This window comes from Nodosilinea nodulosa PCC 7104 (assembly GCF_000309385.1).
Classification (GTDB): Bacteria; Cyanobacteriota; Cyanobacteriia; order Phormidesmidales; family Phormidesmidaceae; genus Nodosilinea; species Nodosilinea nodulosa.
Genome location: NZ_JH976537.1, coordinates 4,501,179 through 4,557,491 on the forward strand (window position 1 = coordinate 4,501,179; position 56,313 = coordinate 4,557,491).

The following is a 56,313-nucleotide window of genomic DNA, read 5'->3' on the forward strand; positions in this document are numbered from 1 at the left end:
TAACCCAGGCCCGTGCCCAGCAGCATTTCCGCCGGCGGCGGGCAAAACCAAAATGGCGATTATCGGCGCTGCTATGCACAAGCTCATTCGTATCGTCTACGGCGTGTTGTCCTCAGGTCAACTCTACGATCCTGAAAAGCTGAAACCCCAAAAATCGGCCTTGGCTGTCCCTTGACGATCTCGGGCCAACACAGTATCTACCCATCCCCATCCACCCATCCACTCACCCACCCCCAAAGCCATGGTTCGCATCAATAGCATTCCCCCTACCCCACCACCCAGCCCCGACAAAAACGGCGACGCAGTGCTTTCCAACCAGCCCTCGCGGCAGCAGGTGCAGTTTGACAAGCCGGTGATTTTGCGCCAGTCGCCCCGGTGGTCGCGGGCGGTGGTGTGGACCCTGGTCGGGGTCACTGCGTTTACCCTGGCCTGGGCCTGCCTGGCCAAGTTCGAGGAGGCGATTCCGGCCCAGGGCAAGCTAGAGCCAAAGGGTATGGTGCAGCCGGTGCAGGCTCCGGTGGGAGGCGTGGTCGAGGAAGTGATGGTCACCGAGGGGCAAGCGGTGAAGGCGGGCGACCCGCTGCTGCGGTTCGACCCCGAGACCACCCAGGCGCAGCTGGATTCGCTAAAGAGCATTCGCGCCAAGCTGCAGGAAGAAAATGCCTACTACAAAGGGCAGCTGGCCGACAAAATTGACGCCAGTGCTCCGGTCGATATTGCTCCGGAACTCGCTCAGCTGACCAGCAACCGCGCCGCCCTGGTGGCCGAAAACGCCCTCTACCGGGCGCAGCTGGCGGGAGATGCCACCGGAGAAGCCTTGCCCCCGGCCCAGCGCGATCGCCTGCGCGCCTCTACCGCTGAGCTGAACTCGCGCCTCAGCATCGCCAATTTGGAGGTAGAACAGCTCCGCCGCCAGCGGACCGAAACCCAGGTTCAGCTCGTCAATGCCCGCGATGCCCTGGCGGTCAATCAAAAAATCCTGGCGCGCATCAAACCCCTGTATGAGGCCGGTGGAATTGGCGAAATTCAGTACCTACAGCAGGATCAGGAGGTGAACAACCGCCAGACCGAGGTCAACCGCCTGGAGGAAGAGGCCCAGCGGCTAGACCTGCAAATTGTCCAGGCCCAGGAAAAGTCCCGCAATACCGCCATGGCCTCTCAGGACGACCTGCAACAGCGCATTGCGGCCAACAACAACCAGATTGCCACCATCGACAGCCAGCTGACCAAAACCATCCTGGAAAATGAAAAGCAGCTGAAAGAGCTAGATAGCCAGATGGCGCAGCTCCAGCAAACCCTGACCTATCAAGAGCTGCGCGCTCCGGTCAGCGGTACGGTCTTTAACCTCAAGGCCAACCAGCCCGGCTATGTGGCCAACTCCACCGAACCGATTCTTGAAATTGTGCCCACCGATGCGCTGGTGGCGCGGGTGTTTATCACCAACCGCGACATTGGCTTTGTGCACGAAGGCATGGATGTGGATGTGCGGATTGACTCGTTTCCCTACAGCGAGTTTGGCGATGTCAAGGGCACCCTTACCCACATCGGCTCCGATGCGCTGCCGCCGGATCAGATCAATCCCAACTACCGCTTTCCGGCGGAGGTCACCCTGGGCGATCAGATGATTGCCATCGACGGCAAGCCGGTGCAGCTTCAGTCAGGCATGTCCCTGAGCGCGAATATCAAAACCCGGCCCCGGCGAGTTATTACCATCTTCTCAGACCTGTTCGTGCGGAAGATCGACACGATTAAAACGGGCGGGTAGGGGAGAGGGGGAGAGGGGGTGATGGGGTGATGGGGTGATGGGGTGATGGGGTGATGGGGGAGAGGGAGTGATGGGGTGATGGGGTGATGGGGTGATGGGGTGGTAGGTGTGTCAGCTTTTGGGGCATGGGATCGGGTGTCTGGCGGAGTGACTTACCTACCGAGATAGGTTATCTGCCGTGCATTCATAGAAAAAGCAGACTAAGTCATCCCGATTTGATAGAATAGCGTCTATGTAAGTACTCCGTCGCCCACCGGGGAGGTAGTTCGTTGATTCACGCCACGCTCCACCAGCTCAAGGTTTTTGAAGCAACTGCCCGCCACGGCAGCTTTACCCGCGCCGCCGAAGAACTCTACCTGACCCAGCCAACGGTATCGATTCAGGTGAAACAGCTGACTAAGGCGGTGGGGCTGCCCCTGTTCGAGCAGATTGGCAAGCGCCTCTACCTGACCCAGGCGGGGCAAAAGCTGCTGGAGACCTGCCAAGAAATTTTTGACGGCCTCGACCAGTTTGAAATGGCTGTCTCTGACCTGAAGGGGCTAAAGCAGGGGCAGCTGCGGCTGGCCGTGATCACAACGGCAAAATACTTTGTGCCCCGGCTGCTGGGGCCGTTTTGCCAGCGCTTTCCCGGCATTGATATTTCGCTGAAGGTCACCAACCACCAGCAAATTCAAGAGCGCATGGCCAACAACGACGACGATCTCTACATCATCAGCACCCCGCCCGAGCAGCCCGACCTGAAGATTTATCCTTTTCTCGAAAATCCTTTGGTGGTGCTGGGTCCCCAAGATCACCCCCTGGTCGGTCAGCCGCGATCGCCTATTGAGGCCCTCAACGGTGAGCAGTTCATTATGCGTGAGCCAGGATCGGGCACCCGCCAGGCAGTGCAAAAGCTGTTTACCGAGCACGATATCAACGTCAGGGTGCGCCTGGAGTTGGGCAGCAACGAGGCAATCAAGCAGGCGATCGCAGGGCGCCTGGGTATTTCAGTACTGTCGCTGCACACCATCATCTCCGAGGGCACCAGCGGCGAGTTTGCCATTCTCGATGTCGATCACTTTCCCATCGATCGCCACTGGTATGTGGCCCACCTGGCGGGCAAGCAGCTCTCAGTGGTCTCCCAGACGTTTTTAAACTACCTGCTCGAAGAAAGCCACACGCTGGTCGAAAACCTGCTGCCCGGCATTAATCGCGCCCCGGCTGCGATCGTGCCCGGCAGCAAAGCCAAGGGCGACGAAGTACTGAGCAAAGTTTAAGGGCTGCCGGGCAGGCGATGCCGGGCTAGTACTCGAAGGCTGAAATATGCCGACTATTCCAGCGCTTGGTTCCCTAGCTCCCTTGCTCCCTCGCGATTGGCAATAGTCGCCACACTTGTGCCGCAGTCTATTAGCTTCTGCTAGCGGATGCCGCTGGTGTCAGGCTAAAGGCAACAGCAATCGCAGAGTCATTCCGATTTAGGGTTTACCGCACCCGCTACCCCGGCTTGGCTGTAGGTGGAATAGGCCACCAAAGCCGCAATTAAAATCCCCAAGATGAGGCTTATATGCCCTGTGCCAAACCCTACTCCCCCCAGGTCCTGCGGTCTGCCTATCCAATCCGCCAGGGATGCGCCGAGGGGCCTAGTCAAAATGTAGGCCAGCCAAAAGGTGGCAATTTTGTTTAGCCCTGAGCGCCAGTATGCTACGGCGGGCAGAGAAAAGAGCAGGGCAAACAGCAATCCCGATGTTAAATAGCCTAAATTGAGTGTGGAGGCGGTCATGTCGCCTGCGGCTGTGCCCAGGGCAAAGGTAGCCATCACCGTAGCCCAGTAAAATAGCTCGCGCCGAAAGGTGTGAATGCGGTGAATAGACAGCGTCTTTTCACTCATATACCAAACCGCAAAAATGCTGCCCAGCACTACAGAAAAACCTGCAGTTGATAGAAGATACGAAATACCTAAGCCAACATGAATAGCATCGGCAACCATTGTGCCAAAGATTGCCACCATAACAATGGCTAACCAATACACCCAGGGAATATATCGGCGCGCCGAAAACTGTAGAAATAGCGCAATGAACAATCCAATACCACCCAGCGCCACGGCAAAAACTGGGTTCATCTGGTGGGCTAAATAATCTGAGGTTGTTTCGCCCATTCCCGTGGTTAGCAGCTTTATGATCCAGAATAAAGCGGTGATTTCGGGCAGTTTCTTAACCAGACGTTTTCTGTGCCGCAGAGATGACTCTAGATGGCTCGATTTTGGCTTCATGTCTGTCTCAATTGGAGTTGTGGCGTTGCCTCGGATATGAGGCATCATCGATCGGCCCCAGGGGCTTTGTGCTTTAAGCCGATGGGGCTTTAAGAAATCAATAAAACTTGAGATTTTTTCTATAAAGCTATGCGGCTCAAAAAAAAGAGAGGCGCTGGGCACCTCTCTAAATGAAACATCTGAATTGACTAATTCAAGCTGACAGTTGCAAATCCCTTACAGGGCGTTACCACGGGGGAGTACCTCTTCGGGGAATACAAACTTCTCATGGGGCTGGTCGGTGGGGGCCATCCAGGCGCGAATGCCTTCGTTCAGCAAGATGTTCTTGGTGTAGAAGGTCTCAAACTCGGGGTCTTCCGCCGCCCGAATCTCCTGGGACACAAAGTCGTAAGCCCGCAGGTTCAACCCTAGACCCACAATGCCCACCGCACTCATCCACAGACCCGTCACCGGCACAAACAGCATGAAGAAGTGCAGCCAGCGCTTGTTGGAGAACGCAATCCCGAAAATCTGAGACCAGAATCGGTTTGCGGTCACCATCGAATAGGTCTCTTCAGCCTGGGTCGGCTCGAAAGCGCGGAAGGTGTTGGCGTTCTCGCCATCTTTGAACAGGGTGTTTTCAACGGTGGCCCCGTGGATGGCGCACAGCAGCGCCCCACCCAGCACGCCCGCTACCCCCATCATGTGAAAGGGGTTCAGCGTCCAGTTGTGGAAGCCCTGCAAAAACAGCAGGAAGCGGAAAATGGCCGCTACGCCAAAGCTGGGGGCAAAAAACCAGCTCGACTGGCCCAGGGGGTACATCAGAAAGACGCTGACGAATACCGCGATTGGCGCCGAGAAGGCGATGGCGTTGTAGGGCCGCAGACCGACCAGGCGGGCGACTTCAAACTGACGCAGCATAAAGCCAATCAGGCCGAACACGCCGTGCAGCGCCACAAAGGTCCACAGGCCGCCCAGTTGGCACCAGCGCACAAAATCGCCCTGGGCCTCGGGACCCCACAGCAGCAGCAGGGAGTGGCCCAGGCTGTTGGCTGGCGTCGATACGGCGACGGTTAAAAAGTTGGCCCCTTCCAGGTACGACGACGCCAGGCCGTGGGTGTACCAGGAGGTGACGAAGGTGGTGCCCGTCAGCCAACCCCCCACCGCCAGAAAGGCGCAGGGAAACAGCAAAATCCCGGACCACCCGATAAACACAAAGCGATCGCGCTTTAGCCAGTCGTCAAGGACGTCGAACCATCCTCGCTGGGTTTGCGCGCGTCCCATTGCTATGGTCATACGCGAATCTCCGTAACTAATTGACAACAAGGTATATACACGGAAGATGATTGCGCTACTGCTAACCTGAAACCCATTAACCGACCCAAAGTCAAGCCAAGGGATCGCAGATTATGAGTAGTGTTTACTATTCTTTACCGTAGCTATCATTATAGTGGGTATTTTTGGGGAAGCTAGATTGGAGACTCATATAACCTCCAGGTTCTAACGGATTGAATAGGCATTTATACTTACTTTTTGATGCGGAGTTTTGCCCATTCCTGCTTTAACGCCCTTTGCCTCTACTGAATCCCCTAAAAACATCGGGCGCGTTCTCTGTCTTGATCAAAACAAGGGTATGGACCCTTTACACTCTATATATAGGACTGTGCCTGATTAAAACGGCCTGAATCACTAAAATTTTATTGGGTAGTATTCGACTATGTTCACGATCGAGTTAACGCTGAAGCACACGGCTATGCCCCTTTCTGTGCAAAAGAAAGACCAGGGTGAGGCAGAGGCTCTCTATAACTCAATTGCAGAGGGATTACGCAGTAGTAGCGCACAGTTAGTTGAAATCACCTGTGACCAGCAGCCCCACAAGCGCATCAGCATTTTGGGCGGGGAGATAGCGGCGGTGCAAATCTTTGAGAAAAGCGGTACGGCCACGGCGTCGGGTCGCCCGCCTGGCTTCTTTGCCCTGAGCAGTGATCAATAGGTCATTTTTTAGGAAAACAAAATTAGTGTCTGGCGACAATCGTATACTCGAGCGCTCTGCAGCCATTCGAGTCAGCAACTTGCAATTTGAGTGGCCCTCTGGGCAGTCAGTGCTCCAGGGTTGCTCCCTGGAGGTTCAGGCTGGCGAATTCTGCATGCTGCTGGGCAATAACGGCAGCGGCAAGTCAACCCTCCTAAAGATTTTAGGAGGGCTGCTGCAACCCCAAGGGGGACAGTGGGCTATTGAGCAGCCCGTGGGATTTGTCTTTCAAAACCCCGACCATCAGCTGGTGATGCCCACCGTGGGGGCCGATGTGGCCTTTGGGCTGGTGGACGAGCACCTTTCCCTAGCAGAAATTCGCAATCGGGTAGATGACGCTTTGGCGGCCATTAATTTGCTGGACCTGAAGCGGCGACCTATCTATGCCCTGAGCGGTGGACAAAAGCAGCGCGTGGCGATCGCAGGGGCGATCGCCCGTCATTGCCACGTATTGTTGCTCGACGAACCCACCGCTCTGCTCGATCCCGATAGCCAGATCGACCTGGTGAAGCGGGTGAGGGATTTAGTCAAAGGGCGTGGGCTAACGGCCCTGTGGGTGACCCATAGATTGGTGGAGCTCGACTACTGCGATCGCGCCTTCTTGCTGGAGGAAGGTCAAGTACTGGACGAAGGCGACCCCACTCGACTCAAACATCGGCTGCAAAACCAGCCGTAAACGCCCTGCCCCCTTAAAATCAGGCCTGTTGGTAGCGAGAGTGGCTGAGACCAGCGCGCAGAGCCATATTTCAGTGGCATCTGAAATTCTTGGTAGTATGGAAGCTTAAGTTATTTATTCAGGTTGTTATGGTTAAGCGTTCTCCCTTTGACAGCACCCAAGTTATGCGACGCACCGAGGACCTGATTCGGGCGGCTTCAAACCGCTATCGCATTACAGTGCAGGTGGCTAACCGAGCCCAGCGGCGACGCTTTGAAGACTTTGAAAACTACGAAGACCCCAAGATGAAGCCGGTGCTGCGGGCCATCATTGAGATGTCTGATGAATTGACCCAGCCTGAAATTATCGGTGAATAGGGTCGAATGGACTGCCCCGCCGCCGCAGGTCAGCGGTTTACCAAAGAAGGTGAAGGTTGGCGACTGGGGTGGGATGCCGCTGCACCGTGCTACAAGGGCCTGCTGGCAGGCGCCAGCTGGGCCGTTGAGCTAACTGAAGCTGAGTTCCACACCTTTCGGCGGCTCGCTATAGAAATTAGCCAGGCTATGGCGGCGATCGCCAGCGAACTCATGGAGGCGGAGCGTCTTAGCTGTGAAGCCGAAGCCGATGGGCTATGGCTAGAGGCAGAAGGGTTTCCTGACGCCTACAAACTTAGGTTTATTCTGGCATCGGGTCGGCGCTGCGAAGGTGAATGGGAGGTAGGCGCTGCCCAACAGCTCATCCAGGCTATCCACCATGTGACTCTGTTTTAGTACCGTGAGAGACCCAAAAGCTGATTTTCTAGTTTTACCGGAGTACTTAAACGCTCTCTGTGTTACTCTAGGTAAGCACAATTAAAGCAGACCGGGGCGTAGCGCAGCTTGGTAGCGCACCACTTTGGGGTAGTGGGGGTCGTGGGTTCAAATCCCGCCGCTCCGATTGCGAAAACCCTCCAGAAATGGGGGGCTTTTTGCTTTTAAAGCTGGCGATCGCACTATGCTGATTCACAGCGGGCAACAATCCAGGCTGACATAATTATTGACATAATTATGCGTATGCTCTGGCGAGCGGCTGGGCCAACCCCTCTAGAGCTCTCGTCACGTTAGTTAGGACAGTGAGAGACGTTGAGAACGCTCGAACGCTGGCTCTGAGAAATGTCCTAACCTACCTGTCGGCTGCTACAGAGCGCCAGCGAGCCGCTCGCCTAGCCGCCCGCCTGCATCAGCAGGGCCTTGATCCCGATGCGGTATGACGTGCCGAACCGAGGCACCGTCTGGGCGGTAGCCCGCTTCGGAGTTGAGTTCGTCGGTGCAACCTATAGCGCTGACGAATCTAAGCCTTCTCGACGGGCAGGTTGGCCTCATTCCAGCTCAGCATGCCGCCGCGCAGGCTAGCCGCCTCTTTCAATCCCTGTTTTTTGAGAATCACGGTGGCCTGGGCCGATCGCCGTCCCGACTTGCATACCGCCACTAAGGGCTGGTGGGTGGGAATTTCGCTGACTCGCCCTTCCAGTTCGCCCAGGGGAACCAGTTGAGCATTCCCGATGTGGCCGAGTTCAGCGTTGAACTCCTCCGGGGCGCGCACGTCAAGCATGTGCACCTGGCCGAGATTTTCGGCCACCCACTGGGGATCGATCTCTTTGACGCCCCCGTAGGTGAGGCGCACTGGCCCCCAGTCGGCAATGGTGGGCATTTTGCCATCTTCAGGTCTGCCGCAGAGGCAGTTGGCGGGAATGGCGATGTCGATTTTTTTAGGATGGGGCAGGCCCAGGTTTTCCATGTAGCCAACAAAGTCGGTTTCGTCGGCCTGGCCGCCAATGCGGGGATTGTAGGCTTTTTCTTCGCCCACGGAGGAGGCGGTGCGGCCGCTGTAGTCGTGGGCGGGCCAGATCATGCAGTAGTCGGGCAGGCTAAAGATTTGCTCGGTGATGGAAGCATACATCGTGTGGGCATTCCCCTGCTGAAAGTCGCAGCGGCCCGCGCCACGGATGAGCAGACAGTCGCCGGTAAAGGCCATGGAATGGTCGTCTAGCACGTAGGTAATGCAGCCGTCGGTGTGGCCGGGGGTGGCACGGATTTCAAGGGTGCGATCGCCAAAGGCAACCCTATCCCCATGATCGAGCAGGTAGTTGGCTCCCTGAACCATATCCCCATAGCGGCCCGAGATGCCAATTTTCGAGCCTACTGCCTGCTGCATCAGCCACGCGCCGGTGACGTGGTCGGCGTGGCAGTGGGTGTCTAGGGTGGCTATTAGGCTGAGGCCGAGTTCTTCGATCAGGGCGCGATCGCGCAGATGCTGCTCAAACACGGGGTCAATCAGCACGGCTTCTTTAGAGACGGGGTCAGCTAGCAGGTAGGTGTAGGTTGACGAATCTGCGTCGAAGAGCTGGCGAAAAAGTAGCGATTTAGCCATGACGCAAAGCTCCATGCAAATAAAGACTGACGGGAAGCGATCCTTTATTCACTATATAACTAATTAGTTGTCTTTTGCAGCAAAGGGTTCTTCCGCTCTGCTTCCCGCCGCCGGGCGGCGGCTCGCTCCCCTAGGCCAAATGTTTGGCGAGAAAAGCTAGCGATCGCTCCCAGGCCAGCTTAGTGGCCTCAGGATCGTAAATGTCGTTATTTTCGTTGCCAAAGGCGTGATGGGCGTTGTACCAGTAGAGTTCGTAGTTCACGCCGCCCTCCTTCAGGCGGGCTTCAAACGCCTTCACCTGATCAGGCGAAAAGAACTCATCCTGTTCGGCGAAGTGGCCCTGAAAGGGAATCGAAATCGTGCGGGTATCGGCGGCCTCGACCGGGGGCACCCCGTACCAGCACACCGCCACATCGGCTTCGGGGACATGCACCGCTGCCAGCACGGTGAGCGCGCCGCCCATGCAATAGCCCATCTCCGCCACCCTGGGGCTGCTGGCCTGGAGGTGCTGCACGGCCCCGCGTATGTTTTGGGTAGCGGCATCGCCAAAGTCGAGGTCATTCATCAGGTGCTCGGCCTCGGCGGCTTCGACCGTAACCTCGCCTTTGTAGAGGTCGGGCACCAGCACCCGGTAGCCCTGCTGCACAAGCTGATCGGCCACGCCTTTGATCTGGTCGTTGAGGCCCCACCATTCTTGAATTACCACGATGCCGGGGGCGCTGCTGCCGCTGGCCGGTTCGGTGTAGTACCCCCTGCAAGTCTGGCCATCGGGTCGCTGAAAGTTGATGAGTTGACCCATAGTATCCTCCTAAGGTTGCGTTGCTCCAGCCAGATTACCTCTCCTCAGAGCATAATGCACGGACTGGGGCATATACGTTGTAGCGCAGGATGGGGATGCTGCCGATGGCGCTGATGATTTTGCAAGGGGGATTTTGCGGGGGGATCACAGGCCCGGTGTAGCCAGGTTGCGAAAGCGGGTGAACTGCGGCTCGAACAGCAGCTTGACGGTGCCCGTGGGGCCGTTGCGGTGCTTGGTGAGAATGATTTCGGCAATGCCGCGATCGGGGGTGTCGGGGTCGTAGTACTCTTCGCGGTAGAGCATCATGATTAGGTCAGCGTCCTGCTCGATCGCGCCAGATTCCCGCAGGTCACTCATCATTGGGCGCTTGTTAGTGCGCGACTCGACCCCCCGACTGAGCTGGGAGAGGGCAATAATCGGCACGTTTAGCTCGCGGGCCAGACCCTTGAGCGATCGCGTCATCTTCGAGAGTTCCTGCACCCGGTTGTCGCCCGCCCCCTCCATCAGCTGGAGGTAGTCGATCAAAATTAGCCCCAGGGCACCGCCCTGCTCCGCCTGGAGGCGGCGACAGCGGGAGCGAATTTCAGTCACCGAAATATTGGGGGTGTCGTCGATAAAGATCGGCATCTGGGAGAGCACGCTGATGGCGTGGCCCAGCTTTTCCCACTCGTTTTGGGCAATGCGCCCGGTGCGCAGGCGGCTGCTTTCCATTTCCACCTCGCTGGAGAGCAGGCGATAGACCAGCTGCACCTTCGACATTTCTAAGCTGTAGACGGCGACCGGCAGCTTCTGTAATGCGGCGATATTGCGAGCAATATTGAGTACAAAGCTAGTGTTGTGGACGCAGATATCGTTGGCGACAAAGTTGTGGGTATCGGGAATAGTAAGGTCGTAGACCTGTTTATGCCCCTGGGGTTCGATAGCGACAATCTCATCCCAGTACACGTCGCTGGTGGCAATCTGCTGAAGTTCTGGGTGCTCTAGGGCAGTGGCCAGGGCAAAGAGGCGATCGCGGGTTGGAGCCCGTTTACCGACATGGATATTGCTGGTGCTCTGAAATCCGGCTCGGGTGGCCAGAGACACCCAGGATTCGTCACCCTTAGCAACGCGGAGGGTATCCCAAATTTCGACCGGAATCAGATCGCGGTTGGTCTGGTAGCGGCGGTTGGCCAAAGCCGCTTCGACCTTGGCCAGCGCGGCTTCTTTGCCGAATATACCAATGTCCTGGCTGAAGGTTTTAATCGATCGCGCATCGGTAATATCGATCTGCCAGGCCGGGCGACAACCACCCTGATACTTGACAGCGCGAGCTCTCAACTGAGACAAAATTCCAAACCGCAGCAGTAGGTGCTGAACTTGTCGGGCTAAGGTTTCGCTAACCGTGGCGAAGCCAATCTGGGCTTGGCCACTGGCCAGCACCGTAGCCCAACCATCGGTGGCAAAAAGGCGATTGAGAAAGAGAGACAGAAGCGATCTGTCAAGCCGAAACACAGCCTCTGGAACCGTTTTTTGATGGGCTGATTTGCCCCAGAGCTGCTGTTTTTGTAGCCAGAGGGTAACGGTATTCTGGCTCATCCAGCGAATGGTCGGGAGACCGCCCGGAGCCAGCTCCTCTGGGACCACCTGGAGCAGCTGGCAGAGCCGTTCAAAGGTATCTAGACTAGGCGCGCACTCCCCCTGCTGCCACAGCGTCACCAGGCTAGGGGCTACCCCCAGCGCTTGGGCAAACCACCGGGCTGGATGGCCGCTGGCTTTGATCAAGGCTCGTAGGGATTGACCAAAACTAGTGCGGGCACGCTGTATCTCCTCGCCATCGGCGGTGATGTAGAGGCTGGGGGTTCGGGTGCCCTGGGAGGTTTCCAGACGAACTTTCACCCCGCGAAATTGCAAAGCAGCTGCGGTGAAATCGCCCTGAATGTGAGGATTTTCGTTGGTAAACTGCGGCGAGGCACCGGTCAGGCAACCATCCCCAATCAGGTAGGCCAGCAGTTTGACCTGGTGCTCAGGGAGAAGCTCGGTGCCAAACACGGGCAGCGTTCTGGGAACGGCAATTTTTTTGCCTACCGTCAGCTCTGCTAGGGGTCGCCAGCCCTGAATAGTTAGGTAAGGGTGGCTCAAGGTCGTCTCAATCTCTCTCCCCGACCGCGTCCTTACCCGAAACACAGGCTTAAGGCCATCGTCTACATAGGCGCTGGGTTGGGTAAGCCGCAACCGCCAGTCATCTCCCAGCGTGAATAGGGAGGCGGTTTGCTGCCGGTAGATATCGCCGATGGTCTTAAGGCTACCGTCGGCCAGCACAATCTGGGCATCAGCACTCAGGCACTTTCCCATGGACGGCCTGGCAGCGGCGATAATCAGGTCCGATCGCTGAAAACCCTGGGTCATAGCGTCGAGGTCGTAGAAGCCGCAGGGAATGCCGGGCAGCACGACACCGAGCGATCGCTGCTCGATTTCCGAAAACGTGTCGATCAAAATATCTGAGGTGGCCGTCAGCCCGCCCTGGGGTCGCACCTGGGTGATGCCAAACAGCCGCTGCTCTGACTGATCCAGCACGTTTTCCAGGGGCAGGGTGGTGTCGTAGCCCAATTGAGCGATCTCGCCGCCGGTCTGAATCAGCATTCGGCGGGTGTATTTGTCCATCACCAGGGTGGCGTACTGGTCGATGTTGGCGGCGCTGACGGTGCGATCGACCAGCTGAGCCAGCCGAGTTTGCCCCCCCACCTGCTCCAGCTTGCCGTTGTCTTTGAGCCACACGGCGATCGTCATCAGGTCGGTTGGCTGCCCCTTGGCGTGCAGGGCCAGGGCGGCCCGATAAATGTCGCGGTGAGCCCCTGTGTAAAAGGCGTCCGGCACCAGAATCTCCATCACCCGGCCAATGGCTTCGGGGTCCAGCAGAATGCCGCCCAGAATGGCCTCCTCAGCCTCGATATTTTGGGGCGGCAGGCGATCGCTGACCGCATCAAACTTGAGATTCTGAACCATGACGCCAGGGAAGTGAAGTAGCTTTAATTGTGCGCTAAAGCTGGCCGATATGGGGCCGCACAAGCAAACCGAGCGCAGGGGCGATCGCGGTTGTGCTGGCGCTGAGAGGGAATAGGGCGCTGGTCAGATGGCTGGAGAAAAGTTGGCCCAGAGATGGCTACCTGGCCTTTTGGCCAGGATGACAGCTGGTCAAAAGGCGAGGCGCAATCTTAGTCTTGCGAGACGCGACAAGGGGGGGCGCAACCCATAAAGTACGGACATCCTCTTCCCGTAGTTTAATGGATAACCCACCATGAATCTTAATCTGATGTTAACCAATGTCGCAATGGTCAGGCCCCAATCTTTCACGGCCATCGTGCCTAAGGGAAAAGGTCTAGCTGTTGCCTCTCTGCTGATCGCGGGTCTGCTGTCTGCCGCCGCCATCACCCCTGTGAGGGCCGAGGATATGCCCGACTCCACCGGGCTTACCGCTGCCCAGCAGGTCGCCTTTGTGCAGGAGCACAAGGGTCAGTTTGGCGGTGGCGATCAGCTGCGGCGGTTCTTTTTTGGCGATTTAGAACCGATCTCGGTGCAGCCCGGCGGAGCGGGCATGGTGGTAAACCTGTACAACAAAGCCACTGACACCACCTTTGCCTACTGTGCCACCTACGATGTCGTTGTTGCCGTGGGCACAGGGCGGGTAATGGCGTTTCCCGACAGCGAGGTGCACTAGGGGCAACGTGGCTGGGGTGGGCGGCTAGCCAGACCGGAGCGGGATTCTGCCATGAACACCCGGCGATTCTGGTGCATTGTCCGCCCCAGGCAGTCTTTGGGATTCTCAACCGGCTTGAGTCAGCCGCATCCGCCCTCATTTACGACCACTATGATGCTTCCTGTCTCTACTCTGACGCGGCCCATTAGCTCCCAAGACCACTGGTGGGGGTCCCCCACGGCCGCCCTTACCCTGGTGCAGTACGGCGATTACCAGTGCCCCAACTGCGGTCTGGCCTATCCCCTATTGACGAAATTGCTGGAGCGAATGGGCGACCAAATTTGCTTTGTGTTTCGGCACTTTCCCCGCAGCGACGTGCATCCCCATGCTCAGCACGCCGCCGAAGCGGTCGAAGCGGCGGCCAGTCAGGGTAAATTTTGGCCCATGCACGACTACCTATATACCCGCCAGCACGCCCTGGGAAACGGCTACCTGGTTGAGTACGCCCTCGATTTGGGGCTGGATGTGACCCAGTTTTTGCGCGAGGTAACGGGCGATCGCTTTGTCGGTAGGGTGCAGGCCGATGTCGCCAGCGGACGCGCCAGCGGAGTGGTCGACACGCCCACCTTTTTTATCAACGGACGCCGCTATAGCGGTGCCCACACCCAGGCTGCGCTGTGGGAAGCGCTGTCCAAGGCGGCGTAGGGGAGCCTTAGCGTCCCTTCTGCGCCGCCTCAACCCCACTTCTCCACCTTCGTTACAGGAAAACTGCTATGCCCTCGCATTCAGGTCAGTCACCCAGGGTTCCTGGCTTTGCCTCCCCCTGGACAACCGGCGGCGATCCGGTCCCTGGGCCGCCATCGGGCAAGCCAGAACGGCGTCTGCCCGCTGAGGTGTCGTCCATCGCCTACAGCCCGCAGTATCTGCTCTACCTGGCAGAAATTGGCGAAAACACCGCTGGTCTCGTGCACGACATGCGCAGCCCGCTCACTGTAATTATCAACGGCCTGCGGCTGTGCCACCGCATGCCTCTGCCCCAGATCGCCCGCCAGCGGCTGGCCCTGGCTCTGGAGGAAGCAGAGCGCCTCAACCACATGGTCAACGATGTGATTGCCTTTGCCCGCTACGATCGCCCGGTGGAGTTTCCCTGGCAGGCCCTAGAGGCTCCCCCCTACCTGCCCCGGCCCGACGGCAGCACCCCTCGGCCCCTCGCTAAGCGCCCCAAATAGCGCCCTGGGTATCCCCTGTTTCGCCACCCTGCTCACTTTGCCACCCTGCCCTTTCACTGGTGCTAGCCATGGGTAATTCCAATCTCCCCTCGCCCTTTCCCTCGTCTGGCCCTGGGCTGGGTTCGCCCCTGCCCTACCAGAGCTGTGCCTTGGTGGTACAGAGGCCGTCAGGCTTAACCCACCGGACTCTTTTGACCGTAATGGCAGCGATCACGCCGCTGCTGGTGCTGGCGAACTGCCTGAACCGAACCCCCGCGACCCTGGCCGCTGCTCCTATACAGCTTGCCTTCGCCCGGAGCCTGCCCGACTCCTCTGACCTGGACTATGGGGGGCGCTCCGCCAAGCTGCTGTGGGCCGCCGCCCCGCTAGAGCCGCTGCCCCTGTTCAACCGCTGTCAGCCTCCAATCGCTGCCAGCCAGTGACGCCCCCGCTATCGCAGCCCTAGGGATATCGCAGCCGACGGGTAGGTTAGGACATTTCCCAGAGCCAGCGTTCGAGCGTTTGAGCGTTCTCAAGTCTCCCATTGTCCTGACTAACGTGACGAAGGCTGTGCCGACCTTACAGCGTTTTCTCCCCCTGACCCACCGGCTGGCGGCCCAGGAATTGCCCCCCAGGCCAGTCCGCTATGATAGCGTCAGTGTCTTTTTCCACTGCTATGCGTGCCGATGAAGCTCTGGCCCTACTGGATCAACTGCTGCCGGGCCGCACCTTCAGCAACCTGCAAGAAACGGTTTTTAGCCACGTGTGGGAGGGTAAGACCTATGCCGAAATTGCCGAAAGCTGCGGCTACGATCACAGCTACATTCGCGATGTGGGCTTTCGGCTGTGGCAGAGTCTTTCCGAATCGCTCAACCAAAAGGTCTCTAAGAGCAACATTCGAGCGGTACTAGAACGCTACGCCCGCCATCAGTCTCTACCGCCAACGGCTATGGTCAGCCTGCCAGAATCCCCTAGCTCCTTAGCCCCCGATCCCCAGAGATCGCCTCGCCCTGGGCCAGAGTGGGAATTGCCGAACGGACCTGTGCCTTTAAATTCTCCGTTCTATATTGAGCGCCCTCCCATCGAGGCCCAGGCCCAGGCTAACCTGCTGAAGCCGGGCAGCTTGATTCGCCTCAAGGCTCCGCGCCAGATGGGCAAAACCTCCCTGCTCCGGCGGCTGGTGGCCCATGCCCAGACCCACCACATGCGCTGCGTTACCCTCAGCCTGCACCGGGCCGATCGCGCAACCTTCACGGATTTAGATCGGTTTTTGCGCTGGTTTTGCGCCAACATTGGCCACCAGATTGGGCTTGAGGCCGACTTGGATCGCGTTTGGAATCGGGACATTGGCAGTAAGGTGAGCTGTACCGCCTACCTGGAGGATGCCGTTTTACCCCTGATCGACGCTCCCCTGGTGATTGCCCTCGACGAAGTCAACGAGCTGTTTCAGTATCCTGACCTCTCTTCAGAATTTTTGCCGCTGCTGCGATCGTGGTACGAAGATGCCCGCGAAATCGAGGCGTGGAGCCGAATTCGGTGGATTTTGGCCCACGCGACGGAGGTCTACGTGCCGCTGCAACTACACCAGTCGCCCTTTAACGTTGGGCTGGCCATTCCCCTGCCGCCCTTTACCGTAGAGCAAGTGCAGGAACTGGCCCACCGCCATCGCCTGGCCTGGGCCGAAGGCAGCCGGGGGGCCGAAAAACTTCTGGCGCTGCTGCGGGTGGTGAGCTGTCGGCCAGGGCTGGTGCGGCTGGCCCTCTACGCCCTGGCCCAGGGCAGCGCCAGCTTCGAGCAGCTGCTCGAAGAAGCTCCCACTCAGTCGGGCATCTACGGCGACCATCTGCGGGAACTGCTGGCGGCGCTCTACCCCCAACCCAGCCTCCAGGCGGCCTTTCGCCGGGTGATCGAATCTGCTGAGCCAGTGGCGCTGGAGCCGATTACGGCCTACCGACTGGAAAACCTGGGCCTGATTACCCTGCAAAAAAATTTGGCCACCCCCAGCTGTGAGCTGTATCGCCAGTATTTTCTGGCGTTTTTGCCCGCCTCATCGAGCCCGGCCTATGGTTGAATACCGGGTGGGCGGCAGCCTCGCCGCCGATGATCCTACCTATATCGAGCGGGAGGCCGATCGCACACTGCATCGATCGCTGCGGCGGGGAGAGCTGTGCTACGTGCTGACCTCGCGGCAGATGGGCAAGTCGAGCCTGCGGCTGCGCACCCGTCAGCGGCTAGAGACCGAGGGCGTGGGGCGCTGTGCGGCGATCGATATGACCCGCATCGGCAGCCAGCACATTACCCCAGAGCAGTGGTACCTGGGGCTGGCCTTTGATCTGCGGCGCAAGTTTGGCCTGCTCGATGGAGAGGATTTGCCTGCCTGGTGGCACGGGCTGGGGCCGCTGCCGCCTGTGCAAAAGCTCAGCTACTGGATTGAGACCGTTCTTTTAGGGCTTGAAGCCGACTACCCATTGTTCATTTTTTTAGACGAAATTGACGGCGTCAAGGGACTGAGCTTTGGGGTAGGAGATTTTTTTGGGCTGGTGCGCTTCTGCTACAATCAGCGGGCCGAAAACCCCATCTACCGGCGGCTTAACTGGGCCTTGTTTGGGGTGGCAACTCCGCGCGATCTGGTGGCGGAGGAGCACCAAACGCCGTTTAACGTGGGCAGAGCCATTTCCCTCAGCGGCTTCACATTGGATGAGGCCGAACCCCTGGCGGCGGGGCTGACCGCCCTGGCCCAGCGCCCCCGGCACCTGCTGGCCGAAGTCCTGCACTGGACTGGCGGACAGCCGTTTTTAACCCAAAAACTCTGCGGGCTGCTGCAGGCCACCTGCGGGGCTGAGCCGATCGCTGAAGGTGCGGAGGCCAGAGCGGTAGAGCGGCTGGTGCGATCGCGCCTCATCCACCACTGGGAAGCCCAGGACGACCCCGAACATTTGCGCACCATCCGCGATCGCCTGCTGGCCGACGAGCAGCGATCGGGCCGACTGCTCAGCCTGCACCAGCGGCTGCTGAGCCAGGGCAGCATTGCCATCGACGGCAGCCCCGACCAGGCGGAGCTAAAGCTGTCGGGTATTGCGATCGAGCAGGCGGGCTGCTTGCGGGTCACCAACCCGATCTACGCCGAGATCTTTAACCAGTCCTGGCTGAGCCACTGTCTGGCCCAGCAGCGCCCCTACGCGGTCATGCTGCAAGCCTGGGTTGCTTCCAGTTATCAGGATGACTCGCGGCTGCTGATGGGTCAGGCTCTGCAGGATGCCCTGCAATGGGCTGCCCACAAAAGCCTCAGCGACCTCGACTACCGCTACCTCTCGGCCAGCCAGGAGTGGGATGCCAAGATGGTGCGCCTGGAGCTAGAGGCCAAAGACAAAGCCAACCTGATGCTGGCTGAGGCTCAGCGCAGAGCCAATCAAATTATTTGGCTTAGCTATGTCAGCCTCGGCACCTGTTTGGCTATTTCCCTGGTGGCCCTGCTTTTTAGCGTGATCTAAAGCGTAATTCAAGGCGTAATTTGGCCCCGAAACTGAAAAGTTCCTAAGAAATGGGCATCGATTAGCTAAGAATTCTCCAATTTTAATCTTAACCCCGCTTCAGGTAGCTATCAGCCCCGTCCACGATGATGTGGCCATGAAAGCTCCTTCTCCCCTCACTACGGCGACCCGGCGGTTGACCCTCTGTAGCGCGATCGCCGTTGCCACTCCGCTGCTGGTACTGGCCAACGCATTGCTAAGCTCCGCCGATCGCGCGATCGCGCCCCCGGTTGTGCCCCTGCGGCCTCTGCTTGAGACACCGCCCCGGCTGTACGCGGCCTCCCAGAGCCTGGCCACGGCCTATCGCGCCTGGATGATGACCCCCGATGCCCGCATTGTGGCCGAGAACAATCAGCTTTTTCTGGAGTTTTATACCCCCTTTAATCTGCTTGCCCAAGGGCCAGATTTAAGCCTGGTTTTGGTTAAAGAAACCGTCCCCGTTGATAATTCTAGGCATAGCCAGGATGCCTTGTTTCTGGGTAAAATGCACGCCGCTGCGGGCAAACATCGCTATCCCATTGCGGTGCCGATGGCTGAATCTACATCGATCAATGAAACCATTCGCCAGTATCACTCGGTGATCCTTTGGTGCAGCGAACTGAATGCCATGGTGGCCTATTCGCCGCTAGAAATTGAACTGCTGGTATCAAAATAGCTGCGGCCAATCCTCCCTAACCCCTACCCTGATTGGGCAGCGCTTAGAAGGTTTTCTCGGGGGCTGAAGGCTGCATTGAAGACTTTCTCCTGAACTCCGCGATCGCCCGCAGTCCTACCGACTACACCCTGCACACCCCAAATTGCCAAGCGCAATGGACAGTTCGGCGATAGGCACAAGCTAGCGCCACGGTCTAAGTTGCCAATTTCTACGCTGGAAATGGAATTGCAGAGCATCATTTCCCATCGATCATTGCTGTAGTTTTCTATGGATGAGGGGAATGGTGCGGCTGTCTGCCGACCAGTCAGGTCGGCAGTTTTTGCATGTCAGTTATTCAGGTGAATAGCTGACCTATGCCGGTGTTGAATGAGCGAGCGATGGCACTTTAATGACCTGTTCACCCTATCAGGAGGACCTGAAAATCTATGAGCTACAAAGCCGACAGCTTTATTCAAGACTTAGATAAAGTCGCCAAAACGCGCCAGGAATTTGCCGCTTATCTGGCCGCCATGGCCACCACCCTGGATGACTCCGAACAGCTCGACAACACCTCTGGACAGCTGGGCCTGAACCCTGTGATCGCCGATCTCAACACCGCCAGCCAAAATCTTTCCTCAGAAGTCTTTCGCCTGCTGGTGCTGGGCGACATGAAGCGGGGCAAGAGCACCTTTCTCAACGCGCTGATGGGCGAAAACCTGCTGCCCACCGACGTCAACCCCTGCACCGCCCTGCTCACCATTCTGCGCTACGGCCCCGAGAAGCGGGTGACAGTGCATTTCAACGACGGGCGATCGCCCGAATCCCTCTCCTTTGATGCCTTTAAAGAGCGCTACACCATCCGCCCCGATCAGTCCAAAAAGCTAGAGGATGAGGGCACCCTGGCCTTCCCCGAGGTGGACTACGCCGTGGTGGAATATCCCCTGGCGATGCTGGAAAAGGGCGTGGAGATTGTCGACAGCCCCGGACTCAACGACACCGAGGCGCGCAACCAGCTCACCCTCAACTACGTCAACAGCTGCCATGCCATTCTGTTTGTGCTCAGCGCCACCCAGCAGTTCACCCTCAGCGAGCAGCGCTACCTCGACAACTACATCAAAGACCGGGGCCTGACCACCTTTTTCCTGATCAACGCCTGGGATGAGATCCAGAACCGGCTGGTGGACCCTGAGGATGAGACCGAACTGCGAGAAGCCGAAGACCGCGTTCGCCAGGTATTCCGCACCAATTTATCCCCCTACTGCCAGCTGGATGGGGAAGATCTATATGACAGTCGCACCTTCGAGGTTTCCTCCCTACAGGCCCTGCGGCAGCGGCTCAAGGGCGAGGAGGGCAGCCTGGAGGGCACCGGCTTTGGCGAATTCATGCAGGCGCTGACCACATTTCTCACCAAGGAACGGGCGATCGCCGAGCTGCGCCAGGCCAAAATTCTGGCCCGGCAGGCCTACCGCACCACCCACGATGCGATCGAGCGCCGCATTCCCCTGCTGGGCCACGACATCGACGAGCTGCGGGACAAGATCTGGTCGGTGCAGCCCGAGTTTGAGCAGCTGGTGGACATTCGCGACCAGTTCAAAGACGAAATTCGCGTCGTCGGCGAGCGCAAAGCTGGCGACATCACCACCTCCTTCCGCGACTTTTTGACCCGCCTGGACGAGACCTTTGAGGCCGATTTCGTTCGCTATCAGCCCGAACTCAAGTTCCTCGACTTTCTGCGCAAAGAGAAGCGCCAGGAGTTTGAAGCAGCGCTAAAGACCGCCTTTGAGCGTTACCTCGCCGACAAAATTGCCCTCTGGAGCAAAGACGCCCAGCGCGACATCGATCAGGCCTTTATTGAGCTGGCCCACCAGGCCTTTAAGCACGGCGAATCGTACAGCCACCTGACCGATCAGATCAACCAGAAACTTACCGGCGATCGCGTGGTGCCCCGCGCTCACCTCAGCCGGGAAGAGACCTCCCCCGGCTGGGCCAAGTGGGCGGTCGGCCTCTACGCTCTGACCACTGGGGATGTGGGGGCGATCGCCATGGCCGGTACCGGCCTGTTTAACTGGCGGCAAGTGCTGATGAACCTGGTGGGTGCCACCGCCATCACCATCGCCTTTGCCCTGGTGACCGACATTTTCCTCGGCCCCATCGGCATTGCGCTGGCGGGTCTGGGCCTGGGCAGCTGGAGCGCTGAACAGGCCCGCCGCAAGGTGGTGACCACTATGAAGGCGGAACTCAGCAACCTGCTGCCCCAGGTGGCCCAGGAGCAGTCCTTTGTGGTCTACCAGGTGGTGAAAGAGTGCTTTGAGACCTACCAGCAGGAGGTAGTCAAACGCATGAACGAAGACATCGCCGCCCGCAAAACCGAGCTGAGCGAGCTGGTCAGGCAGAAGGAATCCCGCGAGATCGACCGCGAGGCCGAAATCAAGCGGCTCAACCAGCTGGATGACCAGGTGCTGACCCAGTCGCACCAGGTGGAAGACGCCTACGATCAGGTGCTGGGCATTCAGATACCGGAGATAACCACAGCTACGGCAGAGGAACCCACAGTGAGTTCGTCATCGGCAGAGCAGACCATACTCACTGTTGCTGCGGTTTAGCACGGCCAAACAATTCTGCTAGAAGGTAGCCTCTATGAGGCATGAATCAATAGCAACTCCTTAAAGTAAGGGGGTGTAGGCTACCTACACCCCCTTATTTAGTTGTTTGGCTTTGCAGAATGCGTTGGCTGAAACGGCACAGGGCTATCTGCGGTACCTCGCCAGCGCTATAGCTGTAGCCAGTCTGGTTAAGACATTTCTCCTATGAACGTTTGAACGCCCATAGGGCTTCTAGATGTCCTAACCAACGTGACTATTGCTACACATCTTGGCTTAGCCACTGGCGCCAACGCGCCTTTAATCGCACTCGTTTAAATCAGGCGCAGGCAAATGAGGGGGAAAAGTTAATTAAAAACAGTAAATATGCGTAGATATACGTAAAAATATCCCTGACCAACTCACGAGCCTGTCACATTTAATGCTTATTCTCAAGGTAACGCTACTAGCAGTTTTTGTCGTCTAATTAAGAAAACCCAGGTTGTAATCGTGTTTCAAGGGAATCAAGACCAGGAAAGCCAGAGGAAGCTCAAGGTTTGCAGTGCTGGCCTCAAAAATCCTGGGTTGCTGCATTTAGATAGCTCAACAATCGTTGAGACAATTGTAAGGAGAACCTGAAATGAAGCACCGAATACAACAGAATGGAGGCTTAAGAGTTGATGGAAATCAGCTCTCCACCACGCTTGAATATCAGCGAGTGATTACACAACTTAGCCAATCTGCCCTATCTCAACTTCCACTAGTTGATCTATTCCAAAAGGCAGTTACGTTAGTTGCACAGGTGCTTGGTGTAAGCGGCAGCGACTATTGGCAAGTTCTATCAGATGGGCAAAAACTACGCCGCATCGCTAGTACTCAGACTATTGTTGAGCCCAGTTGTACTAGCATTCAAGAGGTTTCAGATTTCACCTATTGGCTCAATGCCAACGACCCAGCATCTCTTTCGGCCGGCGCATCATGCTCTGTGCATGATGGCCTACAGAAATTACTTCCTGCTCATATGCACGGGGCCGGATACATCCTCTTAGGCCGTAATGCATCCCTAGGCGTGCTTACGGTGTACACCCACTATCCCCATGCATTAACCCCTAGTGAAAGTCAATTTTTACAGATTATCACTCAGCTATTAGTCACTGCGGCAGAGCGAAAACGATCCGAAGCACTCCTGGTGGCTCAAACGCAAGTGCTTGAACAAGTGGCCTCCGGTTTTGCGCTGACCAGAATCTTAAACAGTCTCTGTTTACTTTTAGAACAAGAACTACCGGGTGCTTTTTGCTCAGTGTTGCTGATGGATGAGAGCAGTAAAACCTTATGTTCGGGTGTGGCCCCTAGCTTGCCCGAAGACTATGCTCGCGCCCTGAATGGATTAGTAATTGGTGAACAGGCGGGGTCTTGTGGAACAGCAGCGTACCGTGGTGAAGCCGTATTTGCCAATGATATTGCGATTGATCCCCTCTGGGCGCCCTTTCGAGATTTGGCCTTATCTCACAATATAAAAGCCTGTTGGTCAATTCCTTTCTTCTCTAAAACAGGTGAAGTTTTAGGTACCTTTGCCCTCTCCCACCAGGTTCCCTGTGGGGCTAGCCAAGATCACATCCAAATTATGAAGACCGCTGCTCATCTAGCCAGCATTGCAACTAAAAATCATTTAATTGGCGAGCGCTTACGACATCAGGCTCTTTATGACGATCTGACCCAGTTAGCTAATCGCGCCTTTTTTACGGAGCAACTCCAATTAAAGTTAAAGCAGCGCCAGCTAGATCGGTTGAACTCATCGTCCTCAGTCAACGAATTTGCCGTATTGCTGCTAGACATAGATCGGTTCAAGCTGGTCAATGATGGTTTAGGACATACCGTCGGCGATCAGTTTTTGCAAGCATTTGTGCAAAGAGCAAGAAACTGCATAGGGTCACAGGCTGTGTTTGCTCGGCTTGGAGGAGACGAATTTGCTATTTTGCTTGATCAAGCTCAAGGTTTAAAGAAAGCTTGTCAACTGGCTGATTGTTTGCAGGCTGCCCTCGCCGTACCTTTAAAAATTGGAGCCTATGAAGTCATTGCCTCGGTGAGTATTGGCATTGTTCATTCTTCTGGGAACTATTTTCAGCTTGAGGATATGCTGCGCGACGCCGACATGGCAATGTATCAGGCTAAAGCTAACGGCGAGAAAAGATATGTTGTCTTTGATCAAACGATGCATGCCTCAGCCCTTGCCAACCTCCGCATGGAGCAAGGCCTGCGCTCTGCTGTAGAGCAACTGCGCAATGAAGCTTGCCATCCCTTTCAACTTTATTATCAGCCTATTGTTTCCCTCGAAACGGGTGAAATCCTTGGTTTTGAGGCCCTCAGTCGTTGGCTACACCCAATCGATGGCCTAGTTTTACCAGGCCATTTCATTCCTATTGCTGAAGAAACGGGTCTTGTGGTTCCCCTGGGGAATTGGGTGATCGAAGAAGGGTGCCGACAACTACAACAGTGGCAAGTGGCATTTGCCAATCCCTTGTTGAGCATGAGCTTTAATATCTCGGCTCGGCAGTTTGCCCAGTCCGACATAGTATTTCGCATTCAAGATGCGTTGAATCGATACCACCTGCCACCGACCAGCATTAAGTTAGAAATCACCGAAAGTATTTTGATAGAAACTGCCCAGACCATTACTGAGCGCCTCGAACAGCTGAGAGCCATCGGGGTACAGCTCAGCCTTGACGACTTTGGCACAGGCTACTCTTCGCTTCAGTATTTGAATGATTTGCCTGTCGACACCCTCAAAATCGATCGCTCGTTTGTCCAGAGCCTACAACGGCATGAGGGTAAAATTATTCAAGCGATTATTGGGTTGGCTCAAAACTTGGGAATGACCGTTATTGCTGAAGGGATTGAAACCGTAGAGCAGCTAGCCTATCTCAAAAATCTTAACTGTGATCAGGGCCAAGGATATCTCTTTTCTCGTCCGCTCTCTCAGGCTGCCGCTGAAAATATGCTCTCTACCAAGGCAAATCTCGCTTTGTAATCGGTAGCCCCCAAGATACTTCTTCACATCAGCTGGAGATTCGCTGTTCATCTCTGTAGCCTTAGCTGGCGCGCCGAGAGTTGCAAGGGGTAAAGGGCAGTTCCGCAAACGGCACAAGCCTCCGCTGCGCCTTATCTTCACAATTTCTCAGCTGGAAACGAAATGGCAGTGCATCATTAGCCGTCTGGTGCTGACCGACTTACGGCCTAAAGATGCTCAGTAGATCACAAAGAATCGAGACAGGGGCTGAATCTGTAGAAAAGGGGTAGGGTCAGGCAAGAAGAATTGGACGAAAAGCCATGACAACCTGCCCCCCTTCAGTATCCCCTACGCCAGCGTTGACGGACGAGGTGACCTTGAGTGCTGCCCTGAGTGCTTGAAAGCTCATCTGCCGGTGCCCATGCAAGGGGAGTGCCAGCCGGAGACCCTCTACGAAGTGTTGCTGTGGGCGGCGAGCCATCACGACAGCGTTGAGCATGCGGCCCAACAGCTCACTGGAGTGCCCACGGTCAATGATCTCCGCTACCACTTGGACAAATTTGAGGATAGGACGACAGTCGAGCAACAGGTGAATGCGGCCCTGCAAAGCCATCTCCCCTCGGGCATCGTCAATCATCGCCATCGCTTAGCCATCGACCTGCATCTCTTGCCCTATTACGGTCAGCCGAGTGAGGCAGAAGCCCCCTATATCTATCGCTCTCAAGCCAAAGCAGGCACCACATCCTTTTTTGCCTACGCCACGGTGTACGTAATTCGTGCCCATCGGCGGGTGACGCTGGCTATCCATGCGGTGCGGCGGGGCGAGACGGCTGTGGCGATTATCACTCGCCTACTTGACGCGATGAACCCCTTAGCCGTTAAGGTGGAACGGCTCTATCTCGACCGGGGATTCTATAGTGTGCCGGTGATTCGCTGGTTGATGGCGTTGAAGTTGCCGTTCATCATGCCCGCCATCATCCGGGGCAAAACGGGCGGCACCCGGGCGCTTTGCCGAGGACGACGCAGTTATCTGACCGACTACACCCTCAGCAGCACCGCCCATGGTTCAGTGACCTGCCCCATGGTGGTGGTCTGCCGTTACCGCAACGGGGCTCAAGGGAAGCACGGCATCCAATACCTGCTCTACGTGGTCTATCGGGCCAAGGTGGCGTGGTCGCAGGTGCATCGTCATTACCGCGACCGCTTCGGCATTGAGACCAGCTACCGCATCAAAAATCAGGCCCGCATCCGCTCGACCACCAAGAATCCGGTGCTGCGCCTGCTCTACGTTGCCCTAGCCTTTATTCTGGTTAACCTCTGGGTGTACCTCCTGTGGCAGGCCGTCAGTGCGACCCGACGAGGCAGCAGACGGGTCTTTCAAGAGTGTTTTCCGCTCAAAACCATGCTCTCTTTCATCCGCCAAGTCATTGAGCGACGTTTCCCCCTCGCCCGGGCTGTATATCTACCTATGCCCACATGAGTTTTCGATCTACTGATGCTGAATTGCCAAATGTCGCTGCTGCAACATGCTCAAAAATTGGGGCGTTGTCAGGGCCTGCTCCACCGGCCACACCCCCGGCTGGTGAAGCTGACCCGACAATAACAGCTGGGCCACGCTGCCCGCACCCGCACCCGCCGCACGGGCGGTGTCTGGACAAACAAACGTGCTGGTTGCCGTGGTGGGGGAACCCCGGTGCTGCCCCTGCACATCGACCCGCATGGCAATGCCGATGCCGCTAACGCGATCGCTCACCTGGGTCATGCGATAGCTGATCTGGGCCAGGGACTCGATAGTTTTGGGCTGTCGCAGCCAGCCCTTGGGCACGGCGTGGGCCATCAGCCAGGTGAGGTGGTTGTAAATGTCGGGCAGCGATCCAAATTTAGTTATTACCGTCTGCACCGGAAATGAGCGGGGCAGCGTCATGGCCTCAACGGTGTTGAACCAGTACACGGCGCAGTCGCCGTAGGGGGCCGGGAAGGTGACTCGCTGCCGCTGGCTGTAGGGCGCGATCGCCTGCCAATGGCCCTCCACCCAGGCCGTGATCGGGTGCTGCAACTCCAGAAACGTCGTGCGCAGGACGGTTATTCCGGCCCCGCCCGAGCCCGCTACCACATAGCTGATATGAATCGCCTCGGGCTGCTCCAGCGCCTCTACCCCCTGGCGAGCCATGCTGTTGGAAATACCGGGGAAAACGCCCGTGCTGACGATCGCCGTTACCCCCGCCGCCGCCGCCTGCTGGCTGAGGGCCAGCGCCCGCTCCACGTAGGGCGGGTTGTCGGCCACATCGAGGTAGTTGACGCCCAAATCGAGGCAGGTTTGCAGCACCTGGCTGTCGCGATAGCTAAAGGGGCCAGCGGTGTGAATTACCAGATCGCAGGGCGCGATCGCCCGGCGCAGGCCATCGCCGTCGGCCACATCCAAAGCCAGGTAGCGCTGCCGGGGATGGGTCAGGTTGACCTCATCCGCCGACCGCCGACCAGCCAGGGTTAAAGTGGCGTCGGTATGGGCGAGCAAATCTTGGGCAACGCTGCTGCCAATGCGGCCCAACCCTCCCAAAAGCAAGACGTGCTGAGTCATGGAGAGGCTCCTGCGCTACAGTTTGCAGACTTCCAGAACACTGGGGAAGACAATCGTTATCACCTCTGCGGCATGGCCCTATTTCTAAAATAAGGTTATTGAGCAACACCCCACGATCGCCCCTCCCCAGCGATAGACTCAAAGCATCGATAGGTAACGACCATGGCACACCTCACCGCCCGCCGATCGCAAAACGTAGACGGCGACATCTACGTCGATAGCTCCTGCATTGACTGCGACACCTGCCGCTGGATGGCTCCCGATATCTTCACCCGAGACGGTGACCAGTCTGCGGTCTTTCACCAGCCCAAAACAGAGGCCGAACGCCTAGCCGCGCTCCAGGCCGTGCTCGCCTGCCCCACCGCCTCCATTGGCACCGTGGAGCCGCCCAAAGATATGAAAGCGGCCCAGGCCAGTTTCCCCATTCCCATCACCGAAAACGTCTACCACTGCGGCTACCACTCGGAAAAGTCCTACGGGGCAGCTAGCTACTTCATTCAGCGGCCCGAGGGCAATCTGCTGGTCGACTCGCCCCGCTTCGCCGCTCCCCTAGTCAAGCAGCTCGAAGCGCTGGGCGGCGTGCGCTACATGTACCTCACCCACCGGGATGATGTGGCCGACCACCAGCAGTTTCGCGACCATTTTGGCTGCGAGCGCATTCTCCACACCGACGACGTTACCACCGACACCGCCTCGGTAGAAATTCAGCTCCAGGGCACCGATCCGATCGCGTTTGCCCCCGATCTCACCATTATTCCGGTGCCGGGGCACAGCAAAGGGCACACGGTGCTGCTCTACGACAATCGCGTTTTGTTCACGGGCGATCACCTGGCCTGGTCGGTGCGGCTGCACCAGCTCTACGCCTTTCGACGCTACTGCTGGTATTCCTGGCCCGAACAGGTTAAATCGATGGAAAAGCTCGCTGGCTACGACTTCGAGTGGGTGCTGCCTGGCCACGGTCGCCGCCACCACGCCGACAAAGCTGCCATGGCCCAGCAGATGCAAAAGTGCGTTGACTGGATGAAAACCCAGTAGGGGCGTGCGATCGCGCCCAGGCAAAATCTCTAGCGGTTTTGAGGTCAGCGGCGAACAGGGCATTGATTGCTTAAAAAGCATTGTTCAACATTATTTGGCTGAGGAAAATGGCGACCTTCCCCACGCCAAATGCCTCTATGCCTAAATTTGTTCGTCTCTGCCCTGCCGCTCGAGTTAGTTCATCGCCATTTCTGAATCGGCAGTCGCTTGCTGTTTTCCAAAGGCCAAAAACCCAATCGTCGTGAGCAACGAACCCTCCGGATAGTCGCGCTTGGCCATCACAAAGACGAAGGCGACATAGCCAATCACAAAAACGAGATAAATAGAAACTACCAGGGGTGAAAGCAATCCCGCCGCCATAATGCAAAAAACAATTGCCGATCGCAGGGCAATTTCCCAAATGCTGCCAAAGCACCAGATGCGATCTTTCTCCTGCACCAGCAGCGTTCCGGATCGGGAAAACATCAGCAGATGCCCCACCACACAGAGAAACTGAGTGGAAAGAGCCAGCGCCGCCAGGCTATCGGGATGCACCAATCCATTGATGCACTGGGCCAGGGGACCAAACATAAACAACAGATTGGCAACCCAGCCCGCCAGACCCTGCCAACCGCGCCTGAGCCAAGCATCCAGCCATTCGCTCTGCTCTAGGACTTTGCGCCGCCAGCGGTTGCGCTCTGCAAAAAAATCAGGAAAAGACTCAGCCTGGCGGCGAATAAACCCCAGAACGAGAAAGCTTGCCAGCAGCCCAAACCCGATGCCGCTGGGCCAGAGGGGTAGCTCCGGCCAAAAAGCGTCGCGGATCTGCAAAACGATGAAGACCGGCAGGGCAACTAAACCGACAATGCGCAGGCCATTCTGCCAGGTTGGCCAAATTCGCTCAGTCCAGATTTTCGTTTCGCTCAGGCCAAAGTTCAGCGCATTGAAAACCAGGCCGATGGCTAAAGCCATTACAAAAGGAATAAAGAATAGGCCAGGTACTAAACCCACCGAGTAGAGCTGGGTCAAAACGACGGCTGAGGTCAGCATGCCGACGGCCTGAATCACAGAACCCCACAGCTCGTTTTCGCCCACCAAAAAATTCATCAGCAGCAGGTTGCCCAACATACCGGAGGCGTATCCCAGGGCGGGAATGACAACCAGCATCGCGATCGCCTTCGGGTCGTCGCTAGCAATCAGCTCCATGTTGCGGAGGATCTGCGGCACCTGGAGGGGCAAAAATATCAGGATCGATGCTCCCACCAGTAGTTGATTCCAGCGATTCCAGTCGTTGGCTTGAAATATCATGACGGAGCTAGCCTGCTTGCTTTGGGTCATGCTTACTGCACTTTAACTTTTGCAAACAAATGTGTTTTAGGAATCAGACTAAAGGCAGTTTTAGAGACATAGATTTTTGCCTGCGCGCTAACCCCCAGGCTGGGCTGACGCCAGGAACGGCACCGGCCTTTCCGGCCTGATGGATACCAACCAGGGCCAAGGCAAAGGCCAAAAAGCTGAGGCTTGCTACAGGCGCGCTAAAAAGCTGTTGTATAGCTATCCAGCATTGCTGGGCACCTTGGCCTCGACCAAATGCCCGGTCTTGACGTAGATTGTGCAGCCCTCGCGGCTAAAGGGGGTGTGGCGGCTGCCGTGGGGGCTGCGCAGCCAGGTGCCCATTGGGTAATCGCCGTACTCGTCAGAAAACACGCCCTCCAGCACAAAAATCTCTTCGCCGCCCCAGTGGGTGTGGGGCTGAAACTGGGTGCCCGGTGCCCATTTCACCAGGGCAACATTCTCGGTGCCGTAGGTGTGCAGAGGCATGACCCGCAGGCCATCCACCAGGCCGGGGGACCAGGGGGATGCGGTGGTATCGACCACCACCTGGGTTTGGTCGTCGGGGTGCATCTGCCAGAGTTTGACCAAAATAGTGCAGCCCTCGCGGCTGGAAGGTGTGTGGGTCGACCCTACCGGGTTGCGCACGTAGGTGCCCGCCGGGTAGTCGCCGTGCTCGTCTGAAAAGACGCCTTCGAGCACGAAAAATTCTTCGCCGCCGCCGTGGGTGTGGGGCGAAAAGGCGCTGCCGGGGGCGTAGCGAACCAGAGAGGTGGCGCGGGCGACTTCTTCACCATCGCGATCGAGCATGCGGCGCTGAACGCCGGGCATGGGGGAGTCGAGCCAGGGCAGATCGGGGGTGGCGAGGACGATGCGCTGGGTGAGGTCGGCGTGGAGTTTCATGGGTGGAGGGGGGGAGGGGTGATGGGGAAGGTGAGGGGATGGGGATGATGAGGGGATGGGGAAGGTGAGGGGATGGGGATGATGAGGGGATGGGGAAGGTGAGGGGATGGGGATGATGAGGGGATGGGGAGGGTAGGGGAATGGAGAGGTGGGAGAGGTAGGAGAGGTGGGAGAGGTAGGAGAGGTGGGAGAGGGGGGTGATGTCACATCTATTATTCAGGGTTTTGCCAGGGGCCGGTGGTTTCTAAGAAAGGTGAGACCTCTGGGGTCGACCAGGTGAGGGGCAGGCTGCTTTCTACGCGCAGACCCTGGGTCATGTGGAAGCGCAGCAGGCGCTCTGCTCCGGCGTAGGCGGCAGTTTTGGGATCGCTGTCCCAGATCACTTCGGCGATGCCGGTGAGGTAGAGCATATGGCCGGTTGCGAAGTCGATAAACGTTAGCCCGGCGCGGGGGTTGAGTTCAATATTGCCGAAGGTGTTGAAGTGGCAGTTGCCCGCAAAGTCGGGCACAGTCAGAGTATTGCCCTCAACCTGGACAAATCCTGGGTTGCCGCCCCGGTGGGAAACATCGACGCCCTTGGCGGCACCGGCAGACTCGGCCAGGTAGGCGGTGGCGATAAAGAAGGTATCGGCGGCGGCGATCGCTTCTCGTTCCGCATCCCCCAGCGCAGTGAGGGCATGTATCGGCCTGGCCTCAGCCGGGTCAAACTCGCGCAGGTCAAACCGCCTCGATTGGATGTATTTGGGGCAGTTGCCAAAGGTTTGCCCCACCTGCACATCGAACCCGCCGGAATGAATTGCTTTTACGACGCCGTTTACTCGATTGCGGCGGCGGGTGTGCAGCTCGATACCGAGAAAGCCGAGGTTAGCCCCAGCAATAAGGGTATCGTTGAGCGGGTCGCCAAACAGGGGCCGGGCAGAAATGGCCAGCGTGCGATCGTCGAGTGAGGCGACAAACCCCGGTTCACCCACCAAGATCGAGGCCCAGGGGTTGCCCTCGCCATCCACGCTGCCAACCATCAGATAAGACAGCTGGGCATAGAACTGCTGATGCTGCTCCGGCAAAAAATCGCGAATCATCCGGCGCCCCAGGGTGTCCATGCGCTCAACGCCGCCCAGTTTGCCCTGAATGGCGCGTTCGCCTGCATGGAAGGGCGATTCAGGTCGTTGCCAACCGGGAATAGCCATAGCTGTTGTTGCTCCTAGAGTGCGATCGCAATTAATGGCAGGGGGTTAAATTTCAAAAGATCAGTGAACAGGCCTTTAGCCGCCCAGGGCAATCAGCTCCATGCGAATGCCGCCGGGAATGTAGAACATCATGTGGTGGGTGGTGCCGCCGCCCAGGGATTCGGGGGCAAACTCGATCTGCACACCCTCGGTGGTGGCTAGCTTTTGGTGGAGGGCATTCAGGGTTTCTAAGCCGTCTACCTTGAGGGCAAAGTGATGCAGGCCGAGGTTGCTTTTGCGATCGAACGCGGTGGCGTTGGCGGGGTCAACCGCCTGCCAGAGGGTGATTAGCGTGGTGCCATCGGACACAAAACAGGCGGGATAGTCAGGCTTTTCGGCCACCTGCTTGAATTCCAGCACATCCACGAAAAAATCGCGAGCGGCATTCAGGTCGGGAACAGTCAGCCCGATATGGTGGGCGCCTTGGGTGATAGCCATGGGAGGTCTCCGGTTGTGGGGATAGTGGGAAGGTGGGGAAGGTGAGGAGATGGGGAGGGTGAGGAGATGGAGAGGGTGAGGGAGGTGAGAGAGGTGGAGAAGATGTAGATGTTTAGGACATTAAAAAGGTTGCCCTCATCCCCTCATCCCCTCATCCCCTCATCCCCTCATCCCCCTACGCGGCGATCGCCCCAGGTCTGCGCGTCCCCTCTACCCGGCGAATGTCGCGCCAGATTTGGGTGGCGGCCTGGGCTCCGTCGGCGGCGGCGATCGCGACCTGGTTCATGCCCACCTTCAGATCGCCTACGGCGAAGATGCGAGGGTGGGAGGTGCGGTTCATGGCGTCGGTGACCAGGTTGCCGCCGCTGTAGTCCAGCTCAAGGCCTTTGAGGTAGTCGGCGTGGTACTTGGAACCCATGGAAACCAGGCCGGTATCCAGCTCGACAACGGTACCGTCGGCTAGCTCAACTCCAGACATGACGTGATTTTCGCCGAGGAACTGTTTGATCGGCTGCTCGATTAGGGTATAGCTAGCGGCGGTGATGCGATCGCGAAATTCCTCACCCACCTCAAAGCCGCCGTTGGTAAACAGCGTGATGTGGGGCGTAAACCAGCCCAGGGGAAAAGCCACCTCCAGGCTGCCGGGGCTGCTGCCAAACACCCCGGCCCGCCGGTCGCGCATTTCGTAGCCGTCACAGATCAGACATACGTGCAGGTTGTAGCCAGCGTAGTCGAACACGTTTTGCATGTCGGCCAGCTGGGGCAGGTGGTCGATAATGCCGCTGGCGGCGATCAGGTAGCGGCTGCGAAACACCCGGTAGGTGGGGTTTTTGCGGCCAATGCGAACGCGCACCGCAAAGGTGTCGCCCTCGTCGACCACGGCTTCTACATAGCCGTTGAGGTAGTCGCCATCGAGATCTAAATAGTGGGTTTTGCCCTGTTTCAGCACCTCGCGGCCGGGAGTATCTGGCGGTAAACCCAGGTAGTTGTGCAGCTCCTGCATCCAGAAGGAGCGGGCCTTGCCCTTGTCGATCATCAGCGTCGAGAGCAAGTAGCGCTGGAGATAAATACCGGCGGAAAGTCCGGCGGTCCCACCGCCCACGACAAGGACATCGTAAATATGGTCAGCCCGCTGATCGAGCATGGCTTTGGTGAGTTGCATAGACACCTCCTAGAGGTGGAAAGGCAATAACTGAGTACCGAACGATCGGTACAAATTCACTGTACTGAACGTTCGGTATAATGTCAACAGGATTGGAAAAAATTGGAGTCAGATTCTGATGGCGAAGCAAACCCCGGCTAAACAGTCCTATGTGCCGCCCCTGCTTGACCTGTTTCGGCAGTACGGCTACGACGGGGTCAGCCTGTCAAAAATTTCTGAGGCCACGGGCCTGGGCAAAGCCAGTCTCTACCACCACTTCCCCGGCGGCAAGGACGATATGGTGGAGACGGTGCTCGCCGCCCTCGACCAGTGGTTGCAAGACACGGCGGTGGATGCCCTGGCGGTTGAGGGGGATGCCCTGACCCGGCTGGGGCGCATGGGCGATCGCATTCAATCTGCCTACAGCCACGGCGAAAAGCCCTGTATGCTAGCGGCGCTGATGCTGGGTTCTGCCAAGGACGACTTTCAGCCCCAGGTGCAGCGGATGTTGCAGCGGTGGATGGGGGCGATCGCCGCCGTTCTCGTCGCCAGCGGCATGGATGAGACCCTGGCCCAGGAGCGCAGCGAAGACGCCTTGATCGCCATTCAGGGCGCGCTGATTATGGCGCGGGCACTGGACGATCCGGCCGTATTTGAGCGCACCATGCAGCGATTGCCGGAGCAGCTTTGCGGTTAGCCTTCCCCCGTTCCATGGTCATCTGGGTGGGTTAGCACCGTGTGAATGTTGGCCCCGGCGCTGATCAGGCGGTGGACCGGGCAGCGATCGCCGATCTCCCGCAGGCGATTGCGCTGCTCGTCGGTCAGATCGCCCACCAGGGTCACGTAGGCCTTAATCTCCGACTGCCCCTCTGTAGTGGGGCGATCGGCGGGGTGGCTATCGACGGCCACAAAGACATTTTCCAACGGCCACTTTTTGCGCTCGGCGTACATTTTAATCGTGATCGCTTTGCAGCTGCCCAGGGCCGCTAGCAGCAGCTCGGTGGGGGTTGGCCCCCGGTCATCGCCGCCCACCGAAGCGGGTTCATCGACGGCGAGCTGGAACTGGCGCAGAGCCACGTCTTGGCCGTAGCGCGATCCATTCGACGAAACCTGTACGGAGGCCATAGCCAATTTCTCCTTGGTAAAGCACCCGGGTTTCTCAGGCTGGGGCAGAGGCTGTGAACTATGCCCAGCAGAAACCCGGTTTCAGCCCCTGTATCCAGCGTACTGAGCCGCCGGGGCGTCAGTCTCAGCCCGGCGACCTGGGAACCGGCCTAAATTGGTGCCGTCACCCCAGTCACCACGTTGACGGCGGCTGGGTCGGCCCAGAGCACCAGTTTGGGGTCGTAGGGGCTGTTGAGGTATTGATGGGTGGGCAAAATCCGCAGCGATAGGCCCTGCAAGCCGCTGGCGGTGTACTCCATCTCCAGGGCGTAGAAGCTTCTGCCGCTGTCATCTTGGCCCTGGTAGGCCATGGTCGTCGCGGCCCCCGAGTGAATTTCGCCATCCACCGAAACTGTGCCCTGGTAAAGCTCGACCAGCACGTCGTCGGGGGTGAGGGCACCGAGCCGGATGGCGGCGGTGACCTTAAAGGGTTGGTTTACCTGGAGATCAGCGGTGTCGGAAATGGCGACTTCCTCGAAGCGCACCTCGTACCAGTGGTCGGTAATGCGGGTTTGCCAGGCGGCCAGCTCTTTGCCGGGGCCGTAGTGGCCCGTAGAGAGAGCATGGGCGCGATCGCTGGCGGCAAAATATCCCTGGCTGGCGTAGTCTTTGACCATGCGGGCGGTGTTGAACTGGGGCGTATTGAGGTAGATGGCCTGCTTCATTTTGGCCACCCAGCCGCGGGGAATTTCGTCTTTGTCGCGATCGTAGAACAGCGGCACCACCTCTTTTTCCAGAATGTCGTAGAGGGCGTTGGCCTCCACGTCGTCCTGGTAGTCGGGGTCGTCGTAGTCTTCGCCGTGGCCGATGGGCCAGCCGGTGCGAATGTAGTCGGCCTCATCCCACCAGCCGTCGAGCACGCTGAGGTTGGGTAGGCCGTTCATGGCCGCCTTCATGCCGCTGGTGCCGCTGGCCTCGCGGGGGCGACGCGGGGTGTTGAGCCACACGTCGCAGCCCGACACCATATCGCGGGCCACGTGGATGTCGTAGTTGGGCACAAACACGATAGACCCGCTCAGCCCTTCGTCGCGGGTAAAGTGAATGATGCTGCGAATCAGCTCTTTGCCGGGAATGTCTTTGGGGTGGGCCTTGCCGGCGATCACAAACTGCACCCGGAGCCCTGGGCCATTGACGTCCCCCTGGCCGTTGATAATCTTGCGAATGCGCTCCAGGTCGTATAAGAACAGGGTGGCCCGTTTGTAGGTGGCAAAGCGGCGGGCAAAGCCAATGGTGAGCACAAACGGGTCGAGGCATTCCTGGGCTGCGCTCAGCTCGCGGGCCGAGCCGCCGCGATCGACCAGGCTCTTGGCCAGGCGATCGCGCACGGTCACCACCAGGTGCGATCGGCACTGCTCATGGTTGCGCCACAGCTCGTCGTCGGGGATGGCCTGCACCCGCTTCCACAGCGCTGCGCCGGGGCTAGCCGAAGCCCAGTTGGGGCCAAGGTAGCGATCGTAGAGGGCCTGGGTCGAGCGGGCCACGCAGCTGCGGGCGTGCACCCCGTTGGTGATGGCGCAGATGGGCACCTCGCTCTCGGGCAGCCCGGTCCACAGATCGCCAAACATAGCGCGGGAAACCTCGGCGTGCAGCTGGCTGACGCCGTTGATAAACGTCGCCGTCTTAATCGCCAGCACCGCCATGCTAAAAGGGGCCGAAAAGTCCCCCGTATCGGTGCGGCCCAGGGCCAAAAACTCCGCATCCCCCAGGCCAAACCGCTCGCGGTAGTGGCCCAGGTAGTGCAGCACCTTGTCGGGCGGAAACAGGTCAATTCCGGCGGGGACCGGGGTGTGGGTCGTAAACATCTGGCTGGCCTGGGCCACTTGCAGGGCTTCGGTAAAGCTCAGCCCCTCTTCCTCCATCAGCACCCGCATCCGCTCCAGGGCCATAAAGGCGGAGTGGCCCTCGTTCATGTGGTACGCGGTAGGGGCCAGCCCCAGGGCCTTGAGCATGCGAATGCCGCCAATGCCCAGCATCACCTCCTGGTGAATGCGCATGTCGATGTCGCCGCCGTAGAGGCGATCGCAGATGTCCTGGTCGTACTGGTTATTGGGCTCAATGTTGGTGTCGAGCAGGTACAGGGGCACCGTGCCCACCTGCACCCGCCAGATCCGCGCGTAGACCACCCGACCGGGGTACTCCACTTCGATGCGCAGCTCGTTCCCCGCGCCGTCGCGCTCCAGGTGCAGGGGCATATTGTAAAAGTCGTTGATGGGGTAGCGCTCCTGCTGCCAGCCGTCGGCGTTGAGGTACTGGGCAAAGTAGCCCTCCTGATAGAGCAGCCCTACCGCCACCAGGGGCAACCCCAGGTCGCTGGCCGACTTGAGGTGATCGCCAGCCAGCACTCCCAGACCGCCCGAGTACACCGGCATGCAGGTGGTGAGGCCAAACTCCATTGAAAAGTAGGCGTAGCACTCGCCGGGTACAGCGGCCTTGCGGTGCTTTTTGTACCAGGTGCGATCGCGCAGATAGTCCTCCAGCCGCTGGGCCGCCCGATCCATCTGGGCCAGAAACCCTTCATCTTCAGCAATCTCATTCAGCCGCGCCTGGCTAATGGTCCCCAGCATCAGCACCGGGTTGTAGCGGCTCGACTCCCACAGATCCGCGTCCAGCCGCCGAAACAGGTCTACCATCTCCACATCCCAGTCCCAGTGGAGGTTGTAGGCCAGGGTGCGCAGTGCCTCTAGCCGCTGGGGCAGGGCAGGCGTAACGTTAAACGTGCGAATGGGGCGCATAGGGAAAGAGCAACAATAACAGCAATTTCGCGGTTTTAGCTAGAGTCATTCTGCCTTCTATCCACCCCCGAGCTATGGCTTTTAATACTCTCTTCGCCCCCACAAGCCGTTATGTAACCAAATGAGGGATTCTCTCTACCTCTAAGTAATGAGATCACTACCTAAGGGCATAGCTTAGAGCGATCGCTTCAGGGAATAATAGACGGGTAAGGAGAAAAAACGCCGTAGAGGACATGACCATGACGCAGGACAGAAATACCCAGGGGCGCGGAGCCACCCTAAACAAAGCGGTTCGCCCCGATGTGGAGTTTGATCAGTGGGCCAGTGCCGTGCGACAGCAGATGGTCGCCGCCCTCAAGCGCCGGGGCAACAGCTAAGCCGCTCAGGCAAACGATTGGGTTAAGACGGTTCAGGGTTGCCATAAACCCTGAACCAGAACATCAAAGTTTCTTCATTATTCAGCCCCTCCCATAGGCCTATCCAAGCCGCTGGTCCCAGCCGGCTATGGGTAGGCCAATAGTCTTGGTAGACTACAGGTGCACCAGCGCTTCAATGCCCCTGTACCCCACCCCGCCAATCCTGTGGCGCCAGCCCCGTGGCCACGAAAAAACCGACCGGCAAAAGCGGCAAACCCAGCGAAAGCCCCCTCTCTACTCCCGCCAGCTCTGGTCGGGGGTTTAAGGTGCAGGTCTTTTACCTGGCCGCCAGCAGCAGCAACAGCCCCAAGGCCCCGATCAAAGACGCCCTGTGGTTTGCCACCTACCCCATTATTCCGCGCATTGGCGACTGCGTTTTTAGAGATGGCGTGTACTACCGAGTAGAGCGCGTATTCTTGTACGAAAACCTGGCGGCCGGATGGTGCGCCGATGTCGAAGTTTCGTTCTATGGCAGACGTTAGGGAAGCGTGGATAACCCCTCCCGATTCAGTGTTACAAAACTTATGAAAAGCCCCGAGGGCAAAGGCTACAGAGGCCGCAGGCGCAGTGTTACAGAAGCATTAATCTTCAGAAGCCTTATGCTAAAGTAAGCGGGTAACATGTTTTGCTTTCGGTAGGCTGGTTAATCACAGTCTGATCTCAGTTTTCGGGTAATCGGTGTGTACCACTCCGAATCGAACTTGTCTACAATTACATGTCTAAATTGGAGTTGTGCCATGTCGATTTATGTAGGAAACCTCGCCTACAATGCTACGGAAGGAGACATCACCGAAGTCTTCTCCGAGTACGGAGCCGTTAGCCGAGTAACGGTACCCACCGATCGCGAAACTGGCCGTCCTCGCGGCTTTGCCTTCGTTGAAATGGAAAAGGAAGCCGACGAAGACGCCGCCATTGAAGCCCTCGACGGGGCCGAGTGGATGGGGCGCGAGCTGCGGGTTAACAAAGCTCGTCCCAAGGAAAAGCGGCCCGGCGGCGGTGGCTCCCGCGGCAACTTCGGCGGCGGCGGCGGCAGAGATGGCGGCAACCGAGAATTTTCTCGCTGGTAAATCGTCCACAACAACTGAATTAAATCGCAGTGGCAGAGGATGATTATTCTTCTGCCGCTTTGTTATAGGTCAGCTGCGGAGGCAGCGGTTGTGCTGGCAATAGCGCTTTAGCCTAGCGCTTGGCTAAAGGAAATGTCTGCTGCCAAACCACCGCTCGATCGCGATTTAGGCCAGAGATAACCAGGGCCTTGACGGCATCCAACCCCATGGCAGCCAGGTTTTGATGGGTTAGCAGCGCCCGCACCTCGCCGGCGGCGTCTTCGGGGTTAATCACCCGCACCGCCAGCCAGGAGATGTGGAGCTGGCTATCCTGAACCTCTACCTTGGCGGCAATTCCCCGCCGCTTTAGGCGCGCTTCGATCTGCTCGACTGGGCTGAGCTGGTCGTCTTGACAGGCCGTAGGAGAGGGTCCTGCGGCAGGTGCCGCTTCGGCTTTAGCTGGGGGGTGCTCAATGTACTCTTTTAGCTGGTAGAACGCCTGCTTCAGGTCTTCTACTTTGGCGCGATCGCCCTCCCGGAGAGCCAGGGCCTTGAGCTTGAAGTAGGTGCCCTCGACCTTTTGCAGCGAGTCGTCGGGCGCTAGGCCGAGCAGGGCATAGGCATAGGCAGGGGTTCCTGGCGCTGCCGACGGCGCTGAAGACTCAGCACAATCGCCAGGGGCGGCCTCTGCCACTGGCGGCTCAGGCTCAGGGAGGGGGGTATTCCCCCGGGGCAGTGGTTTAACCTCAGCGGTGACCGTGTTTAAGGCCACTTCTACTCCCCAACCGGGTTCCTGGTGTTCTGCCTGGTCTGCATAAATTTGCAGGGCGTTGACCCCCTCTGTCTGAAGTCGATCAATACCCCGGCGCACATAGTCAACGATGGCCGTTTGGGGGGGAAGGCGATCGCCTGTCAGCCACAGCTGAAGGCAGTCGTCTTGGCGATCGCAGCGCACAGAAATGCCCTGGGGCTGTAAGGCCTGGTTCATCAGCGCGGCGATCGCAGCCGCATCACCGGCTTTAGCCTGTTCTAGTAGCGTAATCGACATCCGTAAGATAACCTCCGAACCAGCTTCTTTAAGCTAAGGCTACCCTTTTTGCTCCTAGAATCTGCGATCGCTAACCCACCACTTGAGCAGCTGTTCTCGCCCGACCAGCACCAGCTAAACGAGAAACCACACCGAAGCTTAACAACAGCCTATCTCCTAAGCTGAGGGCCATTCCAGCACCCACTGGCCCAGCAGCCCGGTACGAAAGTCGTTGAGAAGGCGCTTAGCCGTGCGTTCGGTATTGTCCTGAAATTTTTGGGCCGCCACCTCAGCCACAAAGTCTTCCCCAGTGCGATTGTCCAGGGTCAGGCCGTAGCGGGCTTGCAGACTAGCTTGATAATCGTCGGGAGAGTCGGCCTGCTGTAGGCCTTTGAGCAGATCCAAAAACGCGGCCGCCGTGCGCTGGGTATCGTAGGAGGCCTCGCCAATGTCGTCACAGATGGCGAGTTTTAGCGCAGCGTCCTGATCATCCATCCGGGACGGAATTACCCCTGGGGCATCGAGCAGGTCTAGATCCCCCGAGAGCCGAACCCACCGCAGCTGACGGGTAATGCCCGCCCGCCTGGCGCTGGCAACCACCTTGCGGTTGAGCAGTCGGTTGATCAACGCCGACTTTCCTACGTTAGGGAACCCAATCACCACGGCGCGAACTGGACGAGGCTTCATGCCCCGAGCCAGGCGGCGCTGGTTGACGGCCTCCCCTGCGGTTTGGGCGGCTTTTGCGATCGCCTTTACCCCCTTGCCCTGCTGGCCATCGGTGAAATAGGGCACCTCCCCCTGCTGGCGAAACCAGCTCTCCCAGGCCGTGCGCGCCTCGGCTGAAATCATGTCGACCCGGTTCAGCACCAGCACCCGAGGTTTTTCGCCCACCCAGGTATCGACTTTAGGGTGCCGTGTCGAGACCGGAATGCGGGCATCGCGCACTTCCAGCACCACATCTACCCGGTTGAGCTGATCGACCAGGGCTTTTTCTGCCTTGGCGATATGGCCGGGGTACCACTGGATTTCGGGGGTGGGCATGGGGTGGTGGGTGAGGGGTGGGCGGGTGGATGAGTGGGCGGGTGGAGGGGTGGTGGTAAGGCTCTTTAGCAATCGTAGGGTGCATAACGCTAAAAGGCGAGGATCAGGCCAACGCACAGCAATGCATTAGTTCAAGAAACTCCACAGTAAAGCTGGGCAAAGCTGGCGATAAATATAGCCTTCGTCACGTTAGTTAAGACATCCAGAAACTCTATGAACGTTCAAACGTTTTGATCGTTCAGTTCATAGGAGACATGTCTTAACCAGACTGGTCACAGCTATACGTTGCTCAGGAAGTTCGCCAGCCAGGCCGTTTTACGGGTCGGGGTTAGGGATGGATGCCTTCGCCTGGTTTTGCCTAGGGAGACGCCGCATCGGCGGGCAGGGTTTTGAGCGTAGCCAGGGTTTCATCGCACCAGGCCAGCCAGCTAGTTTCGAAGTGAATGCCGTTGCGCAGGGTGAAGTACTGAAACTGGGCCGCCAGGGGCATGGCATCGGGGTGGGCAAAGTATGTCTGCTCAATGTCTCGGTAAGCCTCCAGCGCCGCCACATGCTGGGTGCGTTCGTGCTCAAGGGTAGCCCGAATTGTTGCGGGCGGCACCAGATGGCCCACAAACAGCTTGACCAGCAGGTCGTCTTTGGTGGCAGTGCATTTCGAGGGTTGCGCTATCCACTCTTTTAGAACAGTTTTGCCAGTTTCGGTAACGCGGTAGATCTTTTTATCGGGCTTGCCCGCCTGGGCGACGGCTTCGGCGGCGACCAGCCCCTGCTGCTCTAGCTTGGTTAGCTCGCGGTAGATCTGCTGGTGGCTGGCGTGCCAGAAGAAACCGACCGAGCCATCGAACTGCTTGGCCAAGTCGTAGCCGCTGCAGGGGCGATCGCTGAGGGCCGACAAAATTGCGTGGGAAAGCGCCATAGAACCAATTCACAAATTTGCATATACAATTCATTGACTATGCGCAAGAGTGCATATAGGATGTATTCAGATGCAAATAATTGCATATTCACTCAGTTGCACTTTCATTATGGCAGCTCCAGACGCTGGACCAGCGCCCTGAGCCAGAATCGCCCCACCGAAGTTGGTCAACTAAGCCCAGTTCTCTCACCCCAGTCCTCTCATATCCTCTCGTCTTGGAGAACCTGTTATGACAACCCAAATTCAGCCAATCAAGCGCCACCGTGGCTCAGGCAACCCGTTGGTGGGTCTGCACTGGCCCTCCCTGGGAGCGGCCTACCGCACCTTTTTGAGCGATCCTGCTGCCGGAATTCTGCATATTATTGCGGCGGGTCGCGACACCCAATGGCAGCGCCTGGTCGAGCGACGACTGGCGCGGCAGGCGCGGCACCTCAGCGATCGCACCATTTCGGTCGATCTCTCGGTCCTGATGCAGCTGCCGCCCAACACCCTGGGTGGAGCCTACGCCCGCCACATGGTGGCCCAGGGGTTTGATCCCGAAACGTTTGTCACCGATCGGGATGACCACTGGCTAAATCAACGGATGGCCATCAGTCACGATATCTACCACATCTACACCGGGTTCGATGCCTCGCCCATTGGTGAGTTTGGGGTGGCCGCCTACACCCTGGTGCAGTACCGCGATTTGCTCAACGTGTTCGTGCTGTCGTTTGTGCCCCTGAGCTTAACCAATCCGCTGTGGACGGTGCCCTTGCTCAGAGCGCTGTGGCGAGGGTTACGCATGGGGGTAAAGGGCCGGGCTGCGATCGCCTACCCACCCGAACTCAACTGGGAAAAGCCGCTCGCGATCGTCCGCCAGGAGCTGGGGCTAGGAAAATTTTTCTAATATCAGCAGCGAGAACTGGGCCATTTCCAGTCTCCGCGCTGTTCCTGTACTCTGCCTCTCTATGGATGCTGCTCTCACCCACCCATCCACCCACCTATCCATCCACGCCCCCACGCCCCTACGGAATAATCAACACCGGGCAAGGCGACAGGTTAATCACCCGCATGGTCACACTCTCGTTCTGCACGTCTTCAATCAAACCTACGCCGCGACAGCCCATCGCGATTAAATCGGCATTGAGTTCGTCGGCCACGTCACAGATGACAAAGGCGGGCTGACCCTCGCGCTCCACCACCTCGGCCTCGATCGACTGAGCAGAAAATAGCGCTTTAGCTTTGCCCAACAGCTGGGCCACCGCCTCCGGTGATGACTGTCCGGCGGGCTGAGGGGCTGCGGCGGCGTTCGGCTCAACCACCGACAGCAAAATGAGCCGACTCTGGTGGGTTCTGACCAGTTCTGCCACCTTGGGAGCCGCCTGCTGCGCCTCAGAACTCATATCGATGGGAAATAAAACCGTCTTGAACATGGCGTATCGAAGGGAACTCACACTCCGGTAAAATGAGGGCGGCAATAGGTAAATATTACGACAGACACAGTGCCCCAGTCGGGTTGCTCTGCCCCTCAAATCTACCTTAGTCAAGGTTGGGGCCGCTGCTATCCACGCGCTGCATAACGTAATAAATCCAAAGTCTTAAACCGTTTTAGGAGGTATATTACAGTGACTAAAAAATCGGTGGCGAGCCTGTCAGCAGCCGACCTTTCGGGTAAGCGGGTCCTGGTGCGGGCCGACTTCAACGTTCCCCTCGATGACCAGGGTGCCATTACCGACGACACCCGGATTCGGGCCGCCCTGCCCACCATCCAAGACCTCACCGGCAAAGGGGCCAAGGTCATTCTGGCCAGCCACTTTGGCCGCCCCAAGGCCCAGGTGGTCGAGAGCATGCGCCTTACCCCGGTAGCCAAGCGCCTCAGCGAACTGCTGGGCCAGGAGGTGATCAAGTGTGACGACTGCATCGGTGACGAGGTTGCCGCCGCCGTGGGCGGGATGGAAAACGGCCAGGTGGCACTGCTGGAAAACGTGCGCTTCTACGCGGGTGAAGAGGCCAACGACCCCGAGTTTGCTAAGGCGCTGGCCGCCAACGCCGACCTCTACGTGAACGACGCCTTTGGCACCGCCCACCGCGCCCACGCTTCGACTGAGGGGGTGACTAAGTACCTCAGCCCCTCGGTGGCGGGCTACCTGATTGAGAAAGAGCTTCAGTACCTCCAGGCGGCGATCGAAAATCCCCAGCGCCCCCTGGCCGCTATCATCGGTGGCTCTAAGGTTTCCAGCAAAATCGGCGTGATCGAGACCCTGCTCGACAAAGTCGACAAGCTGCTGATCGGCGGCGGCATGATCTTCACCTTCTACAAGGCGCGAGGCCTCAACGTGGGCAAGTCGCTGGTGGAAGAAGACAAGCTGGAGCTGGCTAAATCTCTCGAAGCCAAGGCCAAGGAAAAGGGGGTTGACCTGCTGCTGCCTACCGATGTGGTGCTGGCCGACAACTTTGCCCCTGACGCCAATGCCCAGACCGTTAGCGTCGAGGCGATTCCCGACGGCTGGATGGGGCTAGACATTGGCCCCGACTCGATCAAGGTGTTCCAAGACGCGCTGAAGCAGTGCAAGTCGGTAATCTGGAACGGCCCCATGGGCGTGTTTGAGTTCGACAAGTTTGCGGCGGGTACCGAGGCGATCGCCCATACCCTGGCCGAGCTGACCGATACCGGCGTCACCACCATCATTGGCGGCGGCGACTCGGTGGCGGCGGTTGAAAAAGTCGGCGTGGCTGAGAAAATGAGCCACATTTCTACCGGCGGCGGTGCCAGCCTGGAGCTGCTCGAAGGCAAGGAACTGCCCGGCATCGCGGCCCTTGATGACGCCTAGGCCCAAGCCCGATCGCTAACGTCTAGGCCCAAAGCTGTGGAGGGGCGATCGCCCCTCCCAAACCCAACGAGTTGCAGGTCGTTAATCAGGGTTAGCGCGACTCACCGCAGGCTAGCTGGCCGAAAGCTTTGGATCGACCTTGCTGCCGCTAAACTGGGCCACTACCGCTGCTCTGGCAATGTCAGTCCAGCCGTGCCAGTAGCCCAGGCTCCAGCCCAGGTTGAGCAGCCAAAGAAGGAAACTGTCGCGATCGCGCACCCGCACCACAAACTTTACCGGCACCAAAGGCAGCGACAAAAAGCACCTAAACAGCATCCCTTTGGGGAAGCCATTGGCCCAGTGTTTACGGGATAGCTGGGCTGAATAGTAGCCAAATTTCTTGAGGCGACGAAAGTTCGACTTTATACCGCTCCGAAAGCGAAAATTTACCACCGCATCCTTGGCCTCGTGCAGCGTTATTCCCAACCCCTGAATGCGCCAGCAGTAGTCAATATCCTGCAGCGCTAAAAACTGGCCATCAAAACCACCTACCGCCTCATGGTGAACCCGCTTAACCGCCAGGTTGCTCGCCGAACCAAAGGGGCGAAACGGGTGATGAAGTAATCCATGCCCTTCAATGCTGGCCAGGGCCTGGGAAAAGTCATTGCTGTTGTTGAGCTTAATCATCTCTCGCCAGCCGCAGACTAGATCGTGCTGTTCCAGGGCTAAGGCCATAGCCGCTAGCCAGCCCGGCGCCACCTCATCGTCGGCATCACAGAACAGTAGCGCATCGCCCTTCGCCTGAGCACAGGCCGTATTGCGAGCATAGGCCGCCCCCCGATAAGCCGAAGCATCGACGACTTTCAGGTTGGGTAAGGTTTGCTGATAGCGCCGAGCAATCTCCAGCGTGCGATCGGTAGACCCGTTATCGCCAACAATAATTTCCCAGGGACCAGAAAACTCCTGCTGGGCCAGGGCATCTAACTGGGCCGAAAGAGTTGATTCAGCATTGTAGGCTGGAATAATAACGCTCAGCATAGGGCCGTAAATAGTATCAATATATTAGTAGACTAGCCTGAATATCTCTGTGCGCTTTTGGGGCAGAGACGTCACCTTCTCAGTGGTAGTTCCCTCCAATGTCTACGGAAAAACCTATGGAAATAGAGAGTTTCTGCCTGTCTCTAGAAAATAAACCATAACCCCTTGAATGTCTCAATTGATACCTTAATTGAGCAAAGATTTACTTAACCTTGATGCGATCGCCGCTTCGCACCCACGGGCGCAAGCGTTAGTGCCCTCGGCAGTCGGTCTCGGTGGCATTTCCCCGCCAGCTAAAGTATCGACAAATCACCATTTGGTAACGATTGTACTGCCTGTCTGATTACCTTATGGGCATCGACAGAGCCACGCATTAGTCCTCCGAAACCAGGGTGCGCTCTGGCAGGCCAGAACCCGGCTCAAGCTCCTCCGCCCCAGAGCCAATGTCTCCGCTAACGCTGTTATCCCCCCGATCCAGTACGTCAATAATCCAGGCTTCCTCGACCCAGGTTTTGCAAATCACCGCCAGGGGAAGGGCCAAAATTAGCCCCAGCGGCCCCAGAAAAGTAGCAAAAAAGATTTGCGAAATTAGCGTAGCGGCAGGCAGCAAAGACACCTGCTTCTGCATCACCATGGGCGAAAACCAATAGCTCTCGACGTTTTGAATCAGCACGTACAGCGCAATCACGGCCAGCGCCTTGCCGGGCGACTGGAGCAGTGCCACAAACACCGGAAATACAGCGCTCAGCGTTGGCCCAAGGTTGGGAATAAAGTTAAATAGCCCTGCCAGTACTGCGTGGGCAAAGGCGTAGGGCACGCCTAGCAGCACCAGACCAGTGAAGCTCAGCGTGGCGACGAACATTGAGCTAAGGGCGACCCCGCCCAGCCAAAACATCAGCGACTTTTCGCACTTGGTCAAAATTTCATCAGCGCGGCGGCGATAGTTCGACGGAAACAGCCTCAGCAGCAGCCGCCGGTAGGCCTGGGGATTAGCCAGCATCATCAGCGCCAGGATGACCAGCAGCAGCACCTGCAACACAATGGCCACCGAGCTGGAGAAAAAGGCTAAAAAGTTGCCAAATACTGTAGAACCAATCGATGCGGCCTGGCGCAGCAGTTCGGGCAGACCGGGCAACATGCGCAAATCTTGCTCAGGGAACCACTCGGGAGGACTGGCCTGAAACGCGTCGAACCAGCCGCCCAGCTTTTCAAACCCCTTGGGCGTCAGCAGCAGCAGCTCTTGGAACTGGCTGACGAACAGGGGAAGTACCAGCCCTAAAAAGATGACGCCACCCAGCAGTACTAAAGCTCCGGTGACTAGGACCGAGCGCTCCCGCGGCCAGCCGTACACCCGCGAAAAAAAGCGCACCAGGCTATTGAGGGCAATGGTAATCACCACCGCAGCAAAAATCAGTAAGACAATCTGGCGAAACTGCCACAAAATCAACAGGGCAATGCCCAATGTCGCCAGGTTGATCCAATCGGTTAGCTTCACGGCAACGGTACCCTACGCGGTTGAATATCCTGTGGCCAAATTGTACCTGGCTACAGCTCCAGGAAATTCTAGTATTCTCGCCCTGGCTGGTATGCTGGAAATTCATTATATTTTTCTGGGTGTTATGGCAACCCCAACTCCAACCTCTCTCCGCAGTCAGCAGCACCCCATGATTCGGGGGCTGGCCGATCGCATTGAAACCACCTGGCAGCAGCACCTAGACCTATCGCCTTACCACCTGCCGGAGGATTTGGGCTACATTGAGGGGCGGCTGGAGGGTGAAAAGCTCACCATTGAAAACCAGTGCTACCAGACTCCCCAGTTTCGCAAGCTGCACCTGGAGCTGGCTCGGGTAGGGGCCAATCTGGACATTCTTCACTGCGTCATGTTTCCCCGCCTCGAGTACGATCTGCCGATGTTTGGCTGTGATCTGGTGGGGGGGCGAGGCCAAATCAGCGCTGCCATCATTGACCTCTCGCCGGTAACGGGGTCTCTGCCCGAGGGCTACACCGCGGCTCTAGACGCATGGCCAGCCCAGCACTTTGCCGAAGAGCGCGATCTGCCGGGCTGGGGCACTATTTTTTCGCCCTACTGCCGGTTTATTCGCCCTGCTAGCCTCGACGAAGAGGTCGCCTTTGTCGATCTAATTGCCGCCTACCTGGCGCTGCACTGCCAGCAGGCGATCGCCACTCCGGCCATCGCGGCCCAAAAAGAGCGGGTGATGGCGGGCCAGCGCCACTACTGCGAGCAGCAGCAAAAGAACGACAAAACCCGGCGGGTCTTGGAGAAGGCTTTTGGGCCAGACTGGGCTGAACGCTACATGACTACCGTTCTGTTCGATCTCCCCGAAGCTCAGTGAATCCTAAGTTAATCAGCGGAATTTCATCGTTCCAGCCGTAGAGGGTTAATTAGAATAAGAATCTCTGTTGTACACAACCACAGCCGCTATGACCGTCAGCTCTCCTGTCCCCGTCAACACCCTCAGCCTGGACGCCACGGCTGACCTTCCGGCCCCTCGGCTGGGTCGCCTAATCGTTTTCACTGGCCCTAGTGGGGTGGGGAAAGGGACACTGCTGCGATCGCTGCGCCACCGATATCCCATGCTCAAGCTGTCGGTGTCGGCCACCACCCGCGCCCCCCGGCCCGGCGAAGTCGACGGCCAGGACTATTTCTTTGTCAGCCGCGAAGCCTTTTTGGCGATGGTCGAGCGAGGTGAGCTGTTAGAGTGGGCCGAGTTTGCGGGCAACCTCTACGGCACCCCCAAATCTGAAGTGCTCAAAGAGATTGAAGCAGGCCACTGGGTCATTTTAGAGATCGAGCTAGAGGGTGCCCGCCAGGTGCGCGAAACCTTCCCTAACGCTCTCCAGCTGTTTGTGCTGCCGCCCTCCATCGAAGAGCTAGAAAGCCGGATTCGGCTGCGGGGCAAAGATGCCGACGATGCCATTGAGCGCAGGCTCCAGCGGGCGCTGGTCGAAATTGACGCCGCCCCCGAATTTGATCGGCAAATTGTCAACGATGACCTGGAGGTTGCCCTCCAGCAGCTCGAAAACGCGATTTTTAACGATTGCGACCGATAATAACCAATGACCACCAATGACCACAGAACTAGGGCTGGCGCCTAGCTCACGCAGGCCAAAGCAACCTGCCAATCTGGCCCCTGCTTATAGGCACGCAGCGATCGGCATTTGAGCAAAAACTTGGGCAGGCCTTTGGGTTCTCCAAGGCGCTTGAGCACGCTGCTAAGCGACTCTTGGTGGACATGGGCAAAGTGCAAACTCAGCACCGACAGCGGCACCGCCCCGCCCGACTGCTGGGAGGACAAGCCCCACAGCAGCTTGATCAAAGCCTGCTCTAAGGCTGGGACATCCGAAATCGACTCAGGAATCGGCATCGGATTGGGACTGGGCTCTGATTTACTGGGCTCTGATTTGGCTACGGTGGTGGGCTGGTCTGGAGCCTGGGCAGGCTGCGGGGGAACGGCGCTGGCTGGCACTTGAGCGGGGGCTTTCAATCTCACCTCAGTTTGATTGCTGCCGGCCATGGGAATTAGCTCAAAGGCGGCATGGGCAGACAAAAACTGCTTTAAGGTTTTGCCGCTGGCGTTGGCTTGCAGCGCCTGACTGACCGAAATCTGGTTGCGATCGCGAAACAGCTTGCCCAAGTGACTTAGGGTAATCGGCTGCCCTGGGTTAGCCTGCTGTTCTTGGAGAATTAAAATTTTTAGCCACCGCTGTATCTGGGCCAGGGTGGGCAGGTTGACCTCGACTGCATGGGACGCTTCTAAAGCGTCGTCGTCGTCAGACTGAGCTAGCTGAAACACCTGACGGGTTTGCTTGGCCAGATTGAGCACGGCAAAGTGGTCGTGGTGCAAACTGACGCGATAGGGAGTGATGCCCAGGTTGAGCAGCGCGTAGCCCAGGTGCGAGAGATCTGAATCTGTCGAGCAAATGAAAACCTCCCGAATGGAGGGATTGCGCAGAGAAATGAGCGAAGCATCCAAGGACATCTTGATATCTGCACTGTTTTTGCCCGAGGGGACGTGCACCATCTGATACCCCCGCCGGTAAAACTCCTGGTCGCGCCGACCCAATTTGCGCCAGTTGCCAAAGGCCAGTCGGTAGCGAATCGGGTGGTGCGCAACGGTCTGCAAGACCGTCTCGAGGGTTTCGGGCGGGTTCATGTTTTCAGCATCAACCAGCAAAAGTCCGGCTCCAGCGGCGTTCGTGAAACCGCCGTATTCTCCAGAGCGCCGGTTTGCCGAGGCGCTGCCTGCCGCTGGGCCAGACCCAGCCGACTCAGCGGCAGGCAGCGCCATCAGCGCCTCAACCCGCTGCAAAAGTTTGCCGTGGGCCGAAGTGCCTTTAAAGGCTGGAACAAAGATCTGATCGAGAATGCGATCGACCGCCTTAATCAGCGCGGGACGGTCAGGCTGTTTTGCCAGCAGGGCCAAAAATTTGCTGAGTTGCGCTTCGGTTGAGGCGTTTAGCAACCACGTTCGGCAGGGTTCCGTCAGAATGCTGGGATGCTTGGCCTGAGCCGCCATCAGCGTTGTCTGAAGCAGTTGGCTCAGAGCTTTGGGCAGGTCTGAGTGAAGCAGCTCAGGGGAACGAGTCATGCCAATAGCCTTAAACGCTGACGATTTAGGTAGACTACACACCGCAAACCCATTTTTGCTGAAACAGGCCTGGACGCACCGTCCTATTTCCTAACCTGCCCAGATATTCACTAATCTGCCCAGATCCACCGTCGCCCAGGCTAAGGCTGGAGTTCCTGGCGAATGGCTTCGACTCGCTGGCGGTTTACGCCCAGGTCTGACTTGCCGAGGCGGGAGGCCGATCGCACCTGAATCACCGACTCCGCCGGGTCGAGGTAAAACTCAACATCATCCACAAAGCCCATCAGTTTGCTGGCAAACTCGGCGTAGAGGTAGTTGTCGGTCGATTCGACGATCGTGGTGCGGGGCATGGCTTTGACCACCGCCGTCAGCTTAGTCATGGCCTCGGCGGGGTCGCCGCTGTAGGCCAGGGGCGCGATCGCGTGCTCCGCATCGGGTTTCCCCTGGCTGACGACGCAGTTGGGGGAGTCGGGGCAGGGGGCCAGCTTGCCCTCTTTGACGCCCAGGTTGGTGGGGCGATCGCCCGCCGTCAGATTGCCAATAAACGGTAGTGTACCCATGGGGCTAGCATCCAAAGAAACAGCAGCGCTGGGGTAAGCATCGCCCAGCAGAGTCATCATAACCAGAGCGACCCCAAACACAATGCGAAAGACGGCGCGAAAGACGGTTGTCAGCATGGTCAAACGTTCAAATCCTTAGGTGGCTCTCTTGTAGGATAAGGCAGGTGAGTTAGCTCCGAGCCCCGCTCTATTTCCAGAGATTAACCATGACGACCCTTGCCGCCCCCGCCCCCGTTGCCGATCTCTTGTACCGCCAGCGAGCCTACTGGGCAACTGGCGCCACCCGCAGCCTCGATTTTCGCCTCGCCCAGCTCAAGGCGCTGCGGGCGGCGATCGTCAAATATCAGGCTGAGATCATTGACGCCGTCAGGCAAGACCTGGGTCGCCCTGAGTTTGAGGGCTATTTTGAAATCGCGGCGGTCAGCGAGTTGGACTACGTGATCAAGCACCTGCCCCGCTGGGTAAAGCCGCGCAGGGCATCGCTGCCCCTAAGCCAACAGCCTGGTGCAGCCTGGGTGCAGCCCGAACCCCTGGGGGTGGTTCTGGTTCTGGCCCCCTGGAACTATCCCTTTCAGCTGATCGTGTCGCCGCTGATGGGGGCGATCGCAGCGGGCAACTGCGCCATACTCAAGCCCTCGGAGCTGGCGCCGACCACCTCAAAAGTACTGGCCCAGCTCATCAGCGATACCTTTGATCCCGCCCATGTCGCCCTTGTCGAAGGCGGCGTTGAAACCGCCCAGGCGCTGCTGGCCGAAAAGTTTGACCATATTGTCTATACCGGCGGCGAGCGGGTGGGGAAAATCGTCATGCAGGCGGCGGCTCAGCACCTCACCCCGGTGACGCTGGAGCTGGGCGGCAAGAGCCCCTGCATCGTCGATGCCGACATCAATCTGGACGTGACGGCCCGGCGGATTGTGTGGGGCAAGTTTCTCAACGCAGGCCAAACCTGCGTCGCCCCCGACTACCTGCTGGTCGATGAGCGCATTAAAGATGATCTTGTAAAAGCCCTGACGGCCAGAATCCGCGAGTGCTACGGCGAAAACCCGGCCACCAGCCCCGACCTGTCTCGGGTGGTGAACGATCGCCAGTTCGACCGCCTGCTGGCCCTGCTGGAACGGGGCAACATTCTGGCCGGGGGCGAGCACGACCGGAGCGATCGCTACCTTGCCCCCACCCTGATCGACGGCATTGGCTGGGATGACCCAATTATGCAGGAGGAGATCTTTGGCCCAATTCTGCCGATCTTGACCTATCGCGATCTGGGCGATGCGATCGCGGCCATTAACCAGCGGCCCAAGCCCCTGGCGCTGTACCTGTTTTCGCGCGATCGCCAGGTTCAGGCCCAGGTGCTCGATCGCACCACCGCCGGGTCAGTGTGCATCAACGACGTCATCCTGCAATTTGCCATCTGGGACATGCCCTTTGGCGGCGTGGGCAGCAGCGGCATTGGCGGCTACCACGGCCAGTACAGCTTCGACACCTTCTCAAACCTCAAGAGCGTGCTGAAAAAGCCCTTTTGGATGGACATAGACTGGCGCTACCCCCCCTACGCGGGCAAGGTGAAGCTGTTCCGCAAGTTTATTGGCCTGTCGTAGCGAAAGCTGGCTAAATCTGGGGTTCACGGCCCCAGCACAGCCAGCTCAGCCTGTTTCTCCTGCTCACAACCTAAATTTGGCTAAAGGAAAACATTAGCGCCTCAGACCCACCTGCTATAGTCCCGTAGAACCGTTGCTTCGTGGGGAAAACTTACCGTGCCGACTCTCCTGGTCAAAAACATCCACACCCTGGTCACTATGGATGATCGGCGGCGCGAGATTCGCTCTGGGGCGCTATTTATTCGCGACCATGTGATCGAGCAGGTGGGCACCACCGCAGAACTGCCAGCCGAGGCCGACCGGGTGCTGAACTTGGGCGATCGCCACATCGTGCTCCCCGGCCTGGTCAACACCCACCACCACTTCTACCAAACCCTCACCCGCGTGGTGCCGGGGGCGCAAAACTCGGCCCTGTTTCAGTGGCTCAGCTCCCTCTATCCGCTGTGGCAAAAGCTCACCCCCGAGGCGATCGCCGTCAGCGCCCAGGTCGCCGCCGCCGAGCTAATTCTCTCCGGCTGCACCACCGCCAGCGACCACCTGTACCTGTTCCCCAATGGCGCTACCCTCGACGACGAAATCGAAGCGGTGCGGCAGACGGGGCTGCGGTTCCACGCCAGCCGGGGCAGCATGAGCGTGGGCGAGAGCAAAGGCGGCCTTCCCCCCGACTCTATTGTCGAGGCTGAGGCCGATATTCTTAAAGACTCTCAACGATTGATCGAGCAGTACCACGACAACGACCCCTACGCCATGGTGCGCATTACCCTGGCCCCCTGTTCGCCCTTCAGCGTCTCCACCGACCTGATGCGCGAGTCGGCGGCCCTGGCCCGGTCTTACCCCGGCGTGCGGCTGCACACCCACCTGGCCGAAAACAACTCCGATGTCACCTACAGCCTCGACACCTTTGGCCTTACCCCCGGCGACTACGCCGCCTCGGTGGGCTGGCTGGGGGAAGATGTCTGGCACGCCCACTGCGTCAAGCTCGACGACAGGGCGATCCACAGTTTTGCCCAGACGGGCACCGGGGTGGCCCACTGCCCTTGTAGCAACATGCGCCTGGCCAGCGGCATGGCCCCCATCCGCAAACTGCTCGACCACAACGTGCCCGTGGGCCTGGGGGTGGATGGCTCGGCCTCCAACGACGGCAGCCACCTGCTGGCCGAAGCCCGCCAGGCGTTTCTGATGGCCCGCGTGCGCGAAGAAAATGCCGGTGCCCTGACCGCCCGCGAAGCCCTGGAGCTGGCCACTCGAGGCGGCGCAAAAGTGCTGGGCCGCACCGACATTGGCCACCTGGCCCCCGGCATGGCGGTGGATTTTGTCACCGTTGATCTCGATCGCATCGCCCTCTCAGGCACCGCCTACGACCCGGTGGCGGCGCTGATTTTCTGCATGATCGATCGCGTCGACTACAGCTTCATCCACGGCAGGGAAGTGCTCAACCCAGAGGGATTAGTGACGCTGGATCTGCCGGTAGTTCTGGAGCAACATGGGGCGATCGCCCAATCCCTCGCCGCCTAAACCCCAGCCGCTCAGCCACCCATCTACCCATCTACCCATCCACCCGCCCTACCGCGCCTCAATCAGCAGAAATCCCCGCGTCTTGCCCGACACCGAATCCTCTGTGTTGATGGCCTGCCAGAGGGTTTCGGCCTGCACCCACACGGGCGGATACTTGTAGCGCGACACATCCAGAATCAAGAACTTGTCGGTGTCGGCATCGTAGGCGGCCACGGGCGAAATGTGGCCGCCCCGCTCCTGGCCGATGGCGCGGCGCAGGTAGTTGATCAGCACGTAGTTGCCTGGGGTTTCTAGATTGGCGCGAATCAACCGGCGGAACTGATCCAGGCTGACATCGCTGCCGTAGTGGATTTCAGCGCTCACGGGATAGGTTTCGAGGATGCCAGCCAGTTCTGCCAGCGTGAGGCCCTGGCGGGCGATCGCATCCTGCCCAATAATGGCCTCAGTTTTCTCGTTAAAAATATTTTCCTGGGTAAAGTAGCCCCGCTCCCACTGGGGGGCCAGCGGAGCCGGAATGCCCAACGCATTGAGCACCATCACCATGCTGGCCACGCCGCAAAAGGCCTGGTTGATCTGGGTGACAAACTGACTGGTCAGCGGCACATAGTCGGCCAGCGCCTCGCTGTCGCGCAGCAGCACCTGCCCCTCTGTAGAGGTCAGGGGAATCAGCTGGTCGGGCAGGGGAAGCGTTTGGGCTGGCAGCGATCGAGCGATAAGACACAGGCCGAGGGTTGTCGCTGCCAAGGCGCTACGTCTAGCCAAGGTTCTATGGAGGGTCATAGGGTGTTTCATTAGCTCTGCCTCGAAGAATTAAGAGAACGACGCCAGGCCGTATTCACTCCCTGAGCCTCGTCTGGCAAGATCAGGACGTAGCTATGATAAAGCAGGATCAGATTCACAGCCTGCCGCAAATTCTTGGGTCTGAGTTTATGAGCGTCAGCAAAAGTCACGCCTACTTTACCCCTGAAGACTATCTTCAACTTGAGCGGATCAGCCCGATTAAACATGAGTACCTCCAGGGCCAGATGGTGGCCGTTGCAGGGGCTAGCAAAGCCCACGTCATCATCACGGGCAACCTTGCAGCACTGCTAGTCAACCACCTGCGCGGTACAGGCTGCATAGCCTATGCCTCCAATATGAAAGTGCGCCTGCCTTCCCTCAACCTGTTTTACTATCCCGATCTGGCCGTTACCTGCGACGATGGCGATCTGCGTTCTGACGAAGACTTCATTCTGCACCCCAAGCTCATTATTGAAGTGTTGTCCGACTCAACGGAAGCCTTTGACCGAGGCGACAAATTCGCTGACTACCGCTCAAATCTTGTGCTTGAAGAATACGTTCTGGTACATCAGCAGCAAATTTTGGTGGAACGCTATCAGCGACAGTCCGATAACCTGTGGCTTCCCCGCATCTATCAGGTCGGCGACACTGCTGAATTCGCTAGTATTGGCATTAGTTGCCCAGTTTCATCCTTCTACGAAAACATCAGCCAGCTTTTGTAACCTAGCCACCAGCCGTTGCGTTTTTGTCTACTATGCCGACCCTCAACCAGCCCAGCACCGCCAAGACTCTACACAGCATTCAGCGCACTCAGGGTCGCCACTGGGTCGGCGATGGCTTTCCGGTGCGCACGCTGCTGGCCTATAACAGCCTGGGAAAAGAGATTAGCCCCTTTCTGCTGCTCGACTATGCCGGGCCAGCGACGTTTCCACCCACCACCGCGCGGCGTGGCGTGGGTGAGCACCCCCACCGGGGTTTTGAAACCGTTACCATCGTCTACGACGGCGAGGTCGAGCACCGCGACTCCGCCGGGGGCGGCGGCCTCATCGGCCCTGGCGATGTGCAGTGGATGACGGCGGCTTCGGGTTTGGTGCACGAAGAGTTTCACGGACCCAGCTTTGCCCAAACCGGCGGCGCATTTGAAATGGTGCAGCTCTGGGTGAATTTGCCCGCCAAAGATAAAATGGCCCCGCCCCGCTACCAGGGCATCACCCGCGATCGCATTCCCGTAGTTGAGCTACCCGACGGCCAGGGCAGCCTGCGGGTAATTGCCGGAGAATTTGCGGGCCATCAGGGACCGGCTCAAACCTTTACCCCCATTCACCTGTGGGATTTGCGCCTGTCGGGGGGCAAGCTGGTGTCCTTAGATGTACCCGAGGGCTACACCACCATCCTGGTTGTACTCAAGGGTGGCGTGCTCATGGGCGGGTCGGGGCCAATTGCAGAGGCAGAGATCGGCATTTGCGATCGCCCTGGCACCACCCTCACCCTCGACTGCCGCCAGGACACCACGGCCCTGCTGCTGTGCGGTGAACCCATCGACGAGCCCATCGTTGGCCACGGCCCCTTTGTGATGAATACTACCGAAGAGATTTACCAGGCTATGGCCGATTACCAGAGCGGCAAGATGGGTGCTCTGGTTGGTTAACCTTACCTGGGCAGCCCGCTAGGACAGCCCTGCCACAACACTGGCGATGGCCGCTGTAATCTGCCCTAGCTGGGTTGGCTCCACAATGTAGGGCGGCATCGTATAAATCAGGCGGCCAAAGGGGCGCAGCCACACGCCCTGGGCCACAAACTGGGGCTGCACCACCGCCATATCCACTGGCTCGTGCAGCTCGACCACGCCGATCGCCCCCAGCACCCGCACCTCTTTCACCGCTGGCAGGTCGCGGCAGGGAGCCAGTTCTCGCTTGAGCTGGGCCTCAATGGCG

51 protein-coding genes, 1 tRNA gene and 1 pseudogene (1 of these 53 cut by a window edge) are annotated in these 56,313 nt (G+C 58.2%); 30 read left to right on the plus strand and 23 right to left on the minus strand.

All coding sequences use genetic code 11. The features are described 5' to 3' along the window. Positions 1–241 precede the first annotated feature (241 nt). Together LEPTO7104_RS34740 and LEPTO7104_RS0120940 are read left to right on the plus strand one after the other, a co-directional pair. Positions 242–1,765: a beta-barrel domain-containing protein gene (locus tag LEPTO7104_RS34740; RefSeq protein WP_017300551.1), complete on the plus strand. Its 1,524-nt coding sequence runs from the start codon at positions 242–244 to the stop codon at positions 1,763–1,765. Positions 1,766–2,034: 269 nt separating this feature from the next. After that, the gene (locus tag LEPTO7104_RS0120940) at positions 2,035–3,021 is read left to right on the plus strand and encodes a LysR family transcriptional regulator (protein ID WP_017300552.1); all 987 of its coding nucleotides are present in this window, start codon (positions 2,035–2,037) and stop codon (positions 3,019–3,021) included. Between the two features lie 188 nt (positions 3,022–3,209). Here the strand turns inward: LEPTO7104_RS0120940 and LEPTO7104_RS0120945 are convergent, their stop codons facing one another. Both LEPTO7104_RS0120945 and psbD read right to left on the minus strand, forming a co-directional pair. Then, the gene (locus LEPTO7104_RS0120945; RefSeq protein ID WP_264308713.1) at positions 3,210–4,175 is read right to left on the minus strand and encodes a COG4705 family protein; all 966 of its coding nucleotides are present in this window, start codon (positions 4,173–4,175) and stop codon (positions 3,210–3,212) included. 54 nt (positions 4,176–4,229) lie between these two features. Continuing rightward, on the minus strand, positions 4,230–5,288 hold the full coding sequence (gene psbD / locus LEPTO7104_RS0120950) for a photosystem II D2 protein (photosystem q(a) protein) (RefSeq protein ID WP_026072380.1): 1,059 nt from the start codon (positions 5,286–5,288) through the stop codon (positions 4,230–4,232). A 421-nt stretch (positions 5,289–5,709) separates the two neighbouring features. On the opposite strand from psbD, the gene LEPTO7104_RS0120955 reads away from it, so the two are divergent. The 5 genes from LEPTO7104_RS0120955 to LEPTO7104_RS0120975 all read left to right on the plus strand — a co-directional run bounded on the left by LEPTO7104_RS0120955 (position 5,710) and on the right by LEPTO7104_RS0120975 (position 7,615). Further along, a complete protein-coding gene (locus LEPTO7104_RS0120955; protein ID WP_017300554.1) occupies positions 5,710–5,985 on the plus strand; it encodes a UPF0367 protein family in 276 nt (91 codons plus the stop codon). Between the two features lie 25 nt (positions 5,986–6,010). Then, positions 6,011–6,700, plus strand: a complete 690-nt coding sequence (locus tag LEPTO7104_RS0120960) for an energy-coupling factor ABC transporter ATP-binding protein (protein WP_017300555.1) — start codon at positions 6,011–6,013, stop codon at positions 6,698–6,700. 128 nt (positions 6,701–6,828) lie between these two features. Then, entirely contained in the window at positions 6,829–7,056 is a 228-nt protein-coding gene (locus LEPTO7104_RS0120965) for a DNA-directed RNA polymerase subunit omega (protein ID WP_026072917.1), read from the plus strand. Positions 7,057–7,062: 6 nt separating this feature from the next. Next, a complete protein-coding gene (locus LEPTO7104_RS0120970; RefSeq protein WP_017300557.1) occupies positions 7,063–7,449 on the plus strand; it encodes a DUF1818 family protein in 387 nt (128 codons plus the stop codon). 92 nt (positions 7,450–7,541) lie between these two features. Beyond that, positions 7,542–7,615: transfer RNA gene (locus tag LEPTO7104_RS0120975), tRNA-Pro, on the plus strand. A gap of 393 nt (positions 7,616–8,008) precedes the next feature. Here the strand turns inward: LEPTO7104_RS0120975 and LEPTO7104_RS0120980 are convergent. The 3 genes from LEPTO7104_RS0120980 to dnaB form a co-directional block, all read right to left on the minus strand. After that, on the minus strand, positions 8,009–9,088 hold the full coding sequence (locus LEPTO7104_RS0120980; RefSeq protein WP_017300558.1) for an MBL fold metallo-hydrolase: 1,080 nt from the start codon (positions 9,086–9,088) through the stop codon (positions 8,009–8,011). A gap of 130 nt (positions 9,089–9,218) precedes the next feature. Further along, entirely contained in the window at positions 9,219–9,887 is a 669-nt protein-coding gene (locus tag LEPTO7104_RS0120985) for a dienelactone hydrolase family protein (RefSeq protein WP_017300559.1), read from the minus strand. Positions 9,888–10,031: 144 nt separating this feature from the next. Continuing rightward, positions 10,032–12,869, minus strand: a complete 2,838-nt coding sequence (gene dnaB / locus LEPTO7104_RS0120990; RefSeq protein ID WP_017300560.1) for a replicative DNA helicase — start codon at positions 12,867–12,869, stop codon at positions 10,032–10,034. Between the two features lie 388 nt (positions 12,870–13,257). Here dnaB and LEPTO7104_RS0120995 point away from each other — a divergent pair, with 388 nt between their 5' ends. The 10 genes and pseudogenes from LEPTO7104_RS0120995 (at position 13,258) to LEPTO7104_RS34745 (ending at position 25,998) form a co-directional block, all read left to right on the plus strand. Next, positions 13,258–13,581, plus strand: a complete 324-nt coding sequence (locus LEPTO7104_RS0120995) for a hypothetical protein (RefSeq protein ID WP_422879853.1) — start codon at positions 13,258–13,260, stop codon at positions 13,579–13,581. 150 nt (positions 13,582–13,731) lie between these two features. Further along, positions 13,732–14,265 carry a DsbA family protein gene (locus LEPTO7104_RS0121000; RefSeq protein ID WP_017300562.1) on the plus strand — a complete coding sequence of 178 codons (534 nt, stop codon included), beginning with the start codon at positions 13,732–13,734 and terminating at the stop codon, positions 14,263–14,265. Between the two features lie 68 nt (positions 14,266–14,333). Next, entirely contained in the window at positions 14,334–14,789 is a 456-nt protein-coding gene (locus tag LEPTO7104_RS0121005) for a histidine kinase dimerization/phospho-acceptor domain-containing protein (protein WP_083887103.1), read from the plus strand. Between the two features lie 68 nt (positions 14,790–14,857). After that, a complete protein-coding gene (locus LEPTO7104_RS40310; protein ID WP_155523721.1) occupies positions 14,858–15,211 on the plus strand; it encodes a hypothetical protein in 354 nt (117 codons plus the stop codon). Between the two features lie 233 nt (positions 15,212–15,444). Then, positions 15,445–16,839, plus strand: a complete 1,395-nt coding sequence (locus tag LEPTO7104_RS0121015) for an AAA-like domain-containing protein (protein WP_017300565.1) — start codon at positions 15,445–15,447, stop codon at positions 16,837–16,839. Beyond that, positions 16,832–18,259 (plus strand): AAA-like domain-containing protein, encoded by a 1,428-nt coding sequence (locus LEPTO7104_RS0121020; protein ID WP_017300566.1) that lies wholly within the window; start codon positions 16,832–16,834, stop codon positions 18,257–18,259. Before LEPTO7104_RS0121015 ends, LEPTO7104_RS0121020 begins: the two co-directional genes overlap by 8 nt. Before the next feature lie 136 nt (positions 18,260–18,395). Next, on the plus strand, positions 18,396–18,953 hold the full coding sequence (locus LEPTO7104_RS0121025; RefSeq protein ID WP_017300567.1) for a DM13 domain-containing protein: 558 nt from the start codon (positions 18,396–18,398) through the stop codon (positions 18,951–18,953). A gap of 425 nt (positions 18,954–19,378) precedes the next feature. Then, entirely contained in the window at positions 19,379–21,535 is a 2,157-nt protein-coding gene (locus tag LEPTO7104_RS0121030) for a dynamin family protein (protein ID WP_017300568.1), read from the plus strand. Between the two features lie 616 nt (positions 21,536–22,151). Beyond that, positions 22,152–24,539: a GGDEF domain-containing protein gene (locus LEPTO7104_RS37210; protein ID WP_051158521.1), complete on the plus strand. Its 2,388-nt coding sequence runs from the start codon at positions 22,152–22,154 to the stop codon at positions 24,537–24,539. A gap of 299 nt (positions 24,540–24,838) precedes the next feature. Continuing rightward, positions 24,839–25,998, plus strand: a pseudogene (locus LEPTO7104_RS34745) (ISH3 family transposase). A 9-nt stretch (positions 25,999–26,007) separates the two neighbouring features. Here LEPTO7104_RS34745 and LEPTO7104_RS0121045 read toward each other — a convergent pair. Next, positions 26,008–27,096: a saccharopine dehydrogenase family protein gene (locus LEPTO7104_RS0121045; RefSeq protein ID WP_017300571.1), complete on the minus strand. Its 1,089-nt coding sequence runs from the start codon at positions 27,094–27,096 to the stop codon at positions 26,008–26,010. A gap of 162 nt (positions 27,097–27,258) precedes the next feature. Here LEPTO7104_RS0121045 and LEPTO7104_RS0121050 point away from each other — a divergent pair, with 162 nt between their 5' ends. Beyond that, entirely contained in the window at positions 27,259–28,131 is an 873-nt protein-coding gene (locus LEPTO7104_RS0121050) for an MBL fold metallo-hydrolase (RefSeq protein ID WP_017300572.1), read from the plus strand. 174 nt (positions 28,132–28,305) lie between these two features. Here the strand turns inward: LEPTO7104_RS0121050 and LEPTO7104_RS0121055 are convergent, their stop codons facing one another. The 5 genes from LEPTO7104_RS0121055 to LEPTO7104_RS0121075 form a co-directional block, all read right to left on the minus strand. After that, positions 28,306–29,448 (minus strand): hypothetical protein, encoded by a 1,143-nt coding sequence (locus LEPTO7104_RS0121055; RefSeq protein ID WP_017300573.1) that lies wholly within the window; start codon positions 29,446–29,448, stop codon positions 28,306–28,308. Positions 29,449–29,664: 216 nt separating this feature from the next. Next, positions 29,665–30,345: a cupin domain-containing protein gene (locus tag LEPTO7104_RS0121060; RefSeq protein WP_017300574.1), complete on the minus strand. Its 681-nt coding sequence runs from the start codon at positions 30,343–30,345 to the stop codon at positions 29,665–29,667. Positions 30,346–30,557: 212 nt separating this feature from the next. Beyond that, a complete protein-coding gene (locus LEPTO7104_RS0121065) occupies positions 30,558–31,532 on the minus strand; it encodes a pyridoxamine 5'-phosphate oxidase family protein (protein WP_017300575.1) in 975 nt (324 codons plus the stop codon). A gap of 75 nt (positions 31,533–31,607) precedes the next feature. Next, positions 31,608–32,009 (minus strand): VOC family protein, encoded by a 402-nt coding sequence (locus tag LEPTO7104_RS0121070; RefSeq protein ID WP_017300576.1) that lies wholly within the window; start codon positions 32,007–32,009, stop codon positions 31,608–31,610. Positions 32,010–32,184: 175 nt separating this feature from the next. Then, positions 32,185–33,171: an NAD(P)/FAD-dependent oxidoreductase gene (locus LEPTO7104_RS0121075; RefSeq protein WP_017300577.1), complete on the minus strand. Its 987-nt coding sequence runs from the start codon at positions 33,169–33,171 to the stop codon at positions 32,185–32,187. A 118-nt stretch (positions 33,172–33,289) separates the two neighbouring features. Between LEPTO7104_RS0121075 and LEPTO7104_RS0121080 the strand changes: the two genes are divergently transcribed. Then, entirely contained in the window at positions 33,290–33,847 is a 558-nt protein-coding gene (locus LEPTO7104_RS0121080) for a TetR/AcrR family transcriptional regulator (protein WP_017300578.1), read from the plus strand. Here LEPTO7104_RS0121080 and LEPTO7104_RS0121085 read toward each other — a convergent pair. Together LEPTO7104_RS0121085 and glgP are read right to left on the minus strand one after the other, a co-directional pair. Continuing rightward, entirely contained in the window at positions 33,844–34,275 is a 432-nt protein-coding gene (locus tag LEPTO7104_RS0121085; protein ID WP_017300579.1) for an OsmC family protein, read from the minus strand. The two genes, LEPTO7104_RS0121080 and LEPTO7104_RS0121085, sit on opposite strands and share 4 nt — an antisense overlap. Before the next feature lie 149 nt (positions 34,276–34,424). Further along, on the minus strand, positions 34,425–37,046 hold the full coding sequence (gene glgP / locus LEPTO7104_RS0121090; protein ID WP_017300580.1) for an alpha-glucan family phosphorylase: 2,622 nt from the start codon (positions 37,044–37,046) through the stop codon (positions 34,425–34,427). Between the two features lie 239 nt (positions 37,047–37,285). On the opposite strand from glgP, the gene LEPTO7104_RS40315 reads away from it, so the two are divergent. The 3 genes from LEPTO7104_RS40315 to LEPTO7104_RS0121105 all read left to right on the plus strand — a co-directional run bounded on the left by LEPTO7104_RS40315 (position 37,286) and on the right by LEPTO7104_RS0121105 (position 38,529). Further along, positions 37,286–37,423, plus strand: a complete 138-nt coding sequence (locus LEPTO7104_RS40315) for a hypothetical protein (protein ID WP_155523722.1) — start codon at positions 37,286–37,288, stop codon at positions 37,421–37,423. Between the two features lie 218 nt (positions 37,424–37,641). Next, a complete protein-coding gene (locus tag LEPTO7104_RS0121100; protein WP_017300582.1) occupies positions 37,642–37,944 on the plus strand; it encodes a hypothetical protein in 303 nt (100 codons plus the stop codon). A 255-nt stretch (positions 37,945–38,199) separates the two neighbouring features. After that, a complete protein-coding gene (locus LEPTO7104_RS0121105; RefSeq protein WP_017300583.1) occupies positions 38,200–38,529 on the plus strand; it encodes an RNA recognition motif domain-containing protein in 330 nt (109 codons plus the stop codon). A gap of 112 nt (positions 38,530–38,641) precedes the next feature. Here the strand turns inward: LEPTO7104_RS0121105 and LEPTO7104_RS0121110 are convergent, their stop codons facing one another. From LEPTO7104_RS0121110 to LEPTO7104_RS0121120, 3 genes are all read right to left on the minus strand, one after another. Continuing rightward, positions 38,642–39,556, minus strand: a complete 915-nt coding sequence (locus tag LEPTO7104_RS0121110) for a hypothetical protein (protein WP_017300584.1) — start codon at positions 39,554–39,556, stop codon at positions 38,642–38,644. A gap of 156 nt (positions 39,557–39,712) precedes the next feature. Then, positions 39,713–40,576 (minus strand): ribosome biogenesis GTPase YlqF, encoded by an 864-nt coding sequence (ylqF, locus tag LEPTO7104_RS0121115; RefSeq protein WP_026072919.1) that lies wholly within the window; start codon positions 40,574–40,576, stop codon positions 39,713–39,715. Between the two features lie 358 nt (positions 40,577–40,934). Continuing rightward, positions 40,935–41,492 (minus strand): PadR family transcriptional regulator, encoded by a 558-nt coding sequence (locus LEPTO7104_RS0121120; protein ID WP_017300586.1) that lies wholly within the window; start codon positions 41,490–41,492, stop codon positions 40,935–40,937. Between the two features lie 229 nt (positions 41,493–41,721). Between LEPTO7104_RS0121120 and LEPTO7104_RS0121125 the strand changes: the two genes are divergently transcribed. Then, positions 41,722–42,378, plus strand: coding sequence for a Coq4 family protein (locus LEPTO7104_RS0121125; protein WP_017300587.1), 657 nt, complete (start codon positions 41,722–41,724; stop codon positions 42,376–42,378). Between the two features lie 118 nt (positions 42,379–42,496). On the opposite strand, the gene LEPTO7104_RS0121130 is transcribed toward LEPTO7104_RS0121125, so the two are convergent. Further along, positions 42,497–42,904: a universal stress protein gene (locus LEPTO7104_RS0121130; protein ID WP_017300588.1), complete on the minus strand. Its 408-nt coding sequence runs from the start codon at positions 42,902–42,904 to the stop codon at positions 42,497–42,499. Positions 42,905–43,096: 192 nt separating this feature from the next. Between LEPTO7104_RS0121130 and LEPTO7104_RS0121135 the strand changes: the two genes are divergently transcribed. Then, positions 43,097–44,302: a phosphoglycerate kinase gene (locus tag LEPTO7104_RS0121135; RefSeq protein WP_017300589.1), complete on the plus strand. Its 1,206-nt coding sequence runs from the start codon at positions 43,097–43,099 to the stop codon at positions 44,300–44,302. Between the two features lie 111 nt (positions 44,303–44,413). Here LEPTO7104_RS0121135 and LEPTO7104_RS34750 read toward each other — a convergent pair whose 3' ends face one another. Next, a complete protein-coding gene (locus tag LEPTO7104_RS34750) occupies positions 44,414–45,319 on the minus strand; it encodes a glycosyltransferase family 2 protein (RefSeq protein WP_017300590.1) in 906 nt (301 codons plus the stop codon). Positions 45,320–45,692: 373 nt separating this feature from the next. Then, positions 45,693–46,814, minus strand: a complete 1,122-nt coding sequence (locus LEPTO7104_RS0121145) for an AI-2E family transporter (protein WP_017300591.1) — start codon at positions 46,812–46,814, stop codon at positions 45,693–45,695. 124 nt (positions 46,815–46,938) lie between these two features. On the opposite strand from LEPTO7104_RS0121145, the gene LEPTO7104_RS0121150 reads away from it, so the two are divergent. Then, a complete protein-coding gene (locus tag LEPTO7104_RS0121150) occupies positions 46,939–47,673 on the plus strand; it encodes a phycocyanobilin:ferredoxin oxidoreductase (protein ID WP_026072920.1) in 735 nt (244 codons plus the stop codon). Positions 47,674–47,761: 88 nt separating this feature from the next. Continuing rightward, a complete protein-coding gene (gmk, locus tag LEPTO7104_RS0121155) occupies positions 47,762–48,391 on the plus strand; it encodes a guanylate kinase (RefSeq protein WP_017300593.1) in 630 nt (209 codons plus the stop codon). A 41-nt stretch (positions 48,392–48,432) separates the two neighbouring features. Here gmk and LEPTO7104_RS0121160 read toward each other — a convergent pair whose 3' ends face one another. Together LEPTO7104_RS0121160 and LEPTO7104_RS0121165 are read right to left on the minus strand one after the other, a co-directional pair. Beyond that, a complete protein-coding gene (locus LEPTO7104_RS0121160; protein WP_017300594.1) occupies positions 48,433–49,929 on the minus strand; it encodes an NYN domain-containing protein in 1,497 nt (498 codons plus the stop codon). Between the two features lie 140 nt (positions 49,930–50,069). Next, positions 50,070–50,606, minus strand: a complete 537-nt coding sequence (locus LEPTO7104_RS0121165; RefSeq protein ID WP_017300595.1) for a DUF1499 domain-containing protein — start codon at positions 50,604–50,606, stop codon at positions 50,070–50,072. A gap of 89 nt (positions 50,607–50,695) precedes the next feature. Between LEPTO7104_RS0121165 and LEPTO7104_RS0121170 the strand changes: the two genes are divergently transcribed. Both LEPTO7104_RS0121170 and LEPTO7104_RS0121175 read left to right on the plus strand, forming a co-directional pair. Continuing rightward, positions 50,696–52,084 carry an aldehyde dehydrogenase gene (locus LEPTO7104_RS0121170; protein ID WP_017300596.1) on the plus strand — a complete coding sequence of 463 codons (1,389 nt, stop codon included), beginning with the start codon at positions 50,696–50,698 and terminating at the stop codon, positions 52,082–52,084. A 156-nt stretch (positions 52,085–52,240) separates the two neighbouring features. Further along, entirely contained in the window at positions 52,241–53,599 is a 1,359-nt protein-coding gene (locus tag LEPTO7104_RS0121175; protein WP_017300597.1) for an 8-oxoguanine deaminase, read from the plus strand. Positions 53,600–53,647: 48 nt separating this feature from the next. Here LEPTO7104_RS0121175 and LEPTO7104_RS0121180 read toward each other — a convergent pair whose 3' ends face one another. Next, the gene (locus tag LEPTO7104_RS0121180; RefSeq protein WP_017300598.1) at positions 53,648–54,343 is read right to left on the minus strand and encodes a phytochelatin synthase family protein; all 696 of its coding nucleotides are present in this window, start codon (positions 54,341–54,343) and stop codon (positions 53,648–53,650) included. 185 nt (positions 54,344–54,528) lie between these two features. Here LEPTO7104_RS0121180 and LEPTO7104_RS0121185 point away from each other — a divergent pair, with 185 nt between their 5' ends. Further along, positions 54,529–55,101, plus strand: a complete 573-nt coding sequence (locus LEPTO7104_RS0121185) for a Uma2 family endonuclease (protein WP_026072924.1) — start codon at positions 54,529–54,531, stop codon at positions 55,099–55,101. A gap of 32 nt (positions 55,102–55,133) precedes the next feature. Beyond that, positions 55,134–56,027 carry a pirin family protein gene (locus LEPTO7104_RS0121190; protein WP_017300600.1) on the plus strand — a complete coding sequence of 298 codons (894 nt, stop codon included), beginning with the start codon at positions 55,134–55,136 and terminating at the stop codon, positions 56,025–56,027. Positions 56,028–56,045: 18 nt separating this feature from the next. On the opposite strand, the gene bioA is transcribed toward LEPTO7104_RS0121190, so the two are convergent. Then, on the minus strand, positions 56,046–56,313 hold the 3' end of the coding sequence (gene bioA / locus LEPTO7104_RS0121195) for an adenosylmethionine--8-amino-7-oxononanoate transaminase (RefSeq protein ID WP_017300601.1). 1,025 nt of this gene lie beyond the right edge of the window; the window shows 268 of its 1,293 coding nt (coding positions 1,026–1,293); the start codon falls outside the window, past its right edge; the stop codon is at positions 56,046–56,048.

Bases quoted from the DNA above. Each gene is read 5' to 3' on its own strand.
- LEPTO7104_RS0121020 (WP_017300566.1), top strand. From the start codon at position 16,832: ATGGTTGAATACCGGGTGGGCGGCAGCCTCGCCGCCGATGATCCTACC.
- LEPTO7104_RS0121130 (WP_017300588.1), bottom strand. From the start codon at position 42,904: ATGTTCAAGACGGTTTTATTTCCCATCGATATGAGTTCTGAGGCGCAG.
- ylqF (WP_026072919.1), bottom strand. From the start codon at position 40,576: ATGCCCACCCCCGAAATCCAGTGGTACCCCGGCCATATCGCCAAGGCA.
- LEPTO7104_RS0121185 (WP_026072924.1), top strand. From the start codon at position 54,529: ATGAGCGTCAGCAAAAGTCACGCCTACTTTACCCCTGAAGACTATCTT.
- LEPTO7104_RS0120970 (WP_017300557.1), top strand. From the start codon at position 7,063: ATGGACTGCCCCGCCGCCGCAGGTCAGCGGTTTACCAAAGAAGGTGAA.
- LEPTO7104_RS0121065 (WP_017300575.1), bottom strand. From the start codon at position 31,532: ATGGCTATTCCCGGTTGGCAACGACCTGAATCGCCCTTCCATGCAGGC.
- LEPTO7104_RS0121105 (WP_017300583.1), top strand. From the start codon at position 38,200: ATGTCGATTTATGTAGGAAACCTCGCCTACAATGCTACGGAAGGAGAC.
- glgP (WP_017300580.1), bottom strand. From the start codon at position 37,046: ATGCGCCCCATTCGCACGTTTAACGTTACGCCTGCCCTGCCCCAGCGG.
- LEPTO7104_RS0121085 (WP_017300579.1), bottom strand. From the start codon at position 34,275: ATGGCCTCCGTACAGGTTTCGTCGAATGGATCGCGCTACGGCCAAGAC.
- LEPTO7104_RS0121050 (WP_017300572.1), top strand. From the start codon at position 27,259: ATGGCACACCTCACCGCCCGCCGATCGCAAAACGTAGACGGCGACATC.
- LEPTO7104_RS0121160 (WP_017300594.1), bottom strand. From the start codon at position 49,929: ATGACTCGTTCCCCTGAGCTGCTTCACTCAGACCTGCCCAAAGCTCTG.
- LEPTO7104_RS0120955 (WP_017300554.1), top strand. From the start codon at position 5,710: ATGTTCACGATCGAGTTAACGCTGAAGCACACGGCTATGCCCCTTTCT.
- LEPTO7104_RS34740 (WP_017300551.1), top strand. From the start codon at position 242: ATGGTTCGCATCAATAGCATTCCCCCTACCCCACCACCCAGCCCCGAC.
- LEPTO7104_RS0121005 (WP_083887103.1), top strand. From the start codon at position 14,334: ATGCCCTCGCATTCAGGTCAGTCACCCAGGGTTCCTGGCTTTGCCTCC.
- LEPTO7104_RS0121045 (WP_017300571.1), bottom strand. From the start codon at position 27,096: ATGACTCAGCACGTCTTGCTTTTGGGAGGGTTGGGCCGCATTGGCAGC.
- LEPTO7104_RS0121030 (WP_017300568.1), top strand. From the start codon at position 19,379: ATGAGCTACAAAGCCGACAGCTTTATTCAAGACTTAGATAAAGTCGCC.
- LEPTO7104_RS40310 (WP_155523721.1), top strand. From the start codon at position 14,858: ATGGGTAATTCCAATCTCCCCTCGCCCTTTCCCTCGTCTGGCCCTGGG.
- LEPTO7104_RS0121015 (WP_017300565.1), top strand. From the start codon at position 15,445: ATGCGTGCCGATGAAGCTCTGGCCCTACTGGATCAACTGCTGCCGGGC.
- LEPTO7104_RS0121170 (WP_017300596.1), top strand. From the start codon at position 50,696: ATGACGACCCTTGCCGCCCCCGCCCCCGTTGCCGATCTCTTGTACCGC.
- LEPTO7104_RS0121190 (WP_017300600.1), top strand. From the start codon at position 55,134: ATGCCGACCCTCAACCAGCCCAGCACCGCCAAGACTCTACACAGCATT.
- LEPTO7104_RS0121110 (WP_017300584.1), bottom strand. From the start codon at position 39,556: ATGTCGATTACGCTACTAGAACAGGCTAAAGCCGGTGATGCGGCTGCG.
- LEPTO7104_RS0121070 (WP_017300576.1), bottom strand. From the start codon at position 32,009: ATGGCTATCACCCAAGGCGCCCACCATATCGGGCTGACTGTTCCCGAC.
- dnaB (WP_017300560.1), bottom strand. From the start codon at position 12,869: ATGGTTCAGAATCTCAAGTTTGATGCGGTCAGCGATCGCCTGCCGCCC.
- LEPTO7104_RS0121075 (WP_017300577.1), bottom strand. From the start codon at position 33,171: ATGCAACTCACCAAAGCCATGCTCGATCAGCGGGCTGACCATATTTAC.
- LEPTO7104_RS0121055 (WP_017300573.1), bottom strand. From the start codon at position 29,448: ATGACCCAAAGCAAGCAGGCTAGCTCCGTCATGATATTTCAAGCCAAC.
- LEPTO7104_RS0121165 (WP_017300595.1), bottom strand. From the start codon at position 50,606: ATGCTGACAACCGTCTTTCGCGCCGTCTTTCGCATTGTGTTTGGGGTC.
- LEPTO7104_RS0121025 (WP_017300567.1), top strand. From the start codon at position 18,396: ATGAAAGCTCCTTCTCCCCTCACTACGGCGACCCGGCGGTTGACCCTC.
- LEPTO7104_RS0121125 (WP_017300587.1), top strand. From the start codon at position 41,722: ATGACAACCCAAATTCAGCCAATCAAGCGCCACCGTGGCTCAGGCAAC.
- LEPTO7104_RS0120980 (WP_017300558.1), bottom strand. From the start codon at position 9,088: ATGGCTAAATCGCTACTTTTTCGCCAGCTCTTCGACGCAGATTCGTCA.
- LEPTO7104_RS0120965 (WP_026072917.1), top strand. From the start codon at position 6,829: ATGGTTAAGCGTTCTCCCTTTGACAGCACCCAAGTTATGCGACGCACC.
- LEPTO7104_RS40315 (WP_155523722.1), top strand. From the start codon at position 37,286: ATGACGCAGGACAGAAATACCCAGGGGCGCGGAGCCACCCTAAACAAA.
- LEPTO7104_RS0121080 (WP_017300578.1), top strand. From the start codon at position 33,290: ATGGCGAAGCAAACCCCGGCTAAACAGTCCTATGTGCCGCCCCTGCTT.
- LEPTO7104_RS0121150 (WP_026072920.1), top strand. From the start codon at position 46,939: ATGGCAACCCCAACTCCAACCTCTCTCCGCAGTCAGCAGCACCCCATG.
- LEPTO7104_RS0121120 (WP_017300586.1), bottom strand. From the start codon at position 41,492: ATGGCGCTTTCCCACGCAATTTTGTCGGCCCTCAGCGATCGCCCCTGC.
- psbD (WP_026072380.1), bottom strand. From the start codon at position 5,288: ATGACCATAGCAATGGGACGCGCGCAAACCCAGCGAGGATGGTTCGAC.
- LEPTO7104_RS37210 (WP_051158521.1), top strand. From the start codon at position 22,152: ATGAAGCACCGAATACAACAGAATGGAGGCTTAAGAGTTGATGGAAAT.
- LEPTO7104_RS34750 (WP_017300590.1), bottom strand. From the start codon at position 45,319: ATGCTGAGCGTTATTATTCCAGCCTACAATGCTGAATCAACTCTTTCG.
- LEPTO7104_RS0121000 (WP_017300562.1), top strand. From the start codon at position 13,732: ATGATGCTTCCTGTCTCTACTCTGACGCGGCCCATTAGCTCCCAAGAC.
- LEPTO7104_RS0120985 (WP_017300559.1), bottom strand. From the start codon at position 9,887: ATGGGTCAACTCATCAACTTTCAGCGACCCGATGGCCAGACTTGCAGG.
- gmk (WP_017300593.1), top strand. From the start codon at position 47,762: ATGACCGTCAGCTCTCCTGTCCCCGTCAACACCCTCAGCCTGGACGCC.
- LEPTO7104_RS0121060 (WP_017300574.1), bottom strand. From the start codon at position 30,345: ATGAAACTCCACGCCGACCTCACCCAGCGCATCGTCCTCGCCACCCCC.